58 protein-coding genes (1 of these 58 only partly in view) are annotated in these 55,695 nt (G+C 58.4%); 29 read left to right on the forward strand and 29 right to left on the reverse strand.

What is annotated here, in order from left to right; translation table 11 throughout:
• Positions 1–331 precede the first annotated feature (331 nt).
• Positions 332–835 (forward strand): hypothetical protein, encoded by a 504-nt coding sequence (locus LUQ43_RS03965; RefSeq protein WP_299964064.1) that lies wholly within the window; start codon positions 332–334, stop codon positions 833–835.
• Positions 836–849: 14 nt separating this feature from the next.
• Entirely contained in the window at positions 850–1,206 is a 357-nt protein-coding gene (locus LUQ43_RS03970; protein ID WP_299964066.1) for a hypothetical protein, read from the forward strand.
• Between the two features lie 216 nt (positions 1,207–1,422).
• Here LUQ43_RS03970 and LUQ43_RS03975 read toward each other — a convergent pair whose 3' ends face one another.
• Entirely contained in the window at positions 1,423–2,139 is a 717-nt protein-coding gene (locus LUQ43_RS03975) for a hypothetical protein (protein WP_299964068.1), read from the reverse strand.
• 328 nt (positions 2,140–2,467) lie between these two features.
• Between LUQ43_RS03975 and LUQ43_RS03980 the strand changes: the two genes are divergently transcribed.
• Positions 2,468–3,799: a Fic family protein gene (locus tag LUQ43_RS03980; RefSeq protein WP_299964070.1), complete on the forward strand. Its 1,332-nt coding sequence runs from the start codon at positions 2,468–2,470 to the stop codon at positions 3,797–3,799.
• A 98-nt stretch (positions 3,800–3,897) separates the two neighbouring features.
• Here LUQ43_RS03980 and LUQ43_RS03985 read toward each other — a convergent pair whose 3' ends face one another.
• From LUQ43_RS03985 to LUQ43_RS04025, 9 genes are read right to left on the reverse strand one after another with little or no spacing between them, the layout of a single operon-like run.
• Positions 3,898–4,431, reverse strand: a complete 534-nt coding sequence (locus LUQ43_RS03985; RefSeq protein WP_299964072.1) for a carboxymuconolactone decarboxylase family protein — start codon at positions 4,429–4,431, stop codon at positions 3,898–3,900.
• Positions 4,431–5,369 carry a methanogenesis marker 7 protein gene (locus tag LUQ43_RS03990; RefSeq protein ID WP_299964074.1) on the reverse strand — a complete coding sequence of 313 codons (939 nt, stop codon included), beginning with the start codon at positions 5,367–5,369 and terminating at the stop codon, positions 4,431–4,433. The genes LUQ43_RS03985 and LUQ43_RS03990 overlap by 1 nt, the downstream gene beginning before the upstream one ends.
• A complete protein-coding gene (locus LUQ43_RS03995; protein ID WP_299964076.1) occupies positions 5,366–5,950 on the reverse strand; it encodes a methanogenesis marker 17 protein in 585 nt (194 codons plus the stop codon). The genes LUQ43_RS03990 and LUQ43_RS03995 overlap by 4 nt, the downstream gene beginning before the upstream one ends.
• A 1-nt stretch (position 5,951) precedes the next feature.
• Positions 5,952–7,190, reverse strand: coding sequence for a methanogenesis marker 15 protein (locus LUQ43_RS04000; protein ID WP_299964078.1), 1,239 nt, complete (start codon positions 7,188–7,190; stop codon positions 5,952–5,954).
• Positions 7,187–7,633 (reverse strand): methanogenesis marker 5 protein, encoded by a 447-nt coding sequence (locus LUQ43_RS04005; protein ID WP_299964080.1) that lies wholly within the window; start codon positions 7,631–7,633, stop codon positions 7,187–7,189. Before LUQ43_RS04005 ends, LUQ43_RS04000 begins: the two co-directional genes overlap by 4 nt.
• A 2-nt stretch (positions 7,634–7,635) precedes the next feature.
• Positions 7,636–8,094: a methanogenesis marker 6 protein gene (locus LUQ43_RS04010; protein ID WP_299964082.1), complete on the reverse strand. Its 459-nt coding sequence runs from the start codon at positions 8,092–8,094 to the stop codon at positions 7,636–7,638.
• Positions 8,091–9,620, reverse strand: coding sequence for a methanogenesis marker 3 protein (locus LUQ43_RS04015; protein WP_299964084.1), 1,530 nt, complete (start codon positions 9,618–9,620; stop codon positions 8,091–8,093). Before LUQ43_RS04015 ends, LUQ43_RS04010 begins: the two co-directional genes overlap by 4 nt.
• Before the next feature lie 8 nt (positions 9,621–9,628).
• Positions 9,629–11,242, reverse strand: coding sequence for a methyl coenzyme M reductase system, component A2 (atwA, locus tag LUQ43_RS04020; protein WP_299964086.1), 1,614 nt, complete (start codon positions 11,240–11,242; stop codon positions 9,629–9,631).
• A gap of 37 nt (positions 11,243–11,279) precedes the next feature.
• Positions 11,280–12,149, reverse strand: coding sequence for an HAD family hydrolase (locus tag LUQ43_RS04025; protein WP_299964093.1), 870 nt, complete (start codon positions 12,147–12,149; stop codon positions 11,280–11,282).
• A 55-nt stretch (positions 12,150–12,204) separates the two neighbouring features.
• On the opposite strand from LUQ43_RS04025, the gene LUQ43_RS04030 reads away from it, so the two are divergent.
• On the forward strand, positions 12,205–13,167 hold the full coding sequence (locus tag LUQ43_RS04030; RefSeq protein ID WP_299964138.1) for a ribose 1,5-bisphosphate isomerase: 963 nt from the start codon (positions 12,205–12,207) through the stop codon (positions 13,165–13,167).
• A gap of 116 nt (positions 13,168–13,283) precedes the next feature.
• Complete coding sequence (gene dapF / locus LUQ43_RS04035) at positions 13,284–14,105, forward strand: diaminopimelate epimerase (protein WP_299964139.1); 822 nt, start codon at positions 13,284–13,286, stop codon at positions 14,103–14,105.
• Here dapF and LUQ43_RS04040 read toward each other — a convergent pair.
• Positions 14,102–16,216: a PAS domain S-box protein gene (locus LUQ43_RS04040; protein ID WP_299964140.1), complete on the reverse strand. Its 2,115-nt coding sequence runs from the start codon at positions 16,214–16,216 to the stop codon at positions 14,102–14,104. The genes dapF and LUQ43_RS04040 overlap by 4 nt on opposite strands.
• A gap of 85 nt (positions 16,217–16,301) precedes the next feature.
• Positions 16,302–16,982, reverse strand: a complete 681-nt coding sequence (gene radB / locus LUQ43_RS04045) for a DNA repair and recombination protein RadB (RefSeq protein ID WP_299964141.1) — start codon at positions 16,980–16,982, stop codon at positions 16,302–16,304.
• A gap of 266 nt (positions 16,983–17,248) precedes the next feature.
• Here radB and LUQ43_RS04050 point away from each other — a divergent pair, with 266 nt between their 5' ends.
• Positions 17,249–18,598, forward strand: a complete 1,350-nt coding sequence (locus tag LUQ43_RS04050; RefSeq protein WP_299964143.1) for a hypothetical protein — start codon at positions 17,249–17,251, stop codon at positions 18,596–18,598.
• Here LUQ43_RS04050 and LUQ43_RS04055 read toward each other — a convergent pair.
• Both LUQ43_RS04055 and LUQ43_RS04060 read right to left on the reverse strand, forming a co-directional pair.
• On the reverse strand, positions 18,536–19,357 hold the full coding sequence (locus tag LUQ43_RS04055; RefSeq protein ID WP_299964145.1) for a winged helix-turn-helix transcriptional regulator: 822 nt from the start codon (positions 19,355–19,357) through the stop codon (positions 18,536–18,538). The genes LUQ43_RS04050 and LUQ43_RS04055 overlap by 63 nt on opposite strands.
• Positions 19,358–19,378: 21 nt before the next feature.
• Positions 19,379–19,876, reverse strand: a complete 498-nt coding sequence (locus tag LUQ43_RS04060; RefSeq protein WP_299964147.1) for a hypothetical protein — start codon at positions 19,874–19,876, stop codon at positions 19,379–19,381.
• 165 nt (positions 19,877–20,041) lie between these two features.
• On the opposite strand from LUQ43_RS04060, the gene LUQ43_RS04065 reads away from it, so the two are divergent.
• Positions 20,042–22,258 (forward strand): beta-propeller domain-containing protein, encoded by a 2,217-nt coding sequence (locus LUQ43_RS04065; protein WP_299964149.1) that lies wholly within the window; start codon positions 20,042–20,044, stop codon positions 22,256–22,258.
• A gap of 17 nt (positions 22,259–22,275) precedes the next feature.
• Here LUQ43_RS04065 and LUQ43_RS04070 read toward each other — a convergent pair whose 3' ends face one another.
• Together LUQ43_RS04070 and larC are read right to left on the reverse strand one after the other, a co-directional pair.
• Positions 22,276–22,824 (reverse strand): GNAT family N-acetyltransferase, encoded by a 549-nt coding sequence (locus tag LUQ43_RS04070; protein ID WP_299964151.1) that lies wholly within the window; start codon positions 22,822–22,824, stop codon positions 22,276–22,278.
• A gap of 28 nt (positions 22,825–22,852) precedes the next feature.
• Positions 22,853–24,088 carry a nickel pincer cofactor biosynthesis protein LarC gene (gene larC / locus LUQ43_RS04075; protein WP_299964154.1) on the reverse strand — a complete coding sequence of 412 codons (1,236 nt, stop codon included), beginning with the start codon at positions 24,086–24,088 and terminating at the stop codon, positions 22,853–22,855.
• A 42-nt stretch (positions 24,089–24,130) separates the two neighbouring features.
• Between larC and LUQ43_RS04080 the strand changes: the two genes are divergently transcribed.
• Positions 24,131–26,548, forward strand: a complete 2,418-nt coding sequence (locus tag LUQ43_RS04080) for a CDC48 family AAA ATPase (RefSeq protein ID WP_299964156.1) — start codon at positions 24,131–24,133, stop codon at positions 26,546–26,548.
• A 146-nt stretch (positions 26,549–26,694) separates the two neighbouring features.
• The gene (locus LUQ43_RS04085) at positions 26,695–28,029 is read left to right on the forward strand and encodes an RDD family protein (RefSeq protein ID WP_299964159.1); all 1,335 of its coding nucleotides are present in this window, start codon (positions 26,695–26,697) and stop codon (positions 28,027–28,029) included.
• A gap of 47 nt (positions 28,030–28,076) precedes the next feature.
• On the opposite strand, the gene LUQ43_RS04090 is transcribed toward LUQ43_RS04085, so the two are convergent.
• Positions 28,077–28,883 (reverse strand): sulfite exporter TauE/SafE family protein, encoded by an 807-nt coding sequence (locus tag LUQ43_RS04090; RefSeq protein ID WP_299964162.1) that lies wholly within the window; start codon positions 28,881–28,883, stop codon positions 28,077–28,079.
• A 63-nt stretch (positions 28,884–28,946) separates the two neighbouring features.
• Between LUQ43_RS04090 and LUQ43_RS04095 the strand changes: the two genes are divergently transcribed.
• A complete protein-coding gene (locus tag LUQ43_RS04095) occupies positions 28,947–29,513 on the forward strand; it encodes an isochorismatase family cysteine hydrolase (RefSeq protein ID WP_299964165.1) in 567 nt (188 codons plus the stop codon).
• A gap of 68 nt (positions 29,514–29,581) precedes the next feature.
• On the opposite strand, the gene LUQ43_RS04100 is transcribed toward LUQ43_RS04095, so the two are convergent.
• Positions 29,582–29,956, reverse strand: a complete 375-nt coding sequence (locus tag LUQ43_RS04100; RefSeq protein WP_299964168.1) for a hypothetical protein — start codon at positions 29,954–29,956, stop codon at positions 29,582–29,584.
• Positions 29,957–30,105: 149 nt separating this feature from the next.
• Here LUQ43_RS04100 and LUQ43_RS04105 point away from each other — a divergent pair, with 149 nt between their 5' ends.
• Both LUQ43_RS04105 and LUQ43_RS04110 read left to right on the forward strand, forming a co-directional pair.
• Positions 30,106–31,647 carry a class I adenylate-forming enzyme family protein gene (locus tag LUQ43_RS04105; protein WP_299964171.1) on the forward strand — a complete coding sequence of 514 codons (1,542 nt, stop codon included), beginning with the start codon at positions 30,106–30,108 and terminating at the stop codon, positions 31,645–31,647.
• Between the two features lie 92 nt (positions 31,648–31,739).
• Complete coding sequence (locus tag LUQ43_RS04110; RefSeq protein WP_299964173.1) at positions 31,740–32,375, forward strand: ATPase domain-containing protein; 636 nt, start codon at positions 31,740–31,742, stop codon at positions 32,373–32,375.
• Positions 32,376–32,451: 76 nt separating this feature from the next.
• Here the strand turns inward: LUQ43_RS04110 and LUQ43_RS04115 are convergent, their stop codons facing one another.
• From LUQ43_RS04115 to aspS, 4 genes are all read right to left on the reverse strand, one after another.
• Complete coding sequence (locus LUQ43_RS04115; protein ID WP_299964176.1) at positions 32,452–32,943, reverse strand: hypothetical protein; 492 nt, start codon at positions 32,941–32,943, stop codon at positions 32,452–32,454.
• A gap of 665 nt (positions 32,944–33,608) precedes the next feature.
• Positions 33,609–34,349 (reverse strand): DUF4282 domain-containing protein, encoded by a 741-nt coding sequence (locus LUQ43_RS04120; RefSeq protein ID WP_299964178.1) that lies wholly within the window; start codon positions 34,347–34,349, stop codon positions 33,609–33,611.
• A gap of 132 nt (positions 34,350–34,481) precedes the next feature.
• Positions 34,482–35,387 (reverse strand): methionine synthase, encoded by a 906-nt coding sequence (locus tag LUQ43_RS04125; RefSeq protein WP_299964180.1) that lies wholly within the window; start codon positions 35,385–35,387, stop codon positions 34,482–34,484.
• 69 nt (positions 35,388–35,456) lie between these two features.
• On the reverse strand, positions 35,457–36,749 hold the full coding sequence (gene aspS / locus LUQ43_RS04130) for an aspartate--tRNA(Asn) ligase (RefSeq protein ID WP_299964186.1): 1,293 nt from the start codon (positions 36,747–36,749) through the stop codon (positions 35,457–35,459).
• Positions 36,750–36,902: 153 nt separating this feature from the next.
• On the opposite strand from aspS, the gene LUQ43_RS04135 reads away from it, so the two are divergent.
• Positions 36,903–37,409, forward strand: coding sequence for a hypothetical protein (locus tag LUQ43_RS04135; RefSeq protein ID WP_299964188.1), 507 nt, complete (start codon positions 36,903–36,905; stop codon positions 37,407–37,409).
• Positions 37,410–37,648: 239 nt separating this feature from the next.
• On the opposite strand, the gene LUQ43_RS04140 is transcribed toward LUQ43_RS04135, so the two are convergent.
• Complete coding sequence (locus tag LUQ43_RS04140) at positions 37,649–38,323, reverse strand: VTT domain-containing protein (RefSeq protein ID WP_299964190.1); 675 nt, start codon at positions 38,321–38,323, stop codon at positions 37,649–37,651.
• A gap of 162 nt (positions 38,324–38,485) precedes the next feature.
• Between LUQ43_RS04140 and LUQ43_RS04145 the strand changes: the two genes are divergently transcribed.
• Positions 38,486–39,073 carry a hypothetical protein gene (locus LUQ43_RS04145; protein ID WP_299964193.1) on the forward strand — a complete coding sequence of 196 codons (588 nt, stop codon included), beginning with the start codon at positions 38,486–38,488 and terminating at the stop codon, positions 39,071–39,073.
• Between the two features lie 199 nt (positions 39,074–39,272).
• Here the strand turns inward: LUQ43_RS04145 and LUQ43_RS04150 are convergent, their stop codons facing one another.
• Complete coding sequence (locus LUQ43_RS04150) at positions 39,273–39,644, reverse strand: cupin domain-containing protein (protein WP_299964195.1); 372 nt, start codon at positions 39,642–39,644, stop codon at positions 39,273–39,275.
• Positions 39,645–39,780: 136 nt separating this feature from the next.
• Here LUQ43_RS04150 and LUQ43_RS04155 point away from each other — a divergent pair, with 136 nt between their 5' ends.
• Positions 39,781–40,449, forward strand: coding sequence for a flavodoxin family protein (locus LUQ43_RS04155; RefSeq protein WP_299964562.1), 669 nt, complete (start codon positions 39,781–39,783; stop codon positions 40,447–40,449).
• Positions 40,450–40,636: 187 nt separating this feature from the next.
• On the opposite strand, the gene LUQ43_RS04160 is transcribed toward LUQ43_RS04155, so the two are convergent.
• From LUQ43_RS04160 to cofD, 3 genes are all read right to left on the reverse strand, one after another.
• Positions 40,637–41,824, reverse strand: a complete 1,188-nt coding sequence (locus tag LUQ43_RS04160) for a HEAT repeat domain-containing protein (RefSeq protein ID WP_299964198.1) — start codon at positions 41,822–41,824, stop codon at positions 40,637–40,639.
• A 121-nt stretch (positions 41,825–41,945) separates the two neighbouring features.
• Complete coding sequence (locus LUQ43_RS04165; RefSeq protein ID WP_299964202.1) at positions 41,946–42,869, reverse strand: PEGA domain-containing protein; 924 nt, start codon at positions 42,867–42,869, stop codon at positions 41,946–41,948.
• Positions 42,870–42,951: 82 nt separating this feature from the next.
• Entirely contained in the window at positions 42,952–43,857 is a 906-nt protein-coding gene (cofD, locus tag LUQ43_RS04170; protein ID WP_299964204.1) for a 2-phospho-L-lactate transferase, read from the reverse strand.
• 39 nt (positions 43,858–43,896) lie between these two features.
• Between cofD and LUQ43_RS04175 the strand changes: the two genes are divergently transcribed.
• From LUQ43_RS04175 to LUQ43_RS04200, 6 genes are all read left to right on the forward strand, one after another.
• Entirely contained in the window at positions 43,897–45,102 is a 1,206-nt protein-coding gene (locus LUQ43_RS04175) for an HD domain-containing protein (protein ID WP_299964205.1), read from the forward strand.
• A 108-nt stretch (positions 45,103–45,210) separates the two neighbouring features.
• Positions 45,211–45,702 (forward strand): hypothetical protein, encoded by a 492-nt coding sequence (locus LUQ43_RS04180; RefSeq protein ID WP_299964207.1) that lies wholly within the window; start codon positions 45,211–45,213, stop codon positions 45,700–45,702.
• Positions 45,703–45,715: 13 nt separating this feature from the next.
• A complete protein-coding gene (locus LUQ43_RS04185) occupies positions 45,716–46,159 on the forward strand; it encodes a hypothetical protein (protein ID WP_299964209.1) in 444 nt (147 codons plus the stop codon).
• Positions 46,160–46,658: 499 nt separating this feature from the next.
• A complete protein-coding gene (locus LUQ43_RS04190) occupies positions 46,659–47,213 on the forward strand; it encodes a UbiX family flavin prenyltransferase (protein ID WP_299964564.1) in 555 nt (184 codons plus the stop codon).
• Positions 47,206–48,441 (forward strand): UbiD family decarboxylase, encoded by a 1,236-nt coding sequence (locus LUQ43_RS04195; RefSeq protein ID WP_299964211.1) that lies wholly within the window; start codon positions 47,206–47,208, stop codon positions 48,439–48,441. Before LUQ43_RS04190 ends, LUQ43_RS04195 begins: the two co-directional genes overlap by 8 nt.
• A gap of 4 nt (positions 48,442–48,445) precedes the next feature.
• Positions 48,446–49,612 carry an aconitase X catalytic domain-containing protein gene (locus LUQ43_RS04200; protein ID WP_299964213.1) on the forward strand — a complete coding sequence of 389 codons (1,167 nt, stop codon included), beginning with the start codon at positions 48,446–48,448 and terminating at the stop codon, positions 49,610–49,612.
• Positions 49,613–49,840: 228 nt separating this feature from the next.
• On the opposite strand, the gene LUQ43_RS04205 is transcribed toward LUQ43_RS04200, so the two are convergent.
• A complete protein-coding gene (locus LUQ43_RS04205; protein ID WP_299964215.1) occupies positions 49,841–49,996 on the reverse strand; it encodes a hypothetical protein in 156 nt (51 codons plus the stop codon).
• Between LUQ43_RS04205 and LUQ43_RS04210 the strand changes: the two genes are divergently transcribed.
• Positions 49,995–50,348 (forward strand): hypothetical protein, encoded by a 354-nt coding sequence (locus LUQ43_RS04210; RefSeq protein WP_299964216.1) that lies wholly within the window; start codon positions 49,995–49,997, stop codon positions 50,346–50,348. The two genes, LUQ43_RS04205 and LUQ43_RS04210, sit on opposite strands and share 2 nt — an antisense overlap.
• 105 nt (positions 50,349–50,453) lie before the next feature.
• Here the strand turns inward: LUQ43_RS04210 and LUQ43_RS04215 are convergent, their stop codons facing one another.
• Positions 50,454–50,783, reverse strand: coding sequence for a hypothetical protein (locus LUQ43_RS04215; RefSeq protein ID WP_299964218.1), 330 nt, complete (start codon positions 50,781–50,783; stop codon positions 50,454–50,456).
• 198 nt (positions 50,784–50,981) lie between these two features.
• Here LUQ43_RS04215 and LUQ43_RS04220 point away from each other — a divergent pair, with 198 nt between their 5' ends.
• From LUQ43_RS04220 to LUQ43_RS04250, 7 genes are all read left to right on the forward strand, one after another.
• Positions 50,982–51,326 carry a hypothetical protein gene (locus LUQ43_RS04220; RefSeq protein WP_299964221.1) on the forward strand — a complete coding sequence of 115 codons (345 nt, stop codon included), beginning with the start codon at positions 50,982–50,984 and terminating at the stop codon, positions 51,324–51,326.
• Positions 51,327–51,431: 105 nt separating this feature from the next.
• On the forward strand, positions 51,432–51,650 hold the full coding sequence (locus LUQ43_RS04225; protein WP_299964223.1) for an ATPase: 219 nt from the start codon (positions 51,432–51,434) through the stop codon (positions 51,648–51,650).
• A gap of 140 nt (positions 51,651–51,790) precedes the next feature.
• Positions 51,791–52,375: a V-type ATP synthase subunit E family protein gene (locus LUQ43_RS04230; RefSeq protein ID WP_299964225.1), complete on the forward strand. Its 585-nt coding sequence runs from the start codon at positions 51,791–51,793 to the stop codon at positions 52,373–52,375.
• Between the two features lie 2 nt (positions 52,376–52,377).
• Positions 52,378–53,427 (forward strand): ATP synthase A1 subunit C, encoded by a 1,050-nt coding sequence (gene ahaC, locus LUQ43_RS04235; protein WP_299964227.1) that lies wholly within the window; start codon positions 52,378–52,380, stop codon positions 53,425–53,427.
• The gene (locus tag LUQ43_RS04240; protein WP_299964230.1) at positions 53,420–53,740 is read left to right on the forward strand and encodes a V-type ATP synthase subunit F; all 321 of its coding nucleotides are present in this window, start codon (positions 53,420–53,422) and stop codon (positions 53,738–53,740) included. The genes ahaC and LUQ43_RS04240 overlap by 8 nt, the downstream gene beginning before the upstream one ends.
• Positions 53,741–53,744: 4 nt before the next feature.
• Positions 53,745–55,484 carry a V-type ATP synthase subunit A gene (locus LUQ43_RS04245; RefSeq protein WP_299964232.1) on the forward strand — a complete coding sequence of 580 codons (1,740 nt, stop codon included), beginning with the start codon at positions 53,745–53,747 and terminating at the stop codon, positions 55,482–55,484.
• Positions 55,481–55,695, forward strand: the start of a protein-coding gene (locus LUQ43_RS04250; RefSeq protein WP_299964234.1) for a V-type ATP synthase subunit B. 1,213 nt of this gene lie beyond the right edge of the window; only the first 215 of its 1,428 coding nucleotides appear in the window; it begins with the start codon at positions 55,481–55,483; its stop codon lies beyond the right edge, outside the window. Before LUQ43_RS04245 ends, LUQ43_RS04250 begins: the two co-directional genes overlap by 4 nt.

Below are 55,695 nucleotides of genomic sequence, written 5' to 3' on the forward strand. Positions count from 1 at the left end.
AAACCAAACCACTAATTCTTGATTGTTAGTTCTCGCGCTGGATCCTCGGGCGTTTCCTTAGCTTGCTGCATCCTCAATTTCTATCCTGTAGCCATAGGTAGGCTGACTTATCCATAGCAGCGTCAAATCCCCGTCAATTTTCAAAAATATTGGTTGAACGGTTTTAGATCGATGCTAATCCGCGCCGGACACCGTAATTTCTGATTTCCGCCATGTATTCCCCCCGGATCGACACCCCCGGAATTATCCGTTATATCCCCCCATCCAATGCTGTATGTCCAAGGGCGCCCGAGGGCAAAAGCAGAAAAAACAAAGAATGGAGGAAAAGCAAATGGCAGACTTCACGCAGAAAACCAATGTGAAAAGTGCGGTCCGCATGCTTGCGGAACCGATAGGAACCGTGGACGCATTCAACACGATCGTCCAGAACGTCATCCTGAACAACCCGTTCGGGTGTGTATCGTATATGAGCGCGGGCGCCAACCATCCGCCCGTAGAGAAGACCAAGGAGTCCTACACGGCACGGTTCGTGTACCAGGACGCCGACGCAAAGACCGTGGGAAAGGGCTCGGAGAGCTACAACACCATCGCGGGCTTCAATGCGGGGATTGCAGCGGTGCTCGCTAACTCCGCCAACATCACGGCGCATGCGGGCACGGTCGTACACAACTCCCCGGCCGATAACTTCTCGGCTACCCTGAAGTGCCACGACGCCAACGGTGAGCTGTACTTCGTCAACGTCTCGCGCCAGCAGGTAACTATCTCCTCGTATGAGGATGACACCATCCGCACGAAGATCGAGACCTGGGCTGACGGGGTTTCAGCCTTAGTCTGAGCAGGGAGGGACTCATGTCACCCTCTCTCACCGACCCGCTCCGCACCTTCTGCTGGGGCGTGCTCCACGCGATCGGCATGTTCGACCCCGCGGAGCAGCTGACGGATGCAGACATGCAGGCCGGGTACCGGACCTGGTTCGGTCTTGGCGAGGTCTTCATGGCCTGCCTCCTTGCAGGGACCATCGCGGTCCCGGCAGGGGTCTGGTTTGCCGGGCGGACAGAACTGTCGCTTGCATTCATCGGTGCAGGTGTCCTGTTCCTGCCGCTCTTCATCTTCCTGCCCCGGCTCGTCCGGTACGCCATGAAGGCGGACACGGACGCGGTGCTGGATGCGTTCGGCAGAAACGAGCAGACAAAGAAGGTCTTCTGAGCCCTCTTCCTTGCGACCGCCGGCCTTGTGCTGGCGCAGGTGCTCGACCCGGTCACGGCGCAGAAGCTGGCGGAGATCCTTGCCGGGCTTGTCCCGTAAGATCGTACGGTAAAGAGAACAAACGGGTAGGAGGATGTTGAGAGTCATCAGACTTGAAGCAGGAGAAGACCATCAGGTCTTCGACCTGTGCTCCTGCCCGACATTTTTTAGGGTTAATTATTGCGTGGCTTCCTTATCGGGTGAAGGAACGGCCCTGTGGGCGGTATACCAGGAGTGCGCCGCAAGCGCAAGGAAACAGATACCGAGAACGGGGAGTCCAATCGTGTAGTGAAGAATCAGGAATAGTAGTCCTTCTCCATCGGACTTCACCAGCTGGCCATCGATATACTGGGGTTGCGCCGGGGGGAGCAATCCCGCAGCCACCAGGTAGGGGGAGAACACAAAGAACGTCAGTACCAGCGCATTCAGCGTTATGGCAAGGGCAATACCGGTCATCACCGGCGCCCACCATCCCGCCCGCCTCTGCGACCAGAAGAAGAGTGCTGCGCAGGGAGGGAGGAGGACGGTTCCATACGCTGACAGGAGTGAGCACACCACCCCCGGGTGATAAATCGGGGGGTTCATATCGTGGATGATAAAGAGGCCCCCGGCAACCGGTGCGCATGCGATAATCGCGTACGCGACAACGAGGGGGACTCCCAGGTGCCACGAGGGATTCTCTCCCCGGGTCCATACGAGAAACACAATCCCACCGCACAACGAGATGAGGGCAAGGAGTGTGGGGCTCCACATCACGGATGATACAGGGATCGTCAGGCTGGAAGGAGCCCCAAGGCCCCGGAGCACGCCATCAACAAAAGGGGCTATGGCTGAAAAGAAAAACAGGAGCGACATCGCCACCAGTGCAAGGGAAACACTCCATGGGGATTTCATCGTATCAGCATGTATCCTGCCGCAATATTATATAATTCGATATGAATTCAGGCACTCGACCCGGTCACGGCGCAAAAGAACTTCGGGTTGATTATGGAGATGGGAGGACAAACCCCATCACCCGTTTTTATGTTCCCCCGCCTGGCGCTGCACTCCCCAGTACCGCCTCTTCTGGCAGGCATGGTATGCGGTACTGGCAGCACGAACAGGGAAAAACCTGAAAATTTTACAAAAATTTACAGAACCTTTTTGTTCTCATGCACCAACCAATCTGTAAATACCTGAAAATTTTACAAAAATTTACAGATATTAGTAGTTCGGGTGTGGGATGAAAAAACCTCAGATGCCGCCGGATTTCGGCAGGGTATGGTCGGATTATCAGGAGAAATATTACGATCTGGCCCAAAGGATGAACCAGAAAAATGAAGACTCAGAAGAAATACGCAAACTGATCCGGAAATACAACGAGCAGGAGTATATCCACTGGGACGATCTCCGGCGGAAGAAAATACCTTTTGATCCCATCGCGTTCTGGTTCGTGATACGCACTATCCGCGGCACGAAGTACCGGGAAATCCGCATTGGCGATGAGAAATTTCCCTTCTATACCCCGGAAAACTTCCAGAAACAGCTCCACCTTCTCGATAAGGCATCTCCCGCATCGTTTGACTGGCTCTTCGGGGAATTCCCGAGCGAGGCGAATAAAAATCAGTACCTCAGCAATTCCTTGATGGAGGAGGCCATCGCGTCAAGCCAGCTCGAAGGAGCGGCGACGACCCGGCCTGATGCAAAGAAGATCCTGCGGGAAGGCAGGAAGCCGAAGAATACCTCCGAACGGATGATCGTCAACAACTACCGGACGATATGCCGCCTCAAGAAGCTGCGGGACAAGCCGTTGTCCCGCGAGCTGATCCTTGAGATCCACCGCGAGATCACCCATGGGACGCTTGATAGCGAGAGTGACGAGACCGATTTCAGGACAACCGATGATATCGTGGTCGGGAGCAAGGCAGATCCAACGAAGATCTATCACTATCCCCCCGAAGTTGCAAAGCTCCCGGCAATGATCGATGATCTCATCGTGTTTGCAAATGAAGACGATGAGTTCATCCACCCGATTGTCAAGGCGATCATCCTTCACTTCCTTATCGGCTACATCCACCCGTTCAATGACGGCAATGGCAGGACCGCCCGGGCGATCTTTTACTGGTTTAGTCTCAAGCACCACTACGATCTGCTGGAATACATCTCGATCTCGCGGATCTTTGTCCATGCCCCAGCCCAGTATGCACGGGCATACCAGCTCACCGAGACCGACAGCAACGATATGACCTATTTCATCGATTTCAATATCCAAATCATCAGCCGGGCGCTGGAAGACCTGAAGAAATACATCATCAACAAAAAGGAGGAAGAAGCAGAATCCCTTCAGCTGGTCGAACAGATCCCCGATCTCTCATTCCGGCAGGCAGAGATCCTCAGGGATTTCATCCGGCATCCGACACGGCACTATGCCATCAGTGAGATTGCCGGTAAGTACAAAGTATCGTTACCCACGGCAAGAACCGATCTCCTCCTGCTTGAGGAGAAAGGAAAGTTGAAGAAATACCAGGACGGGAAACGACAGGTCTTCATGCTCAAACAGGAGATGAGGGGATAATCCATTACTCCTCGTTTATCACCCACGCGTTGATCAACCGGATCCTGCATGTAAAAAGTTCAAAGGATTAAAAAAGATGGCTCGTTAAAACAGACAACTCACTTCTTCTTCTTTGCCTTCGCCCGCTTCACAGGAGCCTTCTTCCGCGCCGGCTTCTTCTTCGCAGCCCCCGCCTTCTCCATCCCCTTCACTTCGCACGGCACGCACTTCTCCAGTTTCTCGTCAAAGATGCGGTATGCGTTCGCGAGCACGGACGAGTTGGATATCATGCCGGATAAGAGAATCACTTCAAGGACCTCATCGCGGGTCGCTCCCATCTTCAGCGCCGCCTGCATGTGGTAGCTGGTGCAGTGCGGGCATTTCAGGGCCGCCCCCACAGCGAGGCTGATCAGCTCCACGTACTTCGGGTCGAGCGGGCTTGTCTGCGCCACGGTCCCCTTGTACAGGAGGTGGGAGATGAGCACCTCCGGGCGTTCCCCCATACGCTTGAAGATGAGCGGCACCTTGCCATACTCGACCTCTATCGCCTTCATCCATTCAGAGGCACTCTCATCCGCGCCCAGTTCCACGATACGGGCCAGCCGCTCCTCGAACTGGTCCTTTGTTGATAGTGCTGAAACTTTCTTTGCCATCATACCACCGTGTTTGTCTCGGAGAACGGGAGGATCTTAACGATGATGTAGTCCCGCATCCTTGAAGGGTTCACCTCAGCGATCTCCCCGAGGGTAATCCCGTCCTCGATCTCCACCTTCCGCACCTTCTCCGCAAACGTGTCGTACGGGAGCTTGACCCGGAGACCGGCCATCTGCACCGTCAGGGGCGTGGGCGAGGTCACGTCAAGGATCTCGGGGATCTTCTCCCGGATCAGGCCCATGAGCCGGGCCGGCGCAACCGAGAGGGGATCCTTTGCAATCGCGTCCCGCTTCTTCTCGAGCACCCGGGTGATCTCCGCGATGATCTCATCCAGCTTCGCCAGTTCGTCGGCCTCTTTTGTCCTCCGCATGAACCGGCCAACGTTCCCCACGTACCCGTCCACCGGCGGGTCGATGATCTTCCTGAGCACGTCCGTGGATGGACCCCCGCAGAGCACGATCGGCACTTCGATGCCGCGCCGGAGCGTGGGCATCTTGTACTCAATGCAGGTCTCGAAATTGCCGAGCAGGTAGACTGCGATATCGTGTTCGTTGATCACGTCCCGCTCCTCGTCGTTCAGGCCCGCGATCCGCTTCCCCGGGCCCCGGGCAAGGCTGACCATGTTGCTCTTCGCACCGAGGCGACGCACGTACTCCGCGATATCGCAGGAGGGGTGGGGCAGGTGGTGGATCTCGAGGCTCATGCTGACGACAGCGATCTCTGTCCCCACGAGCGGGGAGTCGGTCACTTCGCCAAAGAGCGGCCGGGAGATCTCGCGGATCAGCTCGATGTCCTCCCGGGGCACGAAGCACTGGAGCACGACCTCCTGTGCCAGGATGTGCTTCTGGACAATGTAGCCGCCAAGGTCCTCGATGAGGTCCATGACGATGTCGTGCTGGTAGATCCCGCCCTTGTAGGTCACCGGCACGAGCGTCATGGCGGCACCTCGCTCATCAGCGCAAATTTCTCCCTGACGAGCGTGCCGATGTCCTCGGCCAGCGTGTTCTCGCTTGCGACAAAGACGAACTTATCAAGGGTGAATACCTCGCTCCGGAGCCGGAAACCCTCCGGGGCGATGCACCGGAGGGCGTAGATGAGATCCTTGTGGAGCGATTCGCTCGGGTCGGCGACCACGATATCCTCGATCTCCTTCGGTTCAGCGGCAACGCCGTACAGGATCACGGTGAACCGGTCGGGCTGCTCAACCTTCTCCTTGCCAAAGCGCTGCCAGAAGATCTTCAGCATCGGGGCCAGGTAGGTCTCATCCGAGATGACGAGCGTCATCTTGCCCTCCTGCGGGTTGACATTGGCAAAATCGCCGACCCGGACAACGGTCGTGATCCGCTTGAGGACCCCGACGGCAATAAAGACCGGCACTTTCGGATCGATGAAGATGTGGAGTTTGTAGATGACCCTGAGCAGGTTGTGGTCGAGCAGGACATCGTTTGCTATCTGCTTGTAGTACTCCGCGCCCAGCGCCTCGGGGCATTCCACCTCGAAATACTCAACGGCCTGCATCTCAGTGTTCCCTGATGAATCCTGAAGCCAGCAGCGCGGAACCGACCGCTCCGATATACTGCGAGTGGTGCGGTACGACCACCTTTGTCTGCAACAACTCGCCCATGGCGAAGACGAGCCCCTCGATGAGCGACGTGCCCCCGACCATGATGACCGGCTCCTTGATATCCACTTCCTGGAGCTGCTGCTCGAAGACCTGCTCGGCAACGGAATGGCAGGCTGCGGCTGCAACATCCTCCCGGGTGGACCCGGCCGCGAGGGCGTTGACCAGGCTCTGGGTGCCAAAGACGATACAGTAACTGTTCATCGGCACCCTCCCGCCGAACCCTTTCATGGAGAGCGGGCCGAGCTCGGTGATATCGACACCGAGGCGCTTGGCGGTCATCTCCAGGAACCGCCCGCTCGCCCCGGCGCAGATACCGCCCATCGTGAAGACGCCCGGGATCCCGTCCATGACGGAGATCGCCTTGTTGTCCATACCGCCGATATCGATCACGGTCGCGGGCCCGTGCTGCCGGTCCGCGAGATAGACCGCGCCCTTCGAGTTCACGGTCAGCTCTTCCTGGATGAGGTCGGCGTTGATGTCTTTTCCCACGAGGAACCGGCCGTATCCCGTGGTGCCGATTGCCTGGATATCCTTCATCGTCATACCGGCTTCGGCAAGGGCGGTCTCGATCACGGAATGGGCGCTCTTCAGGACTTCCGTTGTCGGAGTCCAGCCGGTCCCGACGATCTTGTTGTCCTTCATGATGATCGCTTTCGTTGTCGCGGAACCGGAGTCGAGACCGAGCGTGATCCCCTGCTGGGTTTCGCGGGCGAGCAGGGCACGCCGGCGGGCGATGGTGGTTAAGGCTTCCATCCGTGTCAGGAGCGTTCCTGAGGTGGTCCGCTCAGTGAAGGAGTAACTGACCACCGGCAGTTTCGAGTTCTCGTGGATATAGCGCCGGAGTTCGTTCCGGACTATCGCTGCCTCTGCACACCGGAAACAGGTGGCAATGAAGACCGCATCGGCTTCGACACGCCCTTCGACAAGGGCCTTTGCCCGTGCAATGGAAAGCTTGAGGTCGGGGCTCCGCACATCGAGACCGAACGCATCGAAGTCGCGCCTGATGTCCTTTAAGGCAATATCCGGGAAGAAGATCTCGCCGTTGACTTCATGCGCTGCGTCATCGATCTCGTGCTGGACCCCTGAATACTCGGCACCGCAGGAGATCTGGGCAATCCGTACTGGTGGCGTCATTTCTCACTCCCGAGTCCGGCAAGGAATCTCTTGATCGCAGCCACGAACTGCACGCCCTCTTCCTCGTTTCTGGGATAGTTCAGGTCGAGTTTGGGGACATCCTTCTGGCGCAGGAGGAACTTGATCAGCTCGTTTGTACGGGCGCAGCCCATGCACCCGAACGCGAAATCGGCATCGTTGATGATGATCGCCGCTTCGCACTCTTCGAGCATCGGGCCGTAGAGCGCCATGCGCCCCCGGACGCCGGACGGGACCTCGACAGCCGCCCACTTCAGCCCTTTCTTGGGCTCCTCGGGGGTGATCTGGAGGGGCGGGGACTCGAGTCCTGCGGTCTGGACGCGTTCACGGATAGCAACCGCCGATGAGAGCGGCGTGTGGCCGTGCCGTGAGACCAGGTCAGAGAGGATCAGGCTCGTTGCGGGATAGATGAATACTTTTGCCATTATCAGGACTCCTGTGCATCGATCAGTTTCTTCAGTATTGCGACATCGAGGACGCTGGTGTCGAGCGGGTCTTTCGGTGCGGGAACCGCTGTCGCGTCGCGTTTCTTGAGCTCTTCGAGCCCGTGGGTGATGTAGGGGATGACGGTCATCTCGAACTCCATACCATGGTACCCGGGCCGTGCCCCGCCAAGGTTAGCCCGGCAGCGCCGCGGGTCGCCCGGCGGGAATCCCCGGTCCTTCACAAAGATATGGTCCGGGTCCATCGTGCGGAGCCCGGTCACAATCCGCTCAACCTCTTCAGGTTTCCCGGTCACTACGAGGCCAAAACAGGTATCCTTGATCATTGCCCCGTTCGAGATCTCGTAACCCCGTATCGCCAGATCGGCCGGCGTGACATCGAACGACTCCACCACGACATACTTCGTGACGGTGCCCACGTGGGTTGGCGTATACGTGGTCATCGTCTCACCTCCCGGATATACACCGTCTCCCGCTCCTTCAGTTTTTTGAGTTTCTCCGTATCGATCACGCGACCGATGATGTTCGTCCCCTCGAACGGTTCCGAGGTCGGGCCGAACTCCCTGTTTGCGGACAGCCTTACCCCGACAAGCCCGGCGCCTTTCCGGGAATCGTTGGTCATGGCGAGCGCATTGGCCGGGGACTCGTCCTTCGGCTGGTTCTCCGGCGTGATCTTGGTGCCGGATGCAATCGCCGGCTTGAAGAGGACCACATCGTCGAACTTGAAGAAGACCGGCATCATGCCGGCATCGTGCTCCGCAAGGCCGGTGAAGCGCCGGAAGACCTCGCAGCTCTGGGGTGCTGCGGTATCATTGAGCTCGATATCGATCACCTTCTCGACCGGCGCCGTTGTCACGGTCACGAGCCGCTCGTGTAAGACATCGAGCGTGGTCCCCGGCTCCTGCGAGACGATGATCCGGTCCCCGCCCTCCTTGTCAGCCTTCAGGGTCACACCGGCCTGTGCGGCGATCTCCTGTGCCCGGGCCAGGGGCCGGCCGAGCAGATCGATCCGCTCCGGCAGGACCTTGACGGAGAGCACATCGTGCTCTTTTGCCAGTTTCACCAGTTCGATCCCGCGGACAACCTGTCCTGCGAGGTTATGGGAGAGGCTGCCCGGGACATCCGTCCGGTAGATGTAGATCCCGCCTGCCGACTTGCCGGTGTTCCGCACAGTAACGGTTCCTTCCCGGCGCGGGCGCCGGTACTCCTTGGGAATGTCATCGGATCCGGCACGGTGCAGGTCGAGCACGTGCGTGGATGCAGCACGTCCGACTGTAAACCTCCCGGACTGGAGTGCAAGGAGCATGTGCTCCACGCTGGCTGCGACTTCCGTTGAGATTTTGTCGGGGGTATACCCATGGGCAACGATCTCGAGACCGGTCACGACCTGCATGCCGTCTTCGAGGACAAAGTCCGGGTCCGTGGTAGTGAACGACCGGCTGGTATCAGCCCAGCTGACCACGGGTTCGATCTTCGTGATCCGGTCGCCGGTCCCAAACCGGTCCAGCATGCCCCGGCCGCTCACGACCGTCCCGAGGATGCCCCCGCTCTCGTCCGCGCCATGATCCGCCGAGTGCCGGGTCTTTGCAAAGATCAGGTAGGAACGTTCCGGTTCGTACCCCCCGCACCCGAGGATCACGTCGCCCCGATCGTACACGTGGGGCTTCCTCACCGGCCGGACCGGTGACGGGAACGGGCCGAATGCCGCGGCATAGCGGTCTCCCCAGTGGAGTGCCAGCGAAGGGAGTATCGTTGGGGATTCGAGAAGACCGGGTTCCTTCCCGCTCATCTCGATCGTGATCTCCCCGGCAGTGGTACTGATCGCAAGGCTTGCCGTCCTGGTCTGCTCCTGCGTTGCGGGGCGGATAATGGCGACAGCACATCCCTGCGGGTGACCTGCCAGGACCGAAGAGAGCCTGCTCCCCTCAGCCAGCTCCAGCCTCTTGTTGTCGAGGTGGATGGTGATCATGGGATACCTCAGGCCTGAGGCTGGCTCATGATCTTCCGTTCTTCCTCGGTCAGGATGGCAAGGACCTCGTCCGTCTTGCCGATCTGGATGATCTTGCCGCCCCGCATCAGGGCGAGCCGGTCGCAGATATCCCGCACGAATTCCATGTCGTGGGAGACCACGATGAAGGTCTCGTCCATCTCCTCGCGGGAGTGCATGATCGAGTGCTTGACATCGATCTTCGTGATGGGGTCCATCGTGCCCGTGGGTTCATCGAGAATGACGATCCGCGGCTCGCGGATGAGCACCTGGGCAAGGGCGACACGGTGGCGTTCCCCTTCCGAGAGCTGGGCCGGCATCCGGTCCAGGATCTCCTTACTCTTATCGTCCGTGAACCCGGCCATCTTCAGGGTCACGAGAGCCTTCCGCATGGCGAGTTCCTTGGGGAATTCGAGGCCGATTGCGTCGGTCAGGTTGTCGAGCACGGTCCGGTGGGGGAAGAGGTCGTACTCCTGGTGGAGGAGCCCGATATACCCGGTGGCCCGGCCCCGCTGGTCGATGCCGGGCTTGGTCATGTCAACCCACTCATCGCCGATACGGACATTGATCTCGCCACTCGTAGGTTCGATGAGGCCGGCCATGATCCCCGAGAGCGTGGTCTTGCCGGCCCCGCTCTTCCCGATGATCCCGAAGATCTCCTTTGCCGAGACGTCGAAGGTGACACCGTTGACGGCCTTGACAACCCCGCGGTCCACGGAGATGTAGCGCTTGACAAGATCGCGGGCAACAACAATATGGTCCCCGAGCTCGGCCTCTTCGAATTCCTCGGTATCATCGCAGCCCTTCATGAACTCTGCGATCACGTCTTTGGGCGCTCCCATCTTTGCGATGTTGCCATCGACAAGCAGCATGGCCCTGTTGGCGATGTCCTCGATCACCTGCGAGAAATGGGAGGTGACCACGATGCCCATGTTGTTGGTCTTGGCAGCTTCGATGAGCATTGCGTGCACGACTTTTGCGGTTCCCGGGTCGAGGGTTCCGGTCGGCTCATCGGCAAACAGGGTAAAAGGCTCTTTTGCCAGCTGACGGGCAAGGACGACCCGCTGCTTCTCTCCTCCCGAGAGGTCGCGGGCAATATGCATCATCCGGTGGGAGAGTTTCACCTGGTCGATGAGATCTGCCGCCCGGTTGATCGACTTTTCCTGCGGGTAGTTGATATCGTCGAGTGCGTGGAGGACATTCTCGATCACCCGATCGTCCCCGTACAGCGCAAAGGTACGCTGGAACATGATCGCGGTCCGGCGCATCAGGCGCCGCCGGATCTCGTCATCCTTCTCGTTCCAGAGGTCCACGTCCATTGCAGAGAGCACTGCACCGCAGTGAGGGCAGGTCTTCCCTGCGGAACTGCCCACGTCCATATAATCGCACGTGCCACAGGCAGCAACATGGTAGATGATCCGCCCGCTGGTCGGCGGCTGTTCGACTCCCCGGATGAGGTGCATGAGAACCGTCTTACCGGCCCCGCTCCTGCCGATAATCCCGAGGATCTCACCCTCGCCTATCTCAAAGGAGATATTCTTGAGCACCCTCTTGCCGTCAAAATCCATGCAGAGGTTGTCGACTGTGATCAATGGAGCTTTCATATGTACCCTTGTAATCTAATGTGGAACAGGTCGCATATTACCTTTTATATGATACATCACTGTCGTCACGATCGCAAATTTTCCCGGAGCCGTTCCTTGTTTTGAGCAGGTCCTGCACGATCGCGGTCACTTCGCTCACATTTTTTACCACATGATCCGCTTCCTTGTACAGTTCCACGGGCCGGTCGCCCGGCTGCTGGAGGGTGAGGATCGCGATATCGGCATTCCGCAGTGCCGCAAGGTCGTTGATCCCGTCCCCTACCATCAGCACCCGGTCGTACTCCTGCCGGAGATCGTGGATGATCTGCGCCTTGACGGTGGGTGTTGCCACCCCGTACACCCGGTCGCGGGGGATGCCGAAATGATCGGCCATCCGCTCGAGCTTGGTTACCCGGTCTCCTGAGGCGATGAAGGTGGGGACACCCATCCGGTGGAGGGCCGTGATGGTCTCCTTTGCTCCTTCGAACGGCCATCCCCCTGCCGAGAGGGTGAACTCGACTGCCTTGTGCGCCATGTTGATGATCGCTCCGCTGTTGAGGGTGACCATCTGCTCCTGCCTGCAGACCGACCAGACGTTCCGGATACATTCCTGGAGATCGCCAGCACGTGCCCGCTTGTCCGTGTAGAGCACGTCCCCGATATCCTCGGCGGTGACGATCTTCCGGGTGCAGCTGACGCCAAACCCGATGTTCTGCTGGATCAGGTACTCCGACAGGAGCATGTCCGGGGAGACGGCCATGAGGTCCTGGGAATGGAAGGGAAGGACGATCAGCACGCGGTCCGGGGAGCTGAAGGTGAGGGTGGTGGTCTCGATACCGGGAAAGAGCCTGCCATGGCAGATATCCTTTGCAACCCGGTAGGTATTCAGGAGTGTTCCGGCACTGTCAAAAACTACGGCAACCGACATGAGAGACCCTGCAATAACTCTTTGTATTACGCTTTACATTGGATCAATGAAGCTGATGTTCGTTACTGAAACCGCAGAGAAGATAAAGAGCATGGAGATCCGGGGTGCCGGCCGGATTGCCCGGGCGGCGGCAGAAGCCCTCCGCGATCATGCCCTGTCCGTAAAGGTAAAGGACCCTGCCGCATTCCGGCAGGAGATGGAACGGGCAGCTGCCGAGCTTGTCGCAACCCGCCCGACCGCGGTCTCGCTCCCGAATGCTGTCCACTTCGTCATGGCAGGTCTCACTGCGGCAAAGACCGTGGATGAGGCACGGGCCGGTGTTGTCCGTCGCGCCGGGCAGTTCATCATGTCCTCGCAGCACGCGGTGGAGAAGATCGCGGAGTTCGGCGCCCGCCATATCCGGGATGGCGACGTAATCCTCACGCACTGCAACTCCGAGGTGGCGCTCGGGTGCATGATCGAGGCTCACCGGCAGGGCAAGGAGATCGAGGTCTTTGCAACGGAAGTGCGGCCCCGGAACCAGGGTCATATCACGATCCGGACCCTGAACGATGCCGGTATCAAGACAAACTTCATCGTTGATTCCGCGGTCCGTTCGTTCATCCACGATGTGGACCTCGTGATTGTCGGGGCGGATGCGGTGACGGTCAACGGGTCCGTGGTGAACAAGATCGGGACCTCGCAGGTGGCCCACACGGCTGCCGAAGCCCGCGTGAACATGATCGTTGCCGCCGAGACCTACAAGTTTGCGCCCCGGACCGTGGTCGGGGAACTGATCCGGATCGAGGAGCGCCCGTCAAGCGAAGTTCTGGCTGACGAGATCGCCCGGACGCTCCCCCATGTCACCGTCCGCAACCCGGCGTTCGATGTGACTCCCGCGGAATATATCGATCTCATTGTCACGGAGCAGGGTGCGATCCCGCCGCAGATGGCATACGTTATCATCCGGGAGTACCTGGGCTGGGATATCGGCGAGTTCCACACGGCGTTTGACCTGAACTCCGGTCATGAGGACTGACAGGACTCACGAGTAACCGCCACCCTGTTCCGATGCCTTTATGAAACGGCAGGACTCCTGAGCTGTACGCAACAGGATCACGCCACAAATGGCGATTAAAAACCCGAGGGATCTTCATGGAGATACATTTCAGTAAGATGCATGGCAATGGCAATGACTTCATCATGATCGATGAATGGGAACACCCGGTCATCCCTGATGAGATGAAAGCACAGTTCGCCGCACTCTACTGCGACCGGCGCTTCGGCATCGGGGCAGATGGTGTCATCTACCTCATGAAGTCAAAGAAAAGCAGCATCCGGATGCGTATCCTCCAGCCGGATGAGAGCGAGGCAGAGATGTGCGGCAACGGCATCCGCTGCATTGCCAAATTCGCCCATGATGCCGGGTATGTCAAAGATACCTGCACCGTTGAGACCCTTGCCGGCGAGATCGGGGTTACCATGGGATACCGGGAGGATACGTTTACCGCATCTATTACGATGACCCGGCCGCAGTATGACCGGAAGGAGATCCCGGCAACCGGGAACGGCGATTACAAGGAGACCATCGAAGGTTTCGAGGTCCATGCCGTGAATACGGGCGTACCCCATGCGGTGATCGTTGTTGATTCCGTGGATGCCATTGATATTGAGACCATTGCACCGAAGATCCGCCACCACACGTCCTTCCCGAAAGGGGCGAACGTGAACTTTGTCGAGAAGACCGGCAAGAACAGTATCCGGATCCGGACCTTCGAACGGGGTGTGGAAGGAGAGACCCTGTCGTGTGGCACCGGGGCAACCGCATCTGCCGCCATCGTGCACCGGCTCGGGTTGACCGGGAACATCGTGGATGTCGAGACCCGCGGCGGTCCCCTTACCATCACGTTGAAGGATGGGGATGCGATCATGGAAGGCCCGGCAACAACGGTTTTCACCGGGATCATCCCGGTTTAATCCGTTTTTCCGTTTCCCGTCCCTTCAGCATCCGGTTGTGGGGTATCTGCTCTCCTGCGGGTGATGTCACGGGAGACACTTAAAAATTCCTTTACCTGTCCGTTTTCGTCACGGACTATCCGGGTTGTTGATTCGAACCAGATGTAATGCCCGTCCTTGTGCCGGAACCGGAATGTGGATCGTGAGGTATCCTTCCCGCTGTCGCGGATCTCTGCAATATCCTTTATCACACCGGGCAGGTCATCCGGGTGCACCATATCCAGCACGGGCCTGCCCAGCACCTCCTTCTCCGTGTACCCCAGCAGCCGGGTAACGGACGGGGACGCGTAGGTACAGACGCAGTCCGGCGTCTGGCGGTTGATGATATCCACGGAGTGTTCGGCAATGAACTGGTTATTCCGCTCGTTCTGCCGTTGCTCCTGTTCTGCGGCAACACGCCTGGTGATGTCACGGGATACCCCAAGCACCGAGGTAACCTGTCCTTCAGCGTCAGGAAGGGGTACCAACGCATGATCGAACCACCGGATCTCGCCTCCGGCCGTTATCGGGCTCTCACTCCGTACCGGCAGGCCGGTCTCAAAGATATGCAGAAGTACCTCCCTCTGGCGGGTGGAGATCTCCGAAGGAAAGAGGGCACTCCTGTCCTGTCCGATGACAGATTCTGGCGATTTCCGGAGGAATTCTGCGGCCTGGTGGTTGACATAACGCACCCGGTCCTCCCGGTCAATAACGTAGATCAGGTCCTGAGAGGCCTCCGAGAGGGAGCGGTACCGGGTCTCGCTCTCGCGCAGTGCCTCATCGATCCGCTTCCGTTCGGTAATGTCACGGACCACTGCAAGCGCCATGGGTTCCCCGTGGAAGTTGAAGAGATGGGAACTGATCTCGACGGGAATCCTCCGGCCATCCCGGGTCATGTGGACCATCTCAAAGGTCGCACGCCCGTTCGCCCTGAGGTTCTTGGTGTTCCGGGCCATGAACACGGAGGACTCCGGGGCAATGATATCCCTGGGTGACTTGGTGAGGAGTTCTTCCCGGGTATACTTCAGCTGGCGGCACGCGACATCGTTCACTTCCAGGTATGTTCCGGGAAGCCCGTCCGGGCCGAAACCATGGAGCGTGATCATATCGTCGGCAATATTGAAGAGCGTCCGGAACTTCTCCTCGCTTGCCTGCAGTGCCGCCTCCGCCCGTTTGCGCTCAGTGATGTCCAGTGCCGTGAAGGTGAGTCCGGCCCCCGGATCTGTGCTGTCAAGGGGAGTAGCACTCAGGTGGATATCGATCACGGTGCCGTCTTTCTTCTGCCACCGGACTTCAAGAGAACTGGATCCCGTTCTCGCGATCTCCCCGTACAACAGGTTCCCGACGCGATCGTGTTCTTCATCGGAGGGGAAAACCTTCCGGGTCGGGTACCCGATCAGTTCGGCCGCCTCGTACCCGGTCATCCGGCAGACCTGGTCGTTTGCTTCGAGTATCATGCGGTTGCTGATGAGGCCGATCCCGATGGGCGCAACACGGATGATGCTGCGCAGCCGCGCCTCGCTCTCCCTGAGCCGTGCCCTGCTGTGCTTTTTGTTGGTGATATCATCGAAAAGAACCGAAACCCCTTTCTGGCCGTTATTGAAGACCGTGGGGACAATGCGGTAGAAAAAGAAGATGGTCTGCGATGGTACTTCAAGTTCTCCCCGGGATTCCGTACCGGTAAGACCCTCGTGGAGCCATGCGAGGAGTGTCTGGAACGTCTCATCAAAGAACAGGGGAATCGGGGAGAACTCAATGTTCTTGCCGATGATCTCGTGCTCCCCTTTCTTCAGCAGGTCCAAAAAAGGCTGGTTGATAAAGACAATGCGGAGGCTCGCGTCCAGCTGCATCACCAGCTCGGACGAGATGGACAGGACGGAGGAGACCGGCAGCCGCTGGGACATGGTGTAGATCTTCGCCATCCCGAAATGACGCATCTCCACCTGGCCTGAGACGAGCAGGTTGTCCAGGTACCGCCCGACCGTGTTCCGGTTGAGGCTCCCGAGCTGGACAATCTCGGTTATGCTCAGTCCCTGGGGGTTCTGCTCCAGCAGATCTGTGATCCGGGTAGTGATCTCCCTCCGTAATGCCATGGGTATGGGGACTCTTCTTTTTATATATATAAAATTATTGCAGGGTCCGGCATATGGGTGCAAACGGATCCGGGTCTGTTCCTGGTTACGAAGGGCGGCTGCTGATGCCGTCACCGGTAATCTCGTACTCGAATGAAGCCCCTTCCGGCCGTGAGCGGTGCTTGACCAGACGGGCCCGCCGTATGCCGGGCGCATCCGTCTTCTCCAGCCGGACGATCACCTTGGAGAGGTGCTCAAGGGCGGTCCCTCCGAGTCCTGCATAGGTGTTCTTGGTGGTATCGATGTACACCTGGTTGGTGATAATAATAGGGATTTCGTATCGCTTGGCATAGCCAAGGAGATGGAGCATCTGCCGGGTGAGCGCCTGCATGGCATCCCGGCCTTTCTCCAGGTCGGTGCGGTACAGGGCGGTTGCCGAGTCCATGACAAGGAGGCCGGTCTTGTGCGCCTTGAGTACCTTCTCTGCCTCAAGGATCATCGATCCCTGGTGCTCGAAGTCGATCGGCTCGAAGAGGAAGAGCCGGTCCGCGATCTTCTCGGTATCCTCCCCGGCGATCTGCCGGAACCGCTCTATGGAGAATCCCTCGGAATCGATATACACCACGGAGAGACCGGCCCGCAGGCAGGCGACTGCCGCGATCGTGCAGAGCGTGCTCTTGCCGCTTGCCGGTTCCCCGAAGAACTGGGTAACCGTCCGCGCTTCAAGGCCGCCACCAAGGAGGGTGTCGAGTGCTGCATTACCGCTGGATAACTTGTCGGTTTTCATACCGTGTCATCCTCCCGCACCTGTTCGGAATATCTCCCTCTCATTCACTGAACTGTTTGGCCTTGTGAGTTATTATCCCATCGAACAGGGTGGTGCGATCCTGTTCTGCGGGGATTTGCCTTACCGGAAGAATCCATGCGTAAGGTTTCCTGGTGCGCAGGCCACCTCTGCTATCGCCGCCATTGTAAAAAGCAGCACGGGAACGGATAAGAAACCCTATGTCTGACCACAGACCAAAATACTCTCCATCACACGGAACGATTCCCATGAATGTGCCAACCGGGGCAGCAGTCCCGTACCGGAACAGGTTATCCCCCGGTCATTTCCCGGGGGATACCGTACCTGGAACCCGGTGCAGGAATAAGCACAACCGGCAGCAACGCTCCCGGTATGTTTTTGCCGCCTTTGTTTTATGTATCGCAATCCTCCTCTCGTCTCCCGTCACGGCCCGTCAGGCTGCGGGAGATTTGCCTGATGGGCTTGAGGGGAATCCGGGCAATACAGCCGGCCCGGCTTCCGCTGCCTATTCCCTCCCCTCTATTGTGCCCAATGAGACCCCGGGAGAATTGTCCCGGCAGTTCACCTTCCCGTTCCAGAAAACAACTATCACCATTGCAGTCAGGGCAAACGCGTCGATCTATTACGGGGCAAAAAACGGAGACAAATTCTCCATTGTCCCTGAGAACGTACTGCCGGAATCTGCTGCTCCCGGGTATTACCGTGCATTCATCGAGGATCCCCGTCAGGATGGAGTGTACACGGATCTCCTCCACAGCTTCCAATCAGTCCGGCAGGAACACCAGTATACTGATGATGAGTACCTGGAATTGCTCACGGTATTTGTCCAGAGCCTTCCCTATGACAACTCTTCCGGAGCCCGTCTTGACACCCCGGCACGGTTCCCCGTAGAAACACTCGTTGATGGTACCGGCGATTGCGATGACAAGAGCCTGCTGCTTGCGGGATTACTGGAGCGGGAAGGGTATGATACGGCGCTCCTCCTCTTTATCCCGGAGCACCACATGGCAGTGGGTGTAAGGGATGATGGTGCCCGGTACGGGGATACGGGGTACCTGTATGTTGAAACAACCGGTGTATCGCTCATTGGTGAGGCCCCCGCGAACCTGTCCCAGTCCATAAAATACGTTCCTCCCGGTGCGTCCCCGGGAGCAACACCCCTTACCAGTGTCCCGGTAGTTATACGGGCAGGGACGGGCACAACGGCCTATACATCTGCTGGTGAAACAGCATTCATTGCAGAACAGAAGAGAGCTGTTGATGCAAGAATTCTTCTCCTCCGGAGCCAGCTCGATACCTTCTCCGGGGATAACCCCCTGCATTACCGGGCTCTCATGGCAGACTATTACCTGTATACTGGTATCCATAACACCCTGGTAAAAAACCAGCGCGACCGGGCAGGTGAATATCAGTATCTCAAAAAAATTGCCCCATGGTACCTGTGCCCGGGTTCCGGGGATACCCTTGGTACCGGGTTGATGGCAGTACCGGATTTCAGCGTAACCGGTTCTGATACCTGCAAAGACGGTTTCCCGTTACCCATCAGCAGATCCGGCTGCTGCAGAAAGGACGGTATGACTGCCCTCCCCCGTGGGTGACATCCCGGAAATACTCCCGTCATCACCGGTGCGCTGCAGGAATGCCGTCATCTCTTCCGAGATGGCATACCGGGAAAACCTCCCGTCCCTGCTGACATCCACTACACCATCCGCGGCAAGCCGTTTCATGTGCCAGGTGACGGTCGGACCGGATACGCCGAGAACCTGCCCGAGTTCCTCTCTTGAAAGGCCGGGAGTTGCGGCCAGGGCCCGGATGATCTTATTGCCGGTACCTGAACGGAGGCAGTTGAACATCTTCTGTTCGCACAGGCTGTAGGTACCGGAATTTTCAAAACACCTCACTCCCCCATGGTTTTTTACCAGGACAATTTTTCCAAAAGCTCGCAGCAGGGCCAGGTGGTATGCCAGAGCCCCGCGCGAGAGGCCGGCTGCTTCTGCCAGCTCCCCGGGACTTATGCCGGGTCTCTCCCGGATACAGCAGTAGAGTGTATTCCTGACGGAATTTCCCAGAATATTTCCCCGTACTATCCTCCTGAATCCGAGAACCGAGAGGAGTTTTATCGTGAATACGATCTCGACCGGGGCCAGCAGGAGGGGAGAGATGGCAAGGGCAATGACTATCACCATCTCACGGAGCGTAAGATCCCAGAACGTGATTGGGACGATGTCCGGTACTGCAATGCCGGTTGCCCCAAATGCAGGTTCAACCGTATATTGCTCCGGGAATGCGGTCGCCGGTACTGCCGTCATCGCCAGCAGGACAATGAATAATACGGCAGAAGAGAGCGCCCGCATCATAGCAGCTTTATATTTCTGTGTTCATTCATCATCCTTGTGGTTGTCCGTCGCTGTCCGGATCCATGACAGGTTTTCGAGACTTCCCGTGGCGATATTCTTGTTACTGTGGATAAGGAACTTCCAGGTCCCCGGCGTTACCTGATCCGGGTTACTGATCTTCAGATCGATCCTCCCGTCAACGATACCATCTGATTCATCGTAAAATGGGCCGAGGGTCCGATCCGGTGCAATGACCGTCACTGATATGGGATCGGTAATATCACCGCTGTAGAGCGAGACGATGATATACCTGGTACCCGCAGTCACATTTTTTGAGAACAGGGCGCTGTTGTTGCCGGTCATCGTCCCGGTATGTCCGGTAAGGTGACCCATGACCGCAATCTGCCCGGAACCGTTCAGGGTTTTCTCGCCGGCCAGTGACGGGCTGTACGGCTCGCGGGGTATGTTCCCCGGCAGTGCGAGCGCAAGTACCAGTATCGCCCCGGCACAGAGCAGCATCCCGATCCAAAGGCCCCTCATGATAACAACTGTTCGCGTGAATCATATCAGGATTCCTTTTTTGTCCCGCCCGGTTCTGACGACATGTAGAGTGTTTGCTCATAAATCGTTTACATACGCGGCCCGATTTTCCTGATGTAAACGCACCGTCTCATGGCGCGTGCATCCTGTAATAACGGTGAAACCATGATCCAGAAAAACCACTTCCTGATATTTTCAGGCTTTCTCGCAGGGCTCATCCTTGCATTTGCAGCGATGACCCTGTTTTTGCCAGCGTATGCGGGAACCCCAGGTTCCGCCCCGGCATTCCAGCCTCGTGTGCAGCAGAATGTGACCGTCGGATCCGGTGATCTGCCTCAGTTTTCTTCGACTGATGATGCCCGGGCATTTCTTCAGGCTCACACGGATGGCGGGGATCTGCCCGTTCTCTTAACTGAAGGGACTGGATCGGCAGCTGCCCTCATAAACGGCACCCGGACCTGGCGATTCGATGTCGATACCTCGACGTTCAAACCGGACGAGTATATCATCACGGCCAGTGCCATCCTGCAGGATGCGACCGGCTCGGCCCTCTTCAATGTCCTTGATCCATCGCAGGGAAGGATCACAACGCAGTTCCAGCAGCAGGCTCCATTACCGGCCACGAACGGATCTTTCATTACCATCAACCCGGTCGGCGATCATTACATTGGAGACAAATTCACGATCACCGGGCGGACGAACCTTGCTGCCGGTGACGAGATCCTCGTTCAGGTCTATTCCTCGTCCTTCAGACCCACCCAGAAGAGCCAGAGCGGGGAATTTTCCGGGGCAACCGGGACCGTCAGGACATCGGCCTCAGCCCAGCCGGTGACGGCCGCAACGCAGGCCCCGCTGTCCGAGTCCGGCAGGAAATATTCCACCACCAATGTCCAGGTAAAGGATGTTGATGAAGCGGATATCGTCAAGACAGACGGGACTTATATTTATCTCGTCACAGGCAATCGTCTCCATATCCTCAAAGGGTATCCGGCCCAGGAGGCAGGCATCATCTCGACCCTGCAGTTCTCCGGGTCTCCCCAGTCGCTGTATCTTGACGGGGACCGGCTCGTACTCATCACTTCCACACAGCGATCGTATGATTTCAGCCGCTGCCAGCCCGGCGCATGCAGCGGTACGATCCCGATAGCCCAAAAGACCCAGGTGTTCGTGTATTCGGTGAAGGACCCGGTGCACCCCGTTCTCGTGCGCGAGATGGAGCTGGATGGCGTATACAAGGATACCCGCATGATCGGGTCCATGCTCTACTTCGTGACAGAAGATTATCTCGACCTGTATGCCAGCGATGTTGTCTTCCCTGAGGTGTACGACAGCAGCCACGGGTCATTTGTTCCGTCGGTGTATTACTTTGACCGGAACGACCGGAGCTTCTCCTTAACCACCATCGGTGCGGTCGATATACAGGCGACCGGGCCGGTGAAAGCCAGGACCTTCCTCATCGGGTCGGCGGGCACGGTCTACGTCTCCCCCGATACCCTGTTCATCGCGGTCCCCGGGGCCGGCAACGGGCAGGCGATCCAGTCCACCGAGCTGTATGCCTTTTCACTGGACGATGGCGAGCTGACCTATTCTGCCCGGGGCACCGTGGACGGGACGCTGCTGAACCAGTTCTCAATGGACGAGTACGGGGGCAACCTGCGGGTGGCAACGACCGTCCAGGATTACCAGCACAACGGCTATTCCAGCAGGGTCACGATCCTCGATGGCCGGCTGGAGGTCATCGGATCGGTGGGGGACCTGGCTTCTGGCGAGCAGATCTATGCAGCACGGTTCATGGGGGACCGCCTCTACCTCGTAACGTTCCGGGAAACCGATCCGCTGTTCGTCATCGATCTCACATATCCTAAAAACCCGAAGGTCCTTGGCGAACTGCATATCCCCGGGTTCTCCCGGTACCTGCATCCCTATGACGCAACGCACCTGATTGGCGTCGGGAAGGAGTCCACCTGGGGCGGGCTGAAGATTGCGCTCTTCGATGTCACCGACGTGCACAACCCTCGCCTGGTCGATGAAGAAAAACTTGGCGGATACGGCAGCGACTCCGAAGTGCTCCGGGATCACAAGGCCTTCCTGTTTGACCGTGAGAAGGATCTCCTCGTCCTCCCCGTCCGGATTACAGAGGACAATCCTTCCAACCGTGGTGTGAGCCAGATCTGGGGCGGTGCATATGTGTTCGGTGTGAACCCGGACCGGGGATTCACCGAAAAAGGGACGGTAGTGCACTACCGTAATTCGGGCAACCCGAACGATGTGAAACGCTCATTCTACATCGAGAATGTGCTCTATACCCTGGCACCGGATAAACTTGTGATGAGCGATCTTGCCAATGGTACGCAGCTGATCGGGGAGGTCCGGCTCGGGTAATTGCGATTGTGAAGAACCTACGAGCTCCTTTTTTCCAGCACGTAACAGACCGTCCCCTCTTCAGCACCGGTTCCTCCAGGTAGCCGATCAGCCCGGGAAAACCCGCTCTTTTCAAGAACCCGGATGGAGGCTCCTGAATCCGGGTAGGTTGTGGCGATAATCCGGCTGATGCCGGGAAGGGTGAAGATTTCCGGGATGAGAGCCCGGACGGCTTCGGTTGCATACCCATTGTTCTGGAATTCATCCAGCACCGAGTAGCCGAGCACGACGCTATCGTGGTCATTTTCGGCCCCGAGGATTCCGCCGTTGCCTACGAGCACCCGGCCTTCTCCGCCCGGCTCGTTGCGTACCCAGTACCATGTGGAGAAGACCGATCCTCCGGTATCAGAACACATCCGGATAAACTCGCGGATGACATCCTTATCCATGAGCGGCGGCGGCCATGCATTTGGAATGGCTGCATGGAGGAGCCGGGCCAGCTGCCCCCAGTCATTCAGGTCTGCTTCCAGGATCTCCCGGGTTGCCGGGATGAGTTCGAGCCGTTCGGTGCAGAGGGGAGATGTCATGATCCGGGGCTGTCTGTCACAAAAAAGGTTAGTTCTTTTTGTCAGGGGGCTGCCACCGTTTCTTCCGTGCCTGCTCCCACGCGTGCTCTTCTGCGATCCGGAGCACCTCGCGGACCGGCATTTCGATCTCTGCCGCGAAGTCCCGGGCCGGGTCAAACTCCGCCTTGAGCGTGTATACCGAGCCGTGCATCCACCCGAGTTTCACCGGCAGTTTCCGGCTCTTCCCGGTAATCCTGACCTCAATCTCTTCGATGGTCCGGTCCGCGATGAACCGGTGGACTGCCGGGATACACCGGATGCCCAGCGTTCCCAGTTCCTGTGCCATCAGTTCGGCGATCTGCACGCTTGTTGCCGGCAGGCAGATCACCCGTATCAGGTATCCCGGCCGCCCTTTCTTCATAACGATTGGAGTGGCACTCGCATCCCGGGCACCGGCCTCCATGAACCTTGTTATCGCGTTGGCGATCACCTCGCCGCTCACATCGTCCACGTTCGTCTCGAGGATATCAACGGTGTCTTTTGGCAGCTCTCCGGGTGCCACGGCAACGCCGGTCGTCTCCACGACCATGGCCCGGAGCACGTTGGGCGAGTGGGAGGGGTCGCGGGTACCGGCCCCGTACCCGATTGTCTTGATCGTGTATGCCGGCAGTCCTTCTTCACCAATGGCCTGTGCAGCGAACTCGGCAAGGAGTGCGGCCCCGGTCGGGGTGCAGAGTTCCCCGGCATGGATGCCGGAGATGGTGACAAGGCTGGTGTGCCGGAGGATTGCTGCTGTTGCGGGTGCCGGGATCGGGAAGGTGCCATGCGAACCGGTGCCGGTACCGTGGCCGAGCGTGACCGGCAGGATCCGGATACCGTCGACGCCCAGCGTATGGAGGGCGGTACAGGCCCCGATGATATCCGCGATGGCGTCGTCAGCCCCGACCTCGTGGAAATGCACGTGGGTTCCGTGCACCTCCTCCTCGGCAGCATTAATCCGCTCAAAGACCCTCCGTGCCATCGCGAGCGCGGGTTCCGGCACGTGGGGCGCGGCTTCTGCAATCCGCCCCAGCACCTCGGAGAGGGTCCGGTGGACCGGCAGGGCTTTCGTATCGATCCTGAGGGCCTGTATACCGGCGCGGGTCACGCGGGTGATCGACGGCTCCGCTACCACCGCTTTCATCGCCTCCACGACGACATCCCTGTCCGCTCCGCAATCCAGCAGAGCCCCCGTGATCATGTCGCCCGCTGCCCCGTGGAAGGGGTCGAGTATGAGGAATCGCATTATCAGTACCTATAAATCCCTGCGTATATGACTTTTAAGGTAATGCCAGAAGTGCAATTAAGGGTGGATTCCGCGTACCCCGGCGACCAGGGTGGCGGCAAGGCCCGGCTGGATCCCGAGACGATGCTCGCGCTCAAGATCTCGCCCGGCGATCTGGTCGCGATCGAAGGGAAGCGCCGTACCGTTGCCAAGGTCTGGCGGGCACTGGTCGAGGACTGGAACCAGAAGAAGATCCGGATCGACAACTTCACCCGGATCAATGCCGGTGTCAGCATCGGCGACACGGTCAAGGTTGCGAAGATCACGGACGAGATCGAGGCAAAACGCATTGTTCTCGCACCCCCGGAGGACCTCCCGAAGAAGATCCCGATCGCCAACAACCCGCACGTTGTCAACGGTCTCATCGATTTCCCGATAGCAAAGAACGACACCGTCCCGGTCATGCTCGGCCTGCCGTTCATCCAGCCGCAGATCATCGGCTTCAAGGTGGTCGAGGTCGAACCCGAGGAAGCCGTCATCATCACCAAGAACACGTCTATCGAGTTCTCGGACAAGCCGGCCGCGGGTTTTGAGGGAATCAAGCGGTTCAGCTACGAGGATATCGGCGGCTTAAAGGACGAGCTCCAGCGCCTCCGCGAGACGATCGAGCTCCCGCTCCGGCACCCGGAGCTCTTCCAGAAACTGGGAATCGAGCCACCCAAGGGTGTGCTCCTCTACGGCCCGCCCGGCACGGGAAAGACCCTGATTGCAAAGGCGGTGGCAAGCGAGAGCGGGGCACACTTCATCTCGATTGCAGGGCCCGAAGTGATCTCGAAGTATTATGGTGAGAGCGAGCAGCGCCTGCGTGAAGTCTTCGAGGAGGCCCGCGAGAACGCCCCCTCGATCATCTTCATTGACGAGCTCGACTCCATTGCGCCCCGGCGCGAGGAAGTGACCGGGGAGGTGGAGCGCCGGGTCGTTGCCCAGCTCCTGACCATGATGGATGGCCTCGAGGAACGCGGGCAGGTTGTCGTGATCGGTGCTACGAACCGGGTCGACGCGATCGACGCCGCACTCCGCAGGCCCGGCCGGTTCGACCGGGAGATCGAGATCGGTGTCCCGAGCGAGCCCGATCGGATCGAGATCATGAAGATCCATACCCGGGGTATGCCCCTCTCAGAGGATGTCAGCCTGGATGTGCTCGCCCAGCAGACCCACGGGTTTGTCGGGGCTGATCTTGCGGCCCTTGCACGCGAGGCGGCTATCCGGGCCCTCCGGCGCTACCTCCCGGACCTGGACCTCGATGCCGAGGAGATCCCGGCGGAAGTGCTGGACAACCTCAAGGTCTATGGCAGCGATTTCCGCAGCGCCCAGCGCGATGTTGGCCCGAGCGCCATGCGCGAAGTGATGCTCGAGGTCTCCCACGTGAAGTGGCAGAATGTCGGTGGTCTCGAATCTGCCAAGACCGAGGTGCGGGAAGCGATCGAGCTCCCGCTCACCAACCGGCAGAAGTTCGAGGACCTGGGTATCGAGCCCCCGCGGGGAATCCTCCTCTACGGTCCGCCCGGAACGGGCAAGACCCTGATCGCAAAAGCGGTGGCAAGCGAGAGCGGCGCCAACTTCATCCCGGTCCGGGGACCCCAGCTCCTCTCCAAGTGGGTGGGCGAGAGCGAGCGTGCTGTCCGCGAGGTCTTCAAGAAGGCCCGGCAGGTCTCCCCCTCGATCATCTTCTTCGATGAGATCGATGCACTGGCCCCTGCCCGGGGCACGAGCAGCGACTCGCACGTGATCGACAATGTGCTCAACCAGATCCTCACCGAGATGGATGGCCTTGAGGAACTCAAGGACGTCGTGGTCATGGGTGCCACCAATCGCCCGGACATCGTTGATCCGGCACTCCTGCGTGCGGGACGGTTCGACCGCCTCGTCTATATCGGCGAACCCGGCCCGGAGGATCGCAAGAAGATCATCGGCATCCACACCCGGTTCATGCCGTTTGAAGGCTCTACGGTTGAAGAGATCGTGAAGCTGACCGAGCGGTTCAGCGAGGACGCACTTGGGGAACTCATCGAGAATCTCGGAAAGGACAAGATCATCACGGTTGAGGATGTGAAAGCGGTCATCACACCGGCAAAGGACGACAGCACCGGGCTCCCCACCGGCATGAGGCGGAGACGGTTCCTGGAACTGCTGGGCGAGAAGAACCTCACCCTTTCCGACCCGGCCCGCGAGCGTCTTGCAGGAGACCTTGCCGGCATCACCGAAGGCTTCGTTGGATCGGATCTTGAATCACTCTGCCGGGAGGCCGGCATGCTGGCTCTCCGGGACAACGCGACGACCGTCGCAAAGAAGCACTTCGAAGAGGCCCAGAAGAAGGTCCACCCGACGATGAACGACAACCTCCGGCAATACTATGGCAAGATCCAGCAGCATTTCAAGGGTGGGCTGCCGAAGTCGGTCCAGCCACCGGAATACCAGTAACCCATTCCTATTTTTCGCGGGAATAATCGTTTTCTTTGCGAAATTTCTCTCAAACGAGCAGAATCTGCCGCTTACAAAAAAGCTAAAATTTATATAGTGCTCTCTTTAAATGTTTTCTAATGGTCCGGTGTCCCCGTTGCGGGTTTATGATTCCAGAAGGGGAAACCGAATGCGGTCTCTGTCACAGAGATGTATCCAGGATAACAAACCGGCCGCAACCGGCTGGTGCACACCGTTACCATCTTCATGATGATGAACCGGCCGAGGAACCCCGGCATCAGGATATCAGGTACACCGGGGTCTGGAGGCGCTGGAGTGCAGGTCTTCTGGATCTGATGTTTGCAGCAGCCCTTGTATTTGCTGCGAAGAGCGCCTGCGAACTACTGCAATACCCGTCCAGTGTCCCGATGGCGATACTCACGGCCGGTGTTTTTTATTTTTTCCTCTTAACGCCGTTCCTGATAAGCAGCAACTACCAGGCTTCACCGGGAAAGATCGTATTCGGGATCGTTGTAACCGATACCTGCGGAAAGCAGGTATCGTTTTCACGCGCCCTGTTCCGGGAGATCAGCAAGTATGTCTCGCTGCTGCCCGTGGGTCTCGGTTTTGTCATGCTTGTTTTTACAAAAAAGAAGCAGGAACTGCATGATCTCCTGGCTCTCACGGTCGTAACAAAGCGATCGGAAACCCACCTGCTGATGAATACCCCTGGCAATGTGTTCATGACTAACCGGAGCCTGTTCTTTGGCAGGATCATAACCGCGGGGGTAATCCTCTGTTCCCTTCTTGTCCTGCTCTATTTCGGCATGATCCTGCACGAGACGATTACGCCGCAGGGGATAGCCGCCCACAGTGCAGTATTTGCTGCCGATTCGGTTGCCGATACGAACTATCCCGGGCTCTCGCTCCCCCTGTACGATATCGCGCTCGGCCTGATACCCGATGATATGGATACCCTGGTAAAGAAAGTGAATGTCCTGAGCAGGGAGAGCCGGGAGGCTGAAGCACAGCTCCTTCTCAACAGCGCCATGATCGCCCATCCGGATGATCCGGTCCTGGTCATTGCTACCGGGGATCTCATGTACTCGGAAGGGCAGTATGAGACAGCCATCCAGTATTACGAGAAGGCCTTATCGACCAACCCGAAGGATGCAAATACGTGGATCAGGAAGGGGGATGCGTATCTTGCCATCTCGATTGCTGAAATGCAGGGTATGCGTGAGCAATTTAAAACCCTGACATCGGGAGATGCAGATTCGTCCCTGTCATCTGACGCATCCACCATGGATACATTCCGTTCAACGGAATCCTACCGGCAGGCGATAAAAGCGTACAACGAAGCCATCACCATCAACCCGTTCACCAGCATCGAGATCACCGGCAGGGTCCTGGCATCAACCCAGGCTCTTGTCAGCACCTATCAGGGAATCCTGGATGACATTGGCATTGATAATTCAACGATGCAGATTGTGTCCCGGTAACAGGATGTGGGAAATCCTGTCTCATGGTATGATACCGGAATGACGCATTACCCGGTCACCAGCATCATCATACCGATAAGGACCAGGAGCCCGGCAAACAGGATCTGTAAATTCCGGCCGGAACAGTTGTGAGCACACCGCACCCCGATGCGGGCAAGCGGGATGGTAGTAACCGCGAGAATCGCGAAGGTCAGGAGATCCACGTACCCGAACGAGTAGTGCGGAAGGCCTGAAACACCAATCCCGTTGATGATATACGCGGTCACCGCCCCTGCCGATGAGAAGATGAGGCAGGCAGAGGATGTGCCGACTGCCCGGTGGATCGGGTAACCGAGCAGGATGACGAGCGCCGGGACAAGCAGTGCCCCGCCCCCGATCCCGGCAAGGCCGGAGATCGTCCCGATGGAGAAGCCCAGCAGGATATGCATGCCGGCCGATCCCTGTCTCTCGCAGGCAGGACACTCCCGGAGGCTCCAGACCATGCGGATGGCGATCGCGATGATCAGGAAGGCGAAAAAAATCCGGAGCACAATGCCCGGCAGGTGAGCGGCAAGGGTGCCTCCGGCGAGCCCCCCGAAGACTGCGGCTATCCCCATCGGTATAGCGGCGTGCCAGTCAACGGCACCCCGCTTGTGGTGGCCGAGCGCCCCGCTCACCATGGTCGGGAGCATCACGGCAAGCGAGGTGCCGAATGCAATCCGGGTGGCGAGCGTGGAATCCATCCCGCTGCCCGTATACAGCCAGAACTGGACCGGGGACATCAGGACCCCCCCGCCGATACCAAAGAGCCCGGAGGCCGTACCGGCACAGATCCCGGTGAAGAAAAGGCATACGAACTGCACGAGTGGGTCCATGGCATCTCCGGATATTGCAGAGTTATTATCTGCCGGGTCTCAATAGTCTAACGGGGAACTACCATGGGAAGACCCGCACTTCTTATTATTGATATGCAGAACGATTTCGTCCTTGAAGGCATGCCGAACATGGTTGCAGGAGCACGGGCCGTTGTCCCGAAGATCCAGGCCGTGCTTGCTGAGTTCCGAAAGCGATCCCTGCCGGTCTTCCATATCGTCCGGGTGCACCGGGCAGACGGTTCGGACGTAGAGATCATCCGGCAGGAGAAGTTCAGGAACCAGCCATTTGCGGTTGCCGGCTCGCACGGCGCCGCGGTGATCGATGAACTGGCTCCCCGGAATGGAGAGTACGTGCTGGAGAAGATCCGGATGAGCGCGTTCATCGGCACGGAACTCGACCTGATGCTCAGGACCCTCGGGGTCACGACCATTGTTGTCTGCGGGATCCAGACGCCCAACTGCATCCGGACAACAGTCTTCGATGCGATCGCGTACAATTACCCGGTTGTGCTGGTCGAGGATGCAACCGGGGCCGCATCCGAAGAGGTGCACCGGGCCAATGTGCGGGACATGGCAAATATCGGTGTGCGGATTCTGAAGACTGCTGATATTTTCAACCTGCCTGGCTGAACAGGTACTGGATACCCGCTGATTGCCGGGGCGTATTTCCAAAAAAAAGAGAGAGATGGGATGAATCCCTATTCGCAGTAGATATCGCTGGCCCACTCTTCGATGACCCTCTTGGGAGGCCGGCCGCCCCGGTGGTGCCGGTGCTGCTGGGAGGAGCGGTCGTGCTCCGTCTCTTCCTCATCATCGGTATCTTTGCCGGGGGTTTCCGCGGGCTTCTCCTGCCCTGGCGGTACCTGCTGGTCCCTGCGGGGATAATGGCGCTGGCTGCCCGGGTGCCTGTTCTGGCCCTGAGCCGGGCCCTGGCTCCGGTCCCGCCGGTCATGGCGCCTCCGCTGCCCTCCCTGATGCTGGCCCTGCTGCGCCGGCCGCGACTGCTGGGATTGCGGAGCCGGCGAGGGCTGACTGTTCGCCGCCTGTTGTGGCTGCTCTGACTCTTCCGCCATGATTGTCCGGCAGATAATTCGGGGGAGAGAGGAGAAATAGTTTGGCATAGCTCTTCATGCAGGCTGTCACCCCGGGGATGGGGATGACAGATAATGAACACCTATATACATCAACGTCCAATTTTGTATGACAAACGGACGCCTCTCACATGTCCAACGTTACCACCCTTCTTGATGCAAAGAGCGTTCCCGAAGCCAAGGCGGCTCTCGTCTGCCCCTCGCGGAACGAGACCTATTCCTACAAACGGCTCCGCGACGAGATGAACCGGATTGGATTCGGCCTTCTCACGCTGGGCGTGAAGAAAGGAGACCGGGTCTGCATCTTTCTTGACAGCTCGCCCGAGTACCTGATCAGCTACTTTGCTCTCTGGCGGATCGGTGCCGTGGCGGTGCCCACCAATATTGTGTACAAGGGAGAAGAAGTCCTGCACGTGCTCCGCGATGCCGGGGCCATCGCGGTCATCACCGACCGGCAGGGCGCCGGTGTGATCAGCGGTATCCGGAAGGATGCCCCCGGGCTCATCCACATCATCTGCGTTGGCGGGGGATGCGATGGGGCGGTTACCTGGGAGTCGTTCCCCCCGGCACCGGTGGACATGCGGCCCGCGAACTGCTCGACCGAGGATCTCTGCCACATCCAGTACACAGCAGGTACCACCGGAAAACCGAAAGGTGCGATGCTCACGCACGGCAACTGGATGACTGCGCTCGACACGGAACGCGACGCCCTCCGGCTCCGGCCCGTGGACACGTACCTCGGTATCTACCCGATGGGCCACGTCGGCCTCTCGTGGGGCCTCTCGGCCATCCGCGCCGGTGGCACGTATGTCATGATGGAGCGTTTCGATCTCGAACGCTACCTTGCCCTTGCCGAACAGTACAGCGTAACGATCCTTGCCGGCATGCCACCGGTCATCCACTCGCTCGTCCATGCCGTGCCCGGGACAGAAGAGCGACTCCGGTGCGCCCGCGTGATCATCTCCGGTGGCGGGGGGCTCCTGCCGGCGGTCTGGGAGGCGTTCGACAAGCGGTATCATATCCCGGTGGCGAACTCGTACGGCCTCTCCGAGACGATCGTGATCGGATCGGGTACGACAACCCTGCCCGAGTATCCCCAGCTCACGAAGAATTACCAGAGTGTTGGCGTTGCGGTTGGCTACACGGAGCTGAAGATCGTGGACACGGCCGACCCGGAGAAGGAGATGCCGTTTGGCGAGAGCGGGGAAGTTGCCATCCGTGGCCCGGCGGTTGCGAAAGGGTACTGGAACCTGCCTGACGCTACCCGTGCCGTTTTCCGTCATGACGGCTGGTTCCTGACCGGCGACATCGGGAACCTTGATCCTGAAGGAATTCTCTGCATCACCGACCGTAAGAAGGACATGATCATCATGTCGGGCTGGAAGATCTACCCCACGGAAGTGGAGAATGCCCTTGTCCGGCACCCGTCCGTGGCGGATGTCGCGGTCTTTGGCGTGCCGGATGAACGGCGGGGAGAGTGTCCGGTTGCCGCCGTCGTGCTCCGGCCCGGGACAACCCTGACCGAGGCGGAGTTTGAGGCCTACTGCCGGGATCACATGGCCGGGTACAAGGTCCCGAAGAGGCTGATCATCGTGGACTCGCTGCCCCGGGTCCATGGCTGGAAACTGCTGAGACGGGACCTCCGGCAGAAATTCGGCGAAACACGCTCCTAATCAGATTTGGCGGAATATTCTGCGACAAAATCCCGGGGGAGCCCACAAACCTTTTTAAGCGGCATTAAATAATACTCTCCGGTACATCCTCTATGGCCGCCCCGACAGATACAAAAAGCAGGATCCAGGATATCGACATCAACGTGAAGTCCAGGAAACGGACCACCGGGATTGTCGGTCTCAACCTGTTGCTTGATGGCGGTTTTCCCCCAGGGACGCTGGTCATGATCTACGGGACGCCCTTGTCCGGGGTCGACCTCGCGGCCCAGCAGTTCTGGAAGGCGGAAGGCGGGGAAGAGGGGACATTCTTCGTGAACGATGGAGACGTGGAGGTGGGCATGATCGATGCCAGCGAGCTGCATCCCGAGATGTATCTCCCGCAGATGGCGGGTGGCAGGATTGTCGTGGATTCGCTCTCAACGATCGTCCTGAAGTACGGGATTGACGGGGCGCTTAAGTTCCTCCGGCTCGCCCGCGAGGAGATGAAGACCCGCGGGGGCAACCTGCTGGGCATCGTCTATACCGGTATCCATTCGCCCATGGAGATGACGAAGCTGATGCGTGCGGCTGATGTTGTTATCGAGTTCAAGACAACCATCCAGCAGTCCGAGATCGAACGGACGTTGTGCGTTCATAAGATCAGGAATGCCGCTGCACCCCAGCGGCTGCTGCCGTTTATTATTACCGATAAGGGTATTGAAGCATCGACAACGTCAAGAGTGGTGTAAGGATCTCTTACGGTGCCGGAACCATCAATAATTTTTCCGGCAGCCGGATGGTGTTCCGGAGCTGTTTTGAAAAAAATTACAGTGAGACCGGGAACGGGTAATCGCCATCGATCACGGTATACTGTTCTCCCGAGGTCATGATCACATCGACCACGACCCGGTCCGTGCCGGTTGTTCCCATCAGCGTCACGCTGGTGCCGGTTTTCGGGCTGTCCCGGAGTTCCTGTTCCGTAACACAGTCCGACCGGATAACCGTCACGGTCATTCTCTGGACCATGCCGAGTCCCAGCCCGCCATTGAACCGGGTTGTGATGGTCGGGTTCTCCGCGATAGTATTCCGGTCCACCGTGATGCTGACCGATTCGTAATCCGGGACGGTCTGCACCGGCCCGGGGGTGAGGGAACAGGCAGTCCCGGGAGTGGGCGACGAAACCTGCGGAGCTGTACCGGCGGTTGTCATGGCCGGCTGAGGCGTTGCTGAAGGACCGGGCGCAGCATGCGTGCAGCCCGAACCCAGGAGACAGAGAACCAGAATGAGGGGGAGCAGGAGCCGGGATAAATTATGCATGGTCATGCATCTCATCCGGAGGGTGTTAAGCATTCCGGATTATTGCCCTACCGTCCCGACCGGCTCCCGTATGCAGGACCCGGTTCCCTACCCTTCTTCATAATCACCGTGAACGTGTTCACAAATCTCAAGAGTGCGGAAACCATCCCTCGTCGGAGAACCCTGCCACCGGGAGTACCTCTCCTGCCAGATACTCCTGTCTCTCAAATTGGGCTCTTTTTGCTAAACAGAACTCATTTTGACCGTATTTATTCAGCCCCTGGAATTTAGGGTAACCGAAAAACTTCGTAATTCACCCAGAACACCCTACTAATTCATTTTAAATCGCGGTATAATGCCCCGGATTCCGGATTTTTACGTCTGATCGGTAAAACTTCGCAAATAGACCCTGTGTAATTTCGCGATCAGGTAGGGGGATGAGGTAAAGCACGTATCTGGAAGTGGGGATGAGCCATGGATCCGGGATCACAGTATGAATAATTTGAATTCTCCCGGAACATTTTGAAAAAGGTGTTGTCAAAAACCATTTTTTATAGGAATGATCACCCCCTCTTGTACCCTGTTGTCCCCCGGGGGAGACTGGTAGCGCAGGAAGGGGACGATATTATGTTCTGAGAGGGGTTTTCTCCCGAGTAAAAAGTTTGCCGGGTTTTCTAAGTTTTTTATCACTTCCCCTCAAAACAATCCTTGCACAGCGCAGTCTTCTTCACCAGCCCGGTCACCCGGATACAGTTGCTGCACCCCTGTACTCCGCAGTGCCCGCATTCCCGCAACTGGTCAGCCGGAACAACCTTCCCGCAGCGGGGGCACTCATAATACTCCTGTTCGCCCGGCGCAGGGGTGCCCCCGTCGCCGGAAACGTCGCCAGACTCCCGGCTCCGTGAAGAGTTCACAGGAGTAAGAGAATCGTATATTGCGAACTGGACAGCGCACGTCTCGCAGATAACCCTCCAGAAGAGGTTCCCGAAGATCAGGAAACAGATCCAGAAGAGGGGTAATGTTGTCACGTCTTTGATGGATGTACTTACCAGACCGGTGACCTTGTCCGTGGACGTTCCGGAGGTTGAAAAATCGGTCATGATCCCCAGCACGGCGATCAGGAGGATCCCGATCACGCCAAGAATGTAGACTGGCCTGATGAAGTTCCGGCCGATACAGCGTTTGAAGGGAAGCCGGCTCATGGCGCCGGTCTTCTGTGGTGCCGGTTGAGGGCTTCGCACCGGGCGGGATACGCCCGCTGGCGCTTCGTCTGCAGAGGCTTCGGCTTCGTATATCCGGCCTTCCGCCCGGCTCACGATAGTCCGGTTATCCGGGCGTTGTTTGGGGAACGGGTACCCGCATTTATTGCAGAATTTTGCCTGGTCGTCAACTGCCGCGGTCCCGCAGCTCGGGCATATCTTTGTCATAACCTTCCGTAAAAGATATTGGTTGTGTCATTGCCGATGAAGGTATTGATATGCAATACTTCCCGCATGCCGGGATGATCCTGATGATTGAAGGGGATAAAAAAAAGAATAGAAAACAGTTGTTGTAACCCTTTACAGCGCGATCCGGACTTCCTTTGCCGCTTCGCACATGTTCTTGAGCTTCCAGTACGCCGACTCACGGCTCCGCATCCGCATCCCGCAGTCCGGATCGATGAGCAGGATCTTCGGGTCGAAGTACTCCACGCCCTTCTCGATCCGCTTCCGGATCTCCGGCACGGTCTCGACTTCATCGGTGGTGGAATCAATGCACCCGTACCCGAGCATGTGCCCGGTCAGGTCCCGGCGGGAGAGGATGTCGAGGTTGGCCTGGTTCTTCGCGAACTCAAAGTCAAAGACGCTGACATTGTATTTCAGGATCTCATCGATCACGTTCGCGATGTTCCCGCAGACATGCATGCAGACCGGGATATGGACCGAGGACGCGATCAGTTCCACCGCCTGCTTCCCGATCGCGAGGTCGGCGATGCCCGTTGAAAGGATCGGCTCATCGAGCTGGAGGAGGGTGATGCCCGTGGCTTCAAGGCTCTTTGCCTCGACAACGAGTGCAGCAGCAAGGTCGAGCGTCAGTTCCTCCCTGTTCCGGTACATCGGGGTGCTGATATGAAGACCGTGGGCAAGGGTCGAGGGCCCGGTGATGATTCCCTTCACCTTCGGGAACTTCGAGAGGGCGTATTTTGTATCCGCAACGGTGATCGCGGCAGCGGCCGGCTGGATCTTCCCTGTCACGTCCTGGCCTTTGACACCGGGCAGTTTCCCGGCAAACGCCCCGATCATGTCTCCCCGGACCTGTCCGTCCGAGATGATATCGATCCCGGCCCCGATCTGGTCGGCGACCGCGATCCCGACAGCCCCTGCCAGCGGGTCAAAGAGACTTTTGAGCCCGCCGGCTTTCACGACCGGATAACTGCCGACAACGGTCGTTGCCAGCACTTTGTTAATGAAATATGCTTTCGACATAGGGAATGAGGCCTGGGATAATTACAGATCGATTGTGTCCCGGAAGGAAAAATAGTTCGTGGTCCCGGATTACGGGACCAGGCGGTGCATGTCGCGGGGGAAGAGGACTGCTTCCCGGACATTTCCCAGGCCGAGCATGGTCATGACCAGACGGTCTGCTCCAAGACCCCAGCCCGCGTGGGGTGGCATGCCGTACCGGAACGGCTTGAGATAGAACTCGAAGCTCTCGGGGTTGAGTCCTTTCTTCTTGATCTGGTTGACGAGAATATCGTACCGGTGTTCCCGCTGGGCGCCGCTTGAGAGTTCCATCCTCGGGTGCATCATGTCGAACGCCTTGCAGATCGAGGGATCGTTCTCGTACTGCATCGCGTAGTAAGGCCGGATCTCGGAGGGCCAGTCCACGATGAAGTAGTGACCGCCCATCTCTGCACCGATCGCCCGCTCGGCTGCGGGGCTGACATCGTCGCCGTACTTGATCGGGTCCTCGATCTTTTTCGCCGCAATCTCGATCGCTTCTGCGTACGGGAGCCGGGGGAACGGACCCTTCGGGACTGCGAAGTCCTCCACACCGATGTTGGCGATCTGGACGCTGCACGTCTTGTCCACGTACTCGTAGGTTTTTATAATGAGATCTTCGAGGATGCGCATGACCTCAAGGTGGTCGGCGAACGAGACCTCGATATCGATCGAGGTTGCCTCGTTGAGGTGCTTTGTTGTGGCGTGCTCCTCGGCCCGGAAGATCGGGCCGACCTCGACTACCTTCTCGCAGCCTGCTGCCATCATCATCTGCTTGTAGAGCTGCGGGCTCTGGTTGAGGAAGGCCTCCTTGTCGAAGTAGGCGATGGGGAAGAGCTCGGTGCCGCCCTCGGTTGCCGCGGCAACGATCTTGGGGGTGGTGATGCTGGTGAAACCGGCATCATGGAAGTACTGGTGGATCGCAAAGGTTGCCGCGCTCCGGATCTCGAAGACGGCTGCCACGCGTGGGCGCCGGACATCAAGGAACCGGGCATCGAGCCGGGTGTCGAGCTCTGCCTGGACTTTCTCGGAGACATCGAGCGGGAGCGGGGTCTCGGCAAGGCTGATGATCTCGATCTTCTCGGGTACGAGTTCGCGGCCGCCCGGGGCCTTGTCCATCGCCTTGATGGGGCCGCTGACCCGGACTACCGATTCACGGGAGACGGCCTTGAGGGCGGCAAGAACCTGTTCTGAAACTTTCTTCTTGGGAATGGTCACCTGGATGATACCGGTCCGGTCGCGGATCAGCATGAAGGCAAGGCCGCCGAGGTCCCGGACCTCGTGGACCCAGCCGGCGATCTCTGCCTGGCCGCAATCCGGTGTCACCGATTGTATGGGTACGCGCATCAAAATCCTATAACAATGGGTTGGGAGGGATTATGGATTTTCCCCCATTCAGAAGAGACGAAATGCCGGCCGTTCCTGCATCCGGTAAACCGGCCGGCACGTCAATTCCACAATCCATATAATATCACCAAGCGCCTCTTTATGGGAAGAACTATGGCAGATACTACAAAAACCCCCAAACCGGAGGAAAAGGCCGGCTGGAGCACCGGTACCAAGGCGCTCGTCGGTGTCATCGTGCTGGTGCTGGTCATTGGCACACTCGCAATCTTTACCCTGTCCGTTGCCGTCGTGGAAAGCCAGTCCGATTCCGAATTCCCCTACACGACAACCTACCGCGTCTCCCTCCCTGACGGCGTGCCGGTCACCATCGGGAACAGCCACATCCTCGTTGCGTCCTATAACGATGAGCTGTTCTGCGATGTGGACGGGACAAAAGAGAAGATGGTTGTGGGCCAGCAGCGCGTCATCAGCCCCCGTCATGCAATAGTAACTGTGGCAGGCATCTCGGCCATTGAGACGGATTTCCAGATCACGCTCACCTACCTTGGATCCACCGGCAGCACGGCGAACTTCGATATGAGCGTAAAGACCTCCCGGCAGATCCCGGAGTTCGTGATCAGCAAACTGATCCCCTCCAGCATGAACGCCAGGCCTGCATAACCGGCGACCGGGCACATCTCTTTTTTACCGGGTACTCCCCGCAGTCACTTCCCCGATCAGGAACACATCAGTACGATAATCCTGTCTCCAGGGATGGGAAACTGAACCCTTCTCATGTCCTCGTGCTGCCCGAAGGAATGATTATGGATACCCTGTGTCACGGGAGATAGGGTAGGGAGAATATCCTGAACCGTTCTAAATGGACCGTTCTAAAATGATAAAAAAGTGACCCGCCGGGATCATTCTTTCTTTTCGGATTCCGTGGAACTCTTCTGCATGCCGGGATGCCGGATCACGTTGATGACGATCGATGCCACGGCCAAGAGGGAAACCCCGATGATCGCATAGACGATCAGGCTGAAGTTCTCCTTGACAATGGGAAGGCTGCCAAAGAAGAACCCGGCAAGCGTGAACGCACAGACCCAGAGGAAGGCGCCGATAATATTGTAGGTGAGGAACCAGCGGTAGCTCATCCTGCCGACTCCGGCCAGGAATGGCGCGAACGTCCGGATAAAAGGGATGAACCGCGCGATCACGATGGTGATGCCGCCGTACTGGGTAAAATATTCCCGGGTCCGGTCAAGGTGCTCGGTCCTGACGAAACTGTATTTTTTCTCAAGGACTTTCAGGCCGGTGGTGTGCCCGATCCAGTAGTTGACGGTGTCCCCGAGAACCGCTGCGGCAAAGAGGGTGATGAGGAGGATCTCGATATTGAGATAACCCGCCCCGGCCAGCGTACCGGCCACAAAGAGCAGCGAGTCGCCGGGAAGATACGGCAGGACAACGAGCCCCGTTTCACAGAAGATGATCGCGAAGATGATCAGGTACGTCCAGAACCCGTAACCTGCGATGATCCCGGGGAGGTACTTGTCGATATGTAGCACCATGTCGATGAAAATAAACGGCAGATCCATTTCCGGATATATCTCTTACGGGATACCATATAAGTTCCATTCGTTCAGGAAACGCCGGCCGGTTGTGCGCGTGATGAGAAACCCGGCCCCGGATTTTCTGGTTCAGGATCTATCAATAAATGATATTTATTAAGGCGAACAATAAGGAATACAGGTGGATGTATGAAGACTGTCCATGAACCAACCTATTCCTTTGTCATACTTACACTCATCCTGATCATCATCGATACCTTCCTTGCCTGGGTATCGGTCACAGTAACGCCGACGGTTGGCAATGGTATGGTCTCGTGGCTGTATTTTGCTGTTGCGTTCAATGTCCTCTTTACCCTCTGGTTCGGTGGGTATGGCGCAATTGCTGCCTATGCCGGGACCCTTGTCGGTTCCGGGCTTCTGGTCTCTGATGTGCTCAACCAGCACCCGCTGGTGGCCCTCCTCTGGGCAATGGCCGGTCTCATCCAGGTGCTCATCCCGTTTGCCGCGGTCCGCAGTTTTGGCGTGGACTTATCGATGAATAACCCGCGCGATTATACCTACGTGCTCCTGTTCGGGGTGATCATCAACAACCTTGTCGGCGCTGCCTGGGCCACCTGGACCCTCTCGCTTGCCGAGCCCGTGGCGATGACATCGGTCTTTACGGCCTGGTTCATCGGCAATGCGGCGGTCTGTCTCATCCTTGTCCCCCTTTGCCTCAAGCTCTTCACGCCCAGGATGGAAAAGAGTAAATTGTACGTGAAGAATTTGTGGGACTGACCCCGTCTCTTTTTCCCGCCAGTCCCGCTATTGAACGCCGGAAATATGCGTGTTTCGCACGCATCTGCCTTCCACGCCACTCCGTTTCCTGTTCGCCGCCCGGAGAAGGGCAACGAGGATCAGGATAGTGGAGAGAAAGGTGGTCCGGTTTTCCCGGGGTCTTTGATATTGGTGAACGCAAACGAGCGGATTTGGCAGATCACGCGATGAGTTCCTCGTCCCCCGCCTGCCACTTCGGGGCAACAATGCAGAGGAAGACGAGATCGCCTGTGCCGGTATTCCGGATGAACTGCCGGGCGCCCGGGGGGATATGGACGATCTGGCCCGGCCGGACGGGTGCTGATTCGCCATCGATATGCATCTCCCCGGTGCCATGGAGGATGTAGTAGAGTTCCGTTGAACGCGAAAGCCGGTGGGGGAGGGTTGACTCACGGGCCGGGACGATGGCATGGGCGATGCTGCACGAGAGCCCGCCCGTTTCCGGCACCTTGTCGGGATGGAGGAGCTCGCAGAGGATAGAGCGGTCAATGACGCGTTCGTGGGGGCAGTCGGCACTATCACGGATGAGCATAATTTCTCATTAGGTGATGGAGATGCCGGCGTATATATGCCCCTCGCATCCCGCAGTATCCCCGGGGATACCCTGTATCCTCCGGCACAGCACATATTTATCCCGCCCGGCAGGCATCATTACACTAGTGGTTATCATGAAGATCATTGGCATCAACGCGAGCCCGAGGGGCGAGAAGAGCCAGACCCGCCGCCTTGTGATGGGCGTACTCGAAGGCGCCCGGCAGGCCGGGGCGGATATCACGTTCGTGGACATCTGCGGCCTTGAGATCAAGTACTGCACGGCCTGTGGCACCTGCTATGCAACGGGCGAGTGCATCCATGACGACGATTTCCCGGCATTGCTGGAGAAGATGCTGGAAGCGGACGGGATTGTTCTCGGCTCCCCGAACTATATCAACCAGGTTTCGGGCCAGCTCAAGACCATGCTTGACCGGATGGCGGATGTTGTCCACTGCCAGGCATTCAGCGGCAAGTACGGCTGTGCGGTCTGCACGGCCGGCGGCTCGTATGCGAACGAGGTGGCGGACTACATGAACATGGCGCTCTCGAATTACGGGGCGATAACTGTCGGCAAGGTAGGCGTGCATGTCGGGGCTGACCCGCATGCAATTGTCGGCGCTGAAAAGGAAGCCAAGGCGCTCGGCAAGAAGCTGGCTGAAGCGATCAAAACGAAGTGGTCCGACCCGGCGCAGGAAGCGATCCTGAAGGAGCGCAAAGAGTACTTCAAGCGCATGATCTCGTTCAACAAGGATCTCTGGAAGCACGAGTACGATCACTGGAATGACTTAGGGGAAATGAAGTAATTCCTCTCACCCGCCCACCCCCTTTTTTTGTGTTATTGTATACAGTTTCTTCCGGTACTATCAGGTGCTGGTTTTTCTCTATCAGCAGGGAGAGGAAGACGCAGGCTGGCAGGGTGAGGGATGCTGGGATCCGGGTGTAGCCCGCAGGCCGTTCACAGAATCCAAAAAAATATAAAATGCGGATCGTTTATGCCGATGTCCGCTTCTTGATCATCTCGAGGGCTTCGAACGCCTCTTTCCGGACCATGACATTGTCATCCGAGAGGAGACCGGTCAGGTGATCGACCGCCTTCTGGTCGCCTATCTCACCGAGCAGGAGGGCAGCCCGCTTCCGGACATCGCTCTGGTCGTCTTTTAAGACCATGATGAGCGGGGTTGTTGCCGGCTGGCCGAGCATCCAGAGGGCTTCCATGGCGCCGGCCCGGGTCCGGCTGTCCCCTTCGCGGAAGACCTGCATGAGCGGGGCGATGGCGGGAACCCCGAGGGCTGCAAGCGCCCTGACGGTCTCGATCCGCACCGACCGCTCTGGATCGCCGAGACACTCGATGATCTTCGGGATGGCCCGGGTATTCCCGATCTGCCCGAGCACATCAATGGCACCCTTCCGGATGCCCGGGGTCTGGTCGCCGAGCGCTGCGATCAGGGAATCGATGGCCGGTTCGCCGATCGTGACGAGCGCGAGCGATGCCCTGCGGCATACGTCATCGTTCCTGTCGATCAGCGCCCGGATCAGCGGCTCAATGGCAGGTGCCCCAAGGGAGCAGAGGGTAGCCATCGCGGACATCCGGACCTTCTCCTGGGGGTCGTTGAGGCATTCGATGAGGGGGGCAACAGCCCGGGCATCCCCGATACGCCCGAAAGCGACCGCGGCCTCGTGCCGTACGCCGGTATCTGCGTCTTTCAGGGCTTCAATAAGGGCCGGGACCGTCTGGATCTCACCCATCAGGCCGAGCGCCTGGACGGCACCCCGCCGGATCATCGGGTGGCTGTGTTTGGTGGCCTGGACAAGGGGGCCGATAGAAGGCTCACCGATCAACTGGAGTGCCCGGATCGTCTCCTGCCGGACATCATCGCCGGGATCTTCCAGTGCCCCGATAAGGGAATGGACTGCCGGTGCCCCGATCTTGCCGAGCGTATCCGCAGATCCCCGCCGGATGATCCAGTACTCATCCCTGAGCCCCTGGATCAGCGGCTCGATGAACGGTTCGCCGAGATCGCCAACCGACCTGACGGCCGCCCACCGGGCATCAAGATCCCCCTCGGTAAGGGCCCGGAGGAGGGTGTCGTAGCGCTCCTTCTGTGCCTGGACACGCGCCGCATCCGCCTCCTCTTTCCCTGACTTGAACAGGTTGAGGAACTTGTTCGCAAAACTCATATGATTTCTCCGAACGAATATTAGAATAAAATCATTCAAATAGGTATCGGATACGAAATTACCGGAATTCCGGTATTTCCGCCCGATATTTTTTAAAAAAAAGGGGAATTTTTACGATTTTTTACGATGCGTAACCCACGGTGAACTGGGTTGTTCCCGAGGTGGTTTTCGGGACATCGTAGGCATAGAGAGTATAGGTCCCGGTTGGCATGGTGTTGTCCAGGGTATAGGCGAAGTTCCAGTTCTTGTTTGCCTGGACGGAGAAGGTTCCCAGGGTAACGCCACCGGCATACTGGCCCGGCCCGTATAATACGAGCTGGACCGTCGTGGCGCCGGTGGTACAGAGGCCGGAAAACTGGAGGGTGTTTCCTCTCGCAGCGGCATAACTGTTTGAGATAACGGTGACTTTCCCTCCGCCGATGACCTGGAACTCTTTCTTAACTGTTACCATATTATCCGGATCGGTGACAACGATGATGTACGTCCCCGAAAGGAGTTTTGTTCCCGGGTTCCACGTATAACTCCATCCCCCGAGAGTACCCACATCCGGCTGGGCGATAGAGACGCCGTTCTCATATGCTCCCGCCCCGTACATGGTCAGCAGCACGTTTTTACACCCTTCCGCCGTCCCGGAGAGGATCATCGAATCCCCGATGATCATCTGTTCCCTGCCCAGTATCAGGGTTATGGATACCGGCAATGCGGACGATCCGGATGACGGGGTCGTTGCTGTGACACTGCCCGGAGTACTCGCAGCTGTTTCGGGAGTTAACGCAATAAATACATTGTTCTGGCCGGAGGACACGGTCATGACAGTCGACCAGCTCTGGTAGCCGGTATACCGGATCTCAAGGGTATGGTTCCCGGGTTCGATGCCGGTCAGGGTGCTGGGTGTTGTTCCCCGGAACTGGGAATCAAGATAGACCTGGGCACCCGTGGGGGAAGACGTGAACTGGATGGTTCCTTTTTCCGCAGGCGTTTCATTGACACAACCCGCCAGAAAGATAAAAAAAATCAATGGCAAAATGATTATTTTTCGGATCATGGTGTGGATCTCCCTCTCACGATAACCGTCATTCCGGAGCGATATATAGATTTGCAACCGGTTCCGGGGATTTTTTAAGGGGTCAGCGGCAGGTTTCGATAAGGCCGAGGATATCCTTTGCGAGGGCGATGCTCTTCTCCTCGTCCACCATCAGGGTGTCGAACCGCACCGAATGGCTCACTGCCACCGGGTCGCGGATATCCTGCACGAAGACGTCCGTCAGGCCGCCATAACAGTTGAATGTCCCGATCGAGTTCGGCTCATAATCCGCCGCTTTCATGAGGGCTGCGGCCGGGCCGCTCACCGGGCCATCGCCAATGAACGGGCTGACCGCGATCACGATCTTGCCCTTTATTGCATCTTTTATCCCTTCGCAGGTAAGGATGGGAAGGATGCTCGTGATCGGGTTTGAAGGGCCGATCACGACCGCGTCGCTTGCCTCGATCGCTTCCAGCGCTTCCGGTGTTGCCACCGGGGGTTCGTTGAAACTCCGCACGACCTCATGGATATCGATTTTGCCCCGGGCCCGGACCCAGTACTCCTGGTAGTCGATGTAGCCAATGTCCGTCTTCACCTGCGTGGTGACCTCGGTATCGGTCATGGGAAGGACGGTCTCGCGGACCCCGTACCGCTCGCAGAGGATCTTGGTGACGTTGGTCAGCCGCATCCCGTTCCGGAGCATCTCCCCGCGGGCGATGTGCACGGCCCGGTCCTTGTCCCCGATACCGATATACTCGTCGATGCCGAGATTCTTTACCTCCTCGTGGGTGGTGAAGGTGTCGCTCCGGATGCCCCACCAGGTGTCCGTGTTGAGGATACCGGCGAAGAGATACATGACGGTATCGACATCCGGCGAGATGTGATTGCCCGAGATCCAGACATCCTCGGCGGTGTTGACGATCACCGCAATCTCGTGCCGGTCCATCACTTTCTGCATACCCCGCAGGAGTTTCGGCGTGCCGGTCCCGCCCGACAGGAAGGTAATCATTACTCAATACTTTTATGCGATGTATATGAAGATTCTTTAGTGAACCTGAAGATCATCAAGGACCCGGTCCATGGCTATATCGAGGTAGAGGACTACGCCCTCCGGCTGCTCGACTCGCCCGTGCTCCAGCGCCTCCGCTATGTCCGCCAGCTCGGGTTCTCGTTCCTCGTATACCCGGGTGCCAACCACACGCGCTTCGAGCACTCGCTGGGAACCATGTTCCTTGCCGATGTTGCCGGCCGCAGGTTCCAGCTGCCCGAAGATGAGCAGCGGCTCGTGGTTACCGCCGCCCTTCTCCACGATATCGGCCACGGACCGTTTTCGCACGCGTGCGAGCCCCTGATGGAGCAGTACCTCCACCGCACCCACGATGAGATCGACCCGATCATCGATGAATGCGCCGGGTCCCTGCTCCGCGAGGCGGGTGTGGACCCCGCGGAGCTCTGCAGTGTGGTGAAAGGGAAGCATCCGCTATCAGGTATTATCCATGGGGATTTCGATGTGGACCGGATGGATTACCTGCTCCGTGACGCTTACTATACTGGCGCCCCGTACGGCACGGTCGATGCCCAGCGGCTGATCCGGCACCTGATCCGGTACCCTGACGGGACCGTGCTGGACGAGAACGGGGTGAATGCCGCAGAATCGCTCCTGATCGCCCGGACCCTGATGCGCCCGACCGTCTATTATCACCACGTGAGCCGGATCGGTGAGAGCATGTTCCAGCTGGCGGCGCTGGAGCACTGTGCCGGCCTCACAGAGGAGGAGATACCGCAGTTCCTCCGGATGGATGACGCGGGGTGCATGCATGCCCTGCGCACCTCCCCGGATGCGGTTGCCCGTGACCTCACGCTCCGGTTGTACGAGCGCAGGCTGTACAAGAGGGCGGTCTATGCCGGCAGCGACCAGGTGAACAGCGCTACCTTCCAGGATGGTCTCTCCCTGGAAAAATCCCGGGAGATTGCGGCCCGGATCGCCGGGCTGGCGGGAATCCGGCCGGAGGACGTGCTCGTGGACATCCCGCCGATTCCCCATGAGATGTCCCTTGGTGTCCGTGTACAGAGCCGCAATGCGATAACGAATTTTGAGGAGCTCTCTCCCCGTATCCGCACGCTCAACATGACCCGGCGCGAGCAGTGGCGCCTCGGTGTCTACACGCTTCCGGAGCACCGGGAGATCGTGACCGATGCCGCGTGCGAGATCCTGCATATCCGGAAACCGACACGGCAGGACACGCTGTTTTAACCCGTAAACCGCCGGTATCCTGGTATACCGGGGCAAAAATCCCACGGGAGTCTCCCGCGCGGCTCGTGAATAAACAATAATATATTACGGTTCCCTAACACTCCCCATATGCAACACACAGTCCTTGCTGCCATCCTGCTCGTTATTGCATGCGTCATGATGGCCGGGTGCTCCGGGAGCCAGGGCACTGCAGCGACGGCAACCCCCACGGCGGCTTCGGTCACCCCCGGCGCCCCTGCAGCCACGGCAGTGGTTACGACCACTCAGCAACCCACGTTCGCGCTGGGCGACCATTATCTCCAGAAGTCGTACTCCTTCCAGAGCGAGAAGGATGTGCGGACCGAGCAGTTCCGCGTGGACAACCCTTCATGGGGGATCGACATCGTTGTCCTCCCGCTCAATGACGACCCGCAGTATTGCTGGTTTGAGATGACGGTGACCAACATGGACAACGGCCAGAACGATACCTACGGGTACGGCCGATCCTATGTGTACGAGAAGCACCAGCAGTTCCCGATGTATGTCACCGGGCCCTATACGATCGAGATGAAAGGCAACCGGGTCAAGGTGGATGTGACCGCCGCAAAGCGGAACCCGTGAAAGGAGAAGAACCATGTCTGAAGATATACTGGTAATTGTCTGCGGCGTTGTCGTCATTGTTGTCGCCATTGCCGTTGCGTTAGGAAGTCTCCGCCGCGCGGAGCGGAAAATGCACGAGAGCACCCACAAGTTCAAGGTATATTCGGATCTCCTCAATGCGATCACCGAACTGAATCTTTCGGGCGACGATCCCTACAAGGTGGATATCGCGAAGAAGAACCTTGCCATGACCCTCAACCGGCTCAATCTCGTGGGAAGCACGGGGGTTCTCCGGAGCACCAACGACCTGCTGGACTTCTTCAATGAGTACAAGGACAAGAACCTCGATACCCTCAGGCTCCATAATATCCTCAATACGCTCGTCATCGAGGCCCGCCGCGATCTCAACCCGGAGCATGCCCAGAAGATTGAGGATGCTCAGGTCCGGTACCGCTTCTTTGCGCCGGTGAAGAAGTAGATCCCGCCATCTCCAAATCTCTTTTTATTTCCTGGAGAGATCCAGGTTCAGATGAAATTATTCCCCACTCCTGCACCCCCCTTCGCCCGACAGGGATAGAGCGCAGTGCGATGCCATTGCATCAGCCGAAAATCTCCTTCCGTTACGGGTTCCATCATCGCAGCGTGGGGATGCCCCGGCGCGTGGAGGGGGTCGGCCACATTATTTACGTTCTGGAAAAGACGGTACAGCAGGGAACCAAGCGTCGTATTTTTTGGGTACTGTCCGCTTCCCGGTACCTGAACCAATCCCAAAAAAGTGGTCCGACCCCCTACATCACATTTCCGGTTTTGCACAAAAATCGCAAAAATTACCCCGGAGAATCCCGGGTATGTAGCATGGGGTATTGGAGGGGGTCGGGCACAAAAATTGGTGCCGGGTGTGAGCCGTAACACTATGGCACAAACTCTTTTTGTCCCCGCTCCGACATTGGTATGAAAGGAGAGGCGGTTTGGCAGCCATGACAAAAGAGATCGTAGTCGGGGTGACGGGTGCGAGCGGGGCAATCTATGCCCGGCGCCTTCTTGAGGTGCTCAGTAAGGATGCAAAGGTCCACGTCATAGTCTCGGATGTCGCGGAGAAGATCGCAGCCCACGAGGGCGTCTCGCTCGCGGGATTCAATGCCGAGTATCATGCAAACGACAAGCTCTTCGCATCGATTGCCAGCGGTTCGCACAAGTACGATGGCATGGTCGTGATCCCGTGCAGTGCAAAGACGCTTGCCGCGATTGCGAACGGGTATGCCGACAACCTGATCACCCGCACTGCCGATGTCTGCCTCAAGGAAGGCCGGAAATGCATCCTCGTCACCCGCGAGATGCCCCTCTCCAGGATACACTTAAAAAACATGCTTGCTGCAGAAGAGGCAGGTGCCACCATCATGCCGGCAAGCCCCGGGTTCTACCACAAACCTAAAACCATTGACGATCTCGTGGACATGGTGGTGGCCCGGGTGCTCGACCACCTCGATATCGAACACAATCTCATCCAGCGCTGGAGCGGTTACGATGCGTGAATTTATCGAAAAGATGCGGAAGGCAGGGCTCGTTGTTGATGTGAAGGAAAACGTATCGGCCGACATGCAGGCGCCGAAGATGGCGGCCGGTACCGACAAGCTCCTCTTCTTCCACAATATCGGCGGTCACAAGGCCGTCATGAACCTCACCGCGAGCCGGGCCGCGCTCTCCCTTGCGCTCGGTATCGAGGAAGCGAAGATGGTAAAGACCCTCGCGGACGCACAGTTCAACGGGAAGGTTGTCGAGGACGGGACGCTCCCGATGCAGAAGGTGGATCTCACAAAGCTCCCCATCATGCACCATTTCCCGAAGGATGCCGGGAAGTACCTCACTTCCGCCATCGTCTTCTCCCGCTGGGAGGGTGTGGAGAACGCCTCGATCCACCGGATGCAGGTGCTGGACGACCACCGGGTTGCTGCCCGTCTGGTCGAGGGCCGGCACACCCACGTGATGGTGAAGAAGGCCATAGCGAAAGGCGAGAAACTCCCCATTGCGATCACCATCGGGACGCACCCTGCGGTAACCTTTGCGAGCTGCACCCGTGTTCCCACGGGCATGGAACTCCCGTATGCCGCGGAACTGATGGGCGGCACGATGAAGGTGAAGCGGTGCAGCAACGGTGTGCTCGTACCCGACGCGGAGATTGTGCTGGAAGGATTCATCACGGCGGAACTCACCGACGAGGGCCCGTTTGTCGATATCACCGGCACCTATGACCCGATCCGTCGCCAGCATATCATCGAGTTCACCGGTATGTACATGAAGCCTGACTGCATCTACCACGGGATCCTGCCGGGCGGGGACGAGCACAAGGTGTTGATGGGCTGCCCCTACGAGCCGAAGATCTACAAGGCCGTGGCCGGTGTGACCGAGGTCAGGAATGTGGTCCTGACCAAGGGTGGCTGCGGGTATCTCCACGCAGTCGTCCAGATCAAGAAGAGCACGCAGGGTGACGGCAAGAATGCGATCATGGCCGCGTTTGCCGCCCACACCTCGCTCAAGCACGTGGTGGTCGTGGACGAGGACATCGATCCCACGAATCCCCACGAGGTCGAATATGCAATCGCGACCCGGGTGAACGGCGACCGGGACATCATGGTCATTACCGGCGTCCGCGGCTCCTCGCTCGACCCGTGCCAGCTCGAGGATGGCACGAACGTGAAGGTCGGCGTTGATGCAACGATGGTGCTCGGGCACGAGGCAGAGTTCACGCGGGCCACGTGGTGAGATCATGCACCTTGACAGGGACGATGAACGGATTCTCGCCGGCGAACAGGGCGAGACAAAGCAGAAGATGCTCGAACTCCTCGTAGCGCTGGGCAAGGTCTTCGGGGCAGAACGGCTTGTCCCCATTGCAAGTGCACAGGTGAGCGGGGCGTCTTACAAGACGATCGGGGAGTACGGCCTCCAGTGGCTCAACTCGCTCGATGCAAAAGCCGTTGTCCCGGCAGTGCTGAACCCGATCGGTATGCCCCGGACACGGTGGCAGGAGATGGGCGTTGATGAGGACTTTGCTGCAAAACAGCAGGCCGTTGTCGCGGCCTACGAGCGGCTGGGCATCGCCCTTGAATGCACCTGCACGCCCTACTATCTCCGCACAACGAACTTCGGCGAACACCTCGCGTGGTCGGAGTCCTCGGCGGTCTGTTACGCGAACTCGGTGATCGGGGCCCGGACGAACCGCGAGGGTGGACCCGGTGCCCTTGCTGCTGCGCTCATGGGAAAGACGCCCTGTTACGGGCTCCACCTTGATGAGAACCGTAAACCCCAGGTGATCGTCCGCGTACAGGCCGATACCCGCGACTGGAGTATCGCCCATTACGGGGCGCTTGGCTACCATACCGGCAAGCTCGTGGGCAACCGGATCCCGATCTTCTCGGGGCTCGAGGCCGCTGACCCCGACCGGCTCAAGGGACTCGGGGCGGCGATGGCGGCTACCGGCGCCGTGGCACTCTACCATGTCGAAGGCGTTACTCCGGAAGCATCAAAAGGGCAGTTCGACCTGTCAGGTCTCGAAGTTATTACCGTAGAAGCGGAAGAGGTCACCCGGCTGTTCAAAGAGATCCCGGTCGAGGCCGTGGCCGTGGGGTGCCCGCACTGCTCCCCAAAAGAACTGGAGGAGATCGCCCGGCTCATGAAAGGGCGGGTTGTCAGCAAACCGTTCTACATCTTTGCTTCGCAGGGCGTAATCGATAAAAACCAGCGGACCGTGGACCAGATCGAGACGTGTGGTGCCCGTGTCTTTGCCGATACCTGTATGGTGGTCTCTCCCGTGATGGAGCAGTACGAATCGATCATGGTGAACTCCGGAAAAGCCCTTGCCTATGTGCCGAATATGTGCGCCGCGGTCTCCCGTATCGGGACGATTGAGGACTGTGTGCGGGTGGGGACGGAATAATTCTTTCCCGTTTTCGATCAGGACCGGGGCATGTCTGTTCATGCAATCAATTTAACATCGCGTTTCTCAATCACTGATTGTGAATAACCAGATTATTGTCATTTGTGCAGTGACCGCATTATTCGCCGCAGGCTGTGTGGGTGACCCCGGGGGTTCTGCAACCACAACACCCGTTGTGATCGATTATCAGGGAGATCCCGGATGGGTCCGATATACCAATACGGATCTTCATTTCAGTATCTCCACACCGGTTGACTGGGAGATCCTGTCTGTGACAAAATCTGTCCTCGCGAAAAAAACCACCATGAACCTGACATTGGCCATGAACAGGGTTGTTTTTGCATGCGCCCCGAACATGACGGGATGCGTTATGATATCCGGCATGGATTATTCCGGAGAACCGGTCTCTCCTGACAATGATTCAGGAGACCCCTGGATACCGGACAACCGGTATGAGGAGTTCCTGGTGAATGCAGAATCCGCAACGTTTGAGGGCATTGACGTTACCATAACCAGCGTAACAAAAGACAGCAGGAATTACCTGATCAATGGACATCCGGCACGGCATGCTTCATTTATTGTGCAGATAAACGGCGAATCCCAGACCACCGATTGCTACATCATAGCCCATAACAATGTGTATTATTCCGAATGGTATGCTGCACGGCCCGGATCAACCACGTTTGAGGCTGCGACAGCATCGGATATCATGCACACCTTTGATATCGCACTATAATGGCATTTTTTTAAGCTAATGTGATGAGCATATTATCCCCGATTGTCGCGGCAAAAAGCCGACGGTCAATAAGCGTCCCGGCGGCAATTAAAAAAAGAAAATCCTTCAGCCGAGCAGAAGCAGGATCTTCCTGATCTCCACAACTGCTTCAGGTGTCGGGTTATGGCCCGGGCTGACCCCTTCCCCGTACGAAAGGATCTTCCTGACATCGCCTGCCTTTGTGTTCGCAAACGTGATCTTGTTCCAGACCTTCTGGTCTATCGTGTTCCACGTGCACTGGAGCAGGTGAGTGAGAAGGGCGACATCCGCTTCGGAGAATGACTTCCACTCCGCGCCCATTCCCTGCTGCATCATCTTCATTGCAGTCTCGACCGTCTTCCCGCGGTGGACATGGTACAGGCGTCTTCCCAACTCTGCCTGGGTTACATCCGGCATATGTGTTCCTCCCGTCCCATCATGGGGATGATGAGTGAATCCCGCTGTGCAGCCATATACTTTGTGGCGCCCGTACACGATGATAACGATGTACATGTATCATGTACACTAGGAAACAGAATTCCCGTGATGAGTCAGCCTCTCCCCGGAAGGGAAAGTGCTATTACCCGGCACGGGATAATTCCGATACATCCTGTTATGCCCCCTACAAACGAGGAGGAGCTGGGCAGGAGACGGTTCCAGCTCTACCGGGATCAGGCCGTTGAAGCGGCGATCGAGAAGATACGGCACGCTCCGGCCGCCGAATGGCACTCGTTCTCGGGTGAAGACTATGTGATCCTCAAAGAGATGCTTGGGGAGATCTGGATCAGCCTCGGGCGGGAGAAGTGGCAGCGGTACGCGTTCTCCACGCTCACCCGGCAGGATCTCCATGACCTCATCGCTCTCGGTCACCGGGTAAAAAGCCATTCTCCTGCTGCACCCCTGCTTGAAGAAATGGACGCGATCCTCTCGCACACCCCTCACGGCCATCACTTCGTGTGATCGGACGGGTCAGGGAACCTCTGGTGGAAGCGGGTTTCCACGGGAGGAATGCGGCATACTTTAATATGCCTGCACCCTGTAGGTTGTATCATTAGAGGTGTGCATATGGTTGGTTGGGAAGTCCCGATTGGAGCTGCCATCGCATTCGCTGGTGGCGCGATTGGCACCGGGTGGGCGCAGTCCCGCATCGGAGCCGCTGGAGCAGGAGCCATTGCCGAACGGCCGGAGACCGTGGGGTCCATTATCATCCTCGAAGCAATCCCTGAGACACTCGTCATTCTCGGGTTCGTTGTTGCCGCGATGATCATCCTGATGGTGAAGTGATCGGGCGGCACGGTCGCTGACCTCACGAACACCACGTTCCCCAGCACGTATACTTCTTTCCTTCTCCCGGGCCGGGAACCCCGGGAGTTGCCAGGCAGCAGTACCGCAGCACGCCCCGTGCACAACAGGACGGTGATGCCATGGCCTTTGAGAGTCTCCTGAAATCGGTGGAGGAGAGCGCACACGAGCGGGAGCAGGAGCTCCGCAAAAAAGCGCAGAAACAGGCAGAGGAGATCCGGGCGGATGCACAGAAACAGGCAGAGGAGATCCATGAGCGTGCCATCCGGGAAGCGGAGAAGTCCGCGGCGATCGAGCGGAACAAGCAGCTCTACCTGGCGAAGGGGGAGCTCAAGGAGCAGGATCTCCGGAGCCGGGAGAAGATCTTCGCGGCCGCATTCGATGAGGCAGGTGCGCAGCTGGCCCGGCTCCGCCAGGAAAAAACCTACCCGGCCGTATTTGAACGGCTCACCCGGGAGGCGATCGCTGCCATGGGAACGACCCCGTACCGTCTCCATGTGGACACGCGGGATCGTGACCTCTGCACCAGGACCCTGGCAGCGCTGGGTGTCCGGTGCGAGGTGCTTGCCGATATTGAATGTGCGGGGGGCCTCACTGCCAGCTCTCCAGACGGTCTCGTCAGGATCTCCAACACGGTGGAGTCCCGGCTCGAACGGATACGGGAGCACAAGCGGCGCGATATCTACGCGGTCCTGTTTGGTGACTGACAATGGACTGGGGATATATCAATGCCCGGATGCGGGGGATGAAGAGCCGGCTTCTGGACCACCGCACGCTCGATGCCCTGATCATCCAGCCCGACATCGATACCCTGATAGGCGAGCTGGAGAAGACGGCTTACCGCGATGACATGATCGAGGCAAAAGGCCGGTACTCCGGGATGCCGGCCATCGAGCACGCCCTCAGGAACAACTTTGTCCGGACCTTCCGGAAGATCCTCGCCTTCGCGAAGAACGACGAGGCAGAGCAGTATATCCGGATCTTCCTCCACCGCTGGGATGTCCAGAACATCAAGACGATCCTCCGGGGGAAGAACATTCATGTGACGAACGAGGAGATCCTCGAATGCATTGTCCCCGCGGGCGAGATGGACGAGGCGACCCTGACCGAACTCGTCCGGCAGCAGGATGTCAAAGCGGTGATCGACCTTCTCGCAACGTGGCGCATCCCGTATGCCCGCCCGCTCACGGAGGGGTTCCCGGCATTTGCCACCAGCAGCGATCTCGGGATGCTCGAATGCGCCCTCGATCGCTTCTATTACCAGGATGCGCTCCTCGCGGTGGCGGGGACGGGGAATAACAAGGCGATCATCCGGCAGGTGCTTGCAACGGAGGTCGATATGGTGAACATCAAGACCGTCCTGCGGATGGTCCGGGATCAGGTAGAACCGGAGGAGGCGAAGAAGTTCCTGATCGGCGGCGGGTTTGAGCTCGACGAGAAGAAGCTGGGCCGGCTCCTTGCCCTGCACACGGTTGCCGAGGTGGTTTCAGGGCTCGGGGCCACCCGGTACCGCTTCCTCTCAGACATTCCCGAAGCCGCGCTGGAGGCAAAGAAGATCTCGGTGATCGAGAAGGAGCTGGAGCGCTATCTCGTGCAGCAGGGCGCGAAGTCGTTCCTTGGCGATCCTTTGAGCGTTGCCTCGCTCATCGGGTACTTCTGGGCAAAGTACAACGAGATCACGAACATCCGGATCATCTCGCGCTGCAAGACCGCCGATTTCCCGGTGGAGCACCTGAAGGAGGAACTGGTGTATGTATAAGTTCGTCATCGTGACCGACAGCGACCGGGCATCGGGGTTCCGGCTCGCGGGGGCGGAGGTCTTCGAGGCAAAGGATGTGGAGGAGGCACGGGTGGTGATTCCCCCCCTCCTGCACAAGGACGACATCGGGATCGTGGCGGTGAACGAGGAGTACATGCTCGGGCTGGACGAGAAACTGATGGACCGGATCGAGAAGATGCACCGCCCGCTCATCATCCCGATCCCCTCGAAATCGAAAGAGGTGGACCGGCGGACCTATATCGAGCGGTTGCTCCGGAAGGCGATCGGGTACAACATCGTGCTGAAGAGGTGAAGGAATGATAGCGGGAACAATTTCACGGATCTCGGGCCCGGTGATCATGGCAAAGGGCATGAAAGGGTCCAAGATGTATGACGTGGTGAAGGTCGGGGCCGAGGCCCTCCGCGGCGAGATCATCCGGCTTGAAGGCGACGAAGCGGTGATCCAGGTGTACGAGGACACGACCGGGCTCACGCTGGGCGAGAGCGTGGAGAACACCGAGACCCCGCTCTCCGTGGAGCTGGGCCCCGGCCTCCTCGCCTCCATCTACGACGGCGTCCAGCGCCCGCTGCCCGTCCTCCTCAAGCTGAGCGGGGATTTCATTGGCCGGGGCATCACGGCCCCGGGGCTCGACCGGTCCAGGAAATGGGATTTTACCCCGACGGTGAAGAAGGGTGATACACTTGGGCCCGGCGATGTGATCGGCACCGTGAAGGAGTTCCAGTTCGAGCACCGCGTCCTTGTTCCCCCGAAGATTGCAGGAACCGTCACGGAGATCCGGGCAGGGTCGTTCACGGTAGAGGAGATCGTCTGCGTGCTCGACAACAAGGTCCGTCTCCCGATGATGCAGTCCTGGCCGGTCCGGCTCCCCCGTCCCCACCAGAAGAAACTCGATCCCCTGCTGCCGCTGATCACCGGCCAGCGGGTCTTTGACTGCATGTTCCCGGTGACAAAGGGCGGGACAGCGATGATCCCGGGCGGGTTTGGCACCGGCAAGACGGTCTCTGAGCAGACGCTCGCCAAGTGGTCGGACACCCAGATCGTAGTCTACATCGGGTGCGGGGAACGGGGCAACGAGATGACGGACGTGCTCGCGGAGTTTCCGGAGCTCGTCGATCCCCGGACAAAACTCCCGCTGATCGAGCGGACGATCCTGATCGCCAACACCTCGAACATGCCGGTCGCTGCCCGCGAGGCCTCGATCTATACCGGGATCACGATCGCGGAATATTTCCGGGACATGGGGTACGATGTGGCACTGCTGGCGGATTCGACCTCCCGCTGGGGCGAGGCTCTCCGCGAAGTATCGGGGAGGCTCGAAGAGATGCCGGGCGAGGAGGGCTATCCCGCGTACCTCGCGACCCGGCTCTCGGCCTTCTACGAGCGGGCGGGCCGGGTGGTCTGCCTCGGGAGCGGGGAGCGGACCGGTTCGGTCACGGTCGTGGGGGCGGTCTCGCCACCCGGGGGGGACTTCTCGGAGCCGATCACCCAGAACACCCTCCGCGTTGTCGGCACGTTCTGGGCGCTGGACACGAACCTTGCCTACCGCCGGCACTTCCCGTCTGTGAACTGGATCAAGAGTTACTCGCTCTACCTTGACTGTATCGCGGAATGGTACGACAAGACCATTGCCCGCGACTGGCGGGAGCTCCGGGAGAAGGCGATGTACCTGCTCCAGAAGGAGGTCGAGCTCCAGGAGATCGTCCAGCTGGTGGGCCCGGATGCCCTGCCCGACAGCGAGAAGGCGATCCTGGATGTGACCCGGATGATCCGCGAGGACTTTCTCCAGCAGAGCGCGTACAGCGACACGGACTCGTTCTGCCCTGTGGAGAAGCAGTACGCGATGCTCAAGGTGATCATGACCTACTACGAGCAGATCATCCTGGCAATGAACCGGGGGGTCAGCCTGCGGCAGGTGCAGGCGCTCCCGCTGAGGGCGACCATCGGGAGGATGAAGGAGGCAGAGGATGCGGAGGCGGTCCGGAAGATGATCGATGAGGTCAGTTCGGCGATTGCCCGGCTGGAGGTGGAAAAATGAAGGAGACCCCGCTCCTGACCAAGGAGTACCGGACGATAGAATATGCCTCCGGCCCGCTGATCTTCGTCTCCGGTGTCCTCGGAGCCTCGTTCGGAGAGATCGTGAAGATCACCCTCCGGGACGGTTCGGTGCGGACCGGGCAGGTGCTCGACATCTCGGAGGAGCACGCGGTTATCCAGGTGTACGAGGGCACGAGCGGAATTGACGTTGT

The sequence above is a fragment of the Methanoregula sp. genome (assembly GCF_028679125.1).
In the GTDB taxonomy this organism is placed as follows: domain Archaea; phylum Halobacteriota; class Methanomicrobia; order Methanomicrobiales; family Methanospirillaceae; genus Methanoregula.

Excerpts from the sequence above, each read along its gene's own strand:
- LUQ43_RS04115 (WP_299964176.1), bottom strand. The coding sequence starts at position 32,943 with ATGCATAATTTATCCCGGCTCCTGCTCCCCCTCATTCTGGTTCTCTGT.
- LUQ43_RS04155 (WP_299964562.1), top strand. The coding sequence starts at position 39,781 with ATGAAGATCATTGGCATCAACGCGAGCCCGAGGGGCGAGAAGAGCCAG.
- LUQ43_RS04150 (WP_299964195.1), bottom strand. The coding sequence starts at position 39,644 with ATGCTCATCCGTGATAGTGCCGACTGCCCCCACGAACGCGTCATTGAC.
- LUQ43_RS04145 (WP_299964193.1), top strand. The coding sequence starts at position 38,486 with ATGAAGACTGTCCATGAACCAACCTATTCCTTTGTCATACTTACACTC.
- LUQ43_RS04220 (WP_299964221.1), top strand. The coding sequence starts at position 50,982 with ATGCCCCCTACAAACGAGGAGGAGCTGGGCAGGAGACGGTTCCAGCTC.
- LUQ43_RS04070 (WP_299964151.1), bottom strand. The coding sequence starts at position 22,824 with ATGACATCTCCCCTCTGCACCGAACGGCTCGAACTCATCCCGGCAACC.
- LUQ43_RS04030 (WP_299964138.1), top strand. The coding sequence starts at position 12,205 with ATGTTCGTTACTGAAACCGCAGAGAAGATAAAGAGCATGGAGATCCGG.
- ahaC (WP_299964227.1), top strand. The coding sequence starts at position 52,378 with ATGGACTGGGGATATATCAATGCCCGGATGCGGGGGATGAAGAGCCGG.
- LUQ43_RS04200 (WP_299964213.1), top strand. The coding sequence starts at position 48,446 with ATGCACCTTGACAGGGACGATGAACGGATTCTCGCCGGCGAACAGGGC.
- LUQ43_RS04225 (WP_299964223.1), top strand. The coding sequence starts at position 51,432 with ATGGTTGGTTGGGAAGTCCCGATTGGAGCTGCCATCGCATTCGCTGGT.
- LUQ43_RS04080 (WP_299964156.1), top strand. The coding sequence starts at position 24,131 with ATGCCAGAAGTGCAATTAAGGGTGGATTCCGCGTACCCCGGCGACCAG.
- LUQ43_RS04100 (WP_299964168.1), bottom strand. The coding sequence starts at position 29,956 with ATGGCGGAAGAGTCAGAGCAGCCACAACAGGCGGCGAACAGTCAGCCC.
- LUQ43_RS04040 (WP_299964140.1), bottom strand. The coding sequence starts at position 16,216 with ATGGCATTACGGAGGGAGATCACTACCCGGATCACAGATCTGCTGGAG.
- LUQ43_RS04110 (WP_299964173.1), top strand. The coding sequence starts at position 31,740 with ATGGCCGCCCCGACAGATACAAAAAGCAGGATCCAGGATATCGACATC.
- LUQ43_RS03990 (WP_299964074.1), bottom strand. The coding sequence starts at position 5,369 with ATGACGCTCGTGCCGGTGACCTACAAGGGCGGGATCTACCAGCACGAC.
- LUQ43_RS04065 (WP_299964149.1), top strand. The coding sequence starts at position 20,042 with ATGATCCAGAAAAACCACTTCCTGATATTTTCAGGCTTTCTCGCAGGG.
- larC (WP_299964154.1), bottom strand. The coding sequence starts at position 24,088 with ATGCGATTCCTCATACTCGACCCCTTCCACGGGGCAGCGGGCGACATG.
- LUQ43_RS04025 (WP_299964093.1), bottom strand. The coding sequence starts at position 12,149 with ATGTCGGTTGCCGTAGTTTTTGACAGTGCCGGAACACTCCTGAATACC.
- LUQ43_RS04050 (WP_299964143.1), top strand. The coding sequence starts at position 17,249 with ATGAATGTGCCAACCGGGGCAGCAGTCCCGTACCGGAACAGGTTATCC.
- LUQ43_RS03995 (WP_299964076.1), bottom strand. The coding sequence starts at position 5,950 with ATGCAGGCCGTTGAGTATTTCGAGGTGGAATGCCCCGAGGCGCTGGGC.
- LUQ43_RS04180 (WP_299964207.1), top strand. The coding sequence starts at position 45,211 with ATGCAACACACAGTCCTTGCTGCCATCCTGCTCGTTATTGCATGCGTC.
- LUQ43_RS04230 (WP_299964225.1), top strand. The coding sequence starts at position 51,791 with ATGGCCTTTGAGAGTCTCCTGAAATCGGTGGAGGAGAGCGCACACGAG.
- LUQ43_RS04210 (WP_299964216.1), top strand. The coding sequence starts at position 49,995 with ATGGATTATTCCGGAGAACCGGTCTCTCCTGACAATGATTCAGGAGAC.
- LUQ43_RS04060 (WP_299964147.1), bottom strand. The coding sequence starts at position 19,876 with ATGAGGGGCCTTTGGATCGGGATGCTGCTCTGTGCCGGGGCGATACTG.
- LUQ43_RS04140 (WP_299964190.1), bottom strand. The coding sequence starts at position 38,323 with ATGGATCTGCCGTTTATTTTCATCGACATGGTGCTACATATCGACAAG.
- LUQ43_RS04160 (WP_299964198.1), bottom strand. The coding sequence starts at position 41,824 with ATGAGTTTTGCGAACAAGTTCCTCAACCTGTTCAAGTCAGGGAAAGAG.
- LUQ43_RS04055 (WP_299964145.1), bottom strand. The coding sequence starts at position 19,357 with ATGATGCGGGCGCTCTCTTCTGCCGTATTATTCATTGTCCTGCTGGCG.
- LUQ43_RS04195 (WP_299964211.1), top strand. The coding sequence starts at position 47,206 with ATGCGTGAATTTATCGAAAAGATGCGGAAGGCAGGGCTCGTTGTTGAT.
- LUQ43_RS04125 (WP_299964180.1), bottom strand. The coding sequence starts at position 35,387 with ATGTCGAAAGCATATTTCATTAACAAAGTGCTGGCAACGACCGTTGTC.
- LUQ43_RS04240 (WP_299964230.1), top strand. The coding sequence starts at position 53,420 with ATGTATAAGTTCGTCATCGTGACCGACAGCGACCGGGCATCGGGGTTC.
- LUQ43_RS04095 (WP_299964165.1), top strand. The coding sequence starts at position 28,947 with ATGGGAAGACCCGCACTTCTTATTATTGATATGCAGAACGATTTCGTC.
- radB (WP_299964141.1), bottom strand. The coding sequence starts at position 16,982 with ATGAAAACCGACAAGTTATCCAGCGGTAATGCAGCACTCGACACCCTC.
- aspS (WP_299964186.1), bottom strand. The coding sequence starts at position 36,749 with ATGCGCGTACCCATACAATCGGTGACACCGGATTGCGGCCAGGCAGAG.
- LUQ43_RS03975 (WP_299964068.1), bottom strand. The coding sequence starts at position 2,139 with ATGAAATCCCCATGGAGTGTTTCCCTTGCACTGGTGGCGATGTCGCTC.
- LUQ43_RS04205 (WP_299964215.1), bottom strand. The coding sequence starts at position 49,996 with ATGCCGGATATCATAACGCATCCCGTCATGTTCGGGGCGCATGCAAAA.
- LUQ43_RS04185 (WP_299964209.1), top strand. The coding sequence starts at position 45,716 with ATGTCTGAAGATATACTGGTAATTGTCTGCGGCGTTGTCGTCATTGTT.
- LUQ43_RS04190 (WP_299964564.1), top strand. The coding sequence starts at position 46,659 with ATGACAAAAGAGATCGTAGTCGGGGTGACGGGTGCGAGCGGGGCAATC.
- LUQ43_RS04165 (WP_299964202.1), bottom strand. The coding sequence starts at position 42,869 with ATGATCCGAAAAATAATCATTTTGCCATTGATTTTTTTTATCTTTCTG.
- dapF (WP_299964139.1), top strand. The coding sequence starts at position 13,284 with ATGGAGATACATTTCAGTAAGATGCATGGCAATGGCAATGACTTCATC.
- cofD (WP_299964204.1), bottom strand. The coding sequence starts at position 43,857 with ATGATTACCTTCCTGTCGGGCGGGACCGGCACGCCGAAACTCCTGCGG.
- LUQ43_RS04215 (WP_299964218.1), bottom strand. The coding sequence starts at position 50,783 with ATGCCGGATGTAACCCAGGCAGAGTTGGGAAGACGCCTGTACCATGTC.
- LUQ43_RS04245 (WP_299964232.1), top strand. The coding sequence starts at position 53,745 with ATGATAGCGGGAACAATTTCACGGATCTCGGGCCCGGTGATCATGGCA.
- LUQ43_RS04135 (WP_299964188.1), top strand. The coding sequence starts at position 36,903 with ATGGCAGATACTACAAAAACCCCCAAACCGGAGGAAAAGGCCGGCTGG.
- LUQ43_RS03980 (WP_299964070.1), top strand. The coding sequence starts at position 2,468 with ATGAAAAAACCTCAGATGCCGCCGGATTTCGGCAGGGTATGGTCGGAT.
- LUQ43_RS04085 (WP_299964159.1), top strand. The coding sequence starts at position 26,695 with ATGATTCCAGAAGGGGAAACCGAATGCGGTCTCTGTCACAGAGATGTA.
- LUQ43_RS04005 (WP_299964080.1), bottom strand. The coding sequence starts at position 7,633 with ATGGCAAAAGTATTCATCTATCCCGCAACGAGCCTGATCCTCTCTGAC.
- atwA (WP_299964086.1), bottom strand. The coding sequence starts at position 11,242 with ATGAAAGCTCCATTGATCACAGTCGACAACCTCTGCATGGATTTTGAC.
- LUQ43_RS03970 (WP_299964066.1), top strand. The coding sequence starts at position 850 with ATGTCACCCTCTCTCACCGACCCGCTCCGCACCTTCTGCTGGGGCGTG.
- LUQ43_RS04090 (WP_299964162.1), bottom strand. The coding sequence starts at position 28,883 with ATGGACCCACTCGTGCAGTTCGTATGCCTTTTCTTCACCGGGATCTGT.
- LUQ43_RS03985 (WP_299964072.1), bottom strand. The coding sequence starts at position 4,431 with ATGGCAAAGAAAGTTTCAGCACTATCAACAAAGGACCAGTTCGAGGAG.
- LUQ43_RS04015 (WP_299964084.1), bottom strand. The coding sequence starts at position 9,620 with ATGATCACCATCCACCTCGACAACAAGAGGCTGGAGCTGGCTGAGGGG.
- LUQ43_RS04000 (WP_299964078.1), bottom strand. The coding sequence starts at position 7,190 with ATGACGCCACCAGTACGGATTGCCCAGATCTCCTGCGGTGCCGAGTAT.
- LUQ43_RS03965 (WP_299964064.1), top strand. The coding sequence starts at position 332 with ATGGCAGACTTCACGCAGAAAACCAATGTGAAAAGTGCGGTCCGCATG.
- LUQ43_RS04120 (WP_299964178.1), bottom strand. The coding sequence starts at position 34,349 with ATGACAAAGATATGCCCGAGCTGCGGGACCGCGGCAGTTGACGACCAG.
- LUQ43_RS04105 (WP_299964171.1), top strand. The coding sequence starts at position 30,106 with ATGTCCAACGTTACCACCCTTCTTGATGCAAAGAGCGTTCCCGAAGCC.
- LUQ43_RS04010 (WP_299964082.1), bottom strand. The coding sequence starts at position 8,094 with ATGACCACGTATACGCCAACCCACGTGGGCACCGTCACGAAGTATGTC.